Annotated in this window: 57 protein-coding genes and 1 pseudogene; 29 read left to right on the plus strand and 29 right to left on the minus strand. The window is 56.7% G+C overall.

The genetic code is table 11. The features are described 5' to 3' along the window. Nucleotides 1-80 precede the first annotated feature (80 nt). Both ubiB and HMPREF2796_RS10050 read right to left on the minus strand, forming a co-directional pair. Nucleotides 81-1583, minus strand: a complete 1503-nt coding sequence (ubiB, locus tag HMPREF2796_RS10045; protein ID WP_070633311.1) for a ubiquinone biosynthesis regulatory protein kinase UbiB — start codon at nt 1581-1583, stop codon at nt 81-83. A 182-nt stretch (nt 1584-1765) separates the two neighbouring features. After that, complete coding sequence (locus tag HMPREF2796_RS10050; RefSeq protein WP_070633314.1) at nt 1766-2329, minus strand: flavin reductase family protein; 564 nt, start codon at nt 2327-2329, stop codon at nt 1766-1768. A 177-nt stretch (nt 2330-2506) separates the two neighbouring features. Here HMPREF2796_RS10050 and HMPREF2796_RS10055 point away from each other — a divergent pair. Further along, nucleotides 2507-2794, plus strand: a pseudogene (locus HMPREF2796_RS10055) (DUF3579 domain-containing protein); the annotation flags it as partial. Nucleotides 2795-2977: 183 nt separating this feature from the next. After that, nucleotides 2978-3472: a hypothetical protein gene (locus tag HMPREF2796_RS10060; protein WP_070633315.1), complete on the plus strand. Its 495-nt coding sequence runs from the start codon at nt 2978-2980 to the stop codon at nt 3470-3472. A gap of 206 nt (nt 3473-3678) precedes the next feature. Here the strand turns inward: HMPREF2796_RS10060 and pncB are convergent, their stop codons facing one another. Continuing rightward, entirely contained in the window at nt 3679-4890 is a 1212-nt protein-coding gene (gene pncB, locus HMPREF2796_RS10065; protein WP_064083901.1) for a nicotinate phosphoribosyltransferase, read from the minus strand. A 296-nt stretch (nt 4891-5186) separates the two neighbouring features. On the opposite strand from pncB, the gene HMPREF2796_RS10070 reads away from it, so the two are divergent. From HMPREF2796_RS10070 to HMPREF2796_RS10095, 6 genes are all read left to right on the plus strand, one after another. Next, nucleotides 5187-6194 (plus strand): L,D-transpeptidase, encoded by a 1008-nt coding sequence (locus tag HMPREF2796_RS10070; protein ID WP_070633317.1) that lies wholly within the window; start codon nt 5187-5189, stop codon nt 6192-6194. A gap of 420 nt (nt 6195-6614) precedes the next feature. Next, complete coding sequence (gene der, locus HMPREF2796_RS10075) at nt 6615-8072, plus strand: ribosome biogenesis GTPase Der (protein WP_070633318.1); 1458 nt, start codon at nt 6615-6617, stop codon at nt 8070-8072. A gap of 54 nt (nt 8073-8126) precedes the next feature. Further along, nucleotides 8127-9233 carry a tRNA 2-thiouridine(34) synthase MnmA gene (gene mnmA, locus HMPREF2796_RS10080; protein ID WP_070633320.1) on the plus strand — a complete coding sequence of 369 codons (1107 nt, stop codon included), beginning with the start codon at nt 8127-8129 and terminating at the stop codon, nt 9231-9233. A gap of 116 nt (nt 9234-9349) precedes the next feature. Continuing rightward, complete coding sequence (locus HMPREF2796_RS10085) at nt 9350-11014, plus strand: AMP-binding protein (protein WP_070633322.1); 1665 nt, start codon at nt 9350-9352, stop codon at nt 11012-11014. A gap of 285 nt (nt 11015-11299) precedes the next feature. Then, nucleotides 11300-13132: a heme anaerobic degradation radical SAM methyltransferase ChuW/HutW gene (gene hutW / locus HMPREF2796_RS10090; RefSeq protein WP_070633323.1), complete on the plus strand. Its 1833-nt coding sequence runs from the start codon at nt 11300-11302 to the stop codon at nt 13130-13132. 308 nt (nt 13133-13440) lie between these two features. Then, entirely contained in the window at nt 13441-14079 is a 639-nt protein-coding gene (locus HMPREF2796_RS10095) for an NAD(P)-dependent oxidoreductase (RefSeq protein ID WP_070633325.1), read from the plus strand. A 123-nt stretch (nt 14080-14202) separates the two neighbouring features. Here the strand turns inward: HMPREF2796_RS10095 and HMPREF2796_RS10100 are convergent, their stop codons facing one another. The 4 genes from HMPREF2796_RS10100 to rlmH all read right to left on the minus strand — a co-directional run bounded on the left by HMPREF2796_RS10100 (nt 14203) and on the right by rlmH (nt 17056). Further along, nucleotides 14203-14637 carry a hypothetical protein gene (locus HMPREF2796_RS10100; protein WP_070633327.1) on the minus strand — a complete coding sequence of 145 codons (435 nt, stop codon included), beginning with the start codon at nt 14635-14637 and terminating at the stop codon, nt 14203-14205. 83 nt (nt 14638-14720) lie between these two features. Continuing rightward, entirely contained in the window at nt 14721-15428 is a 708-nt protein-coding gene (ispD, locus tag HMPREF2796_RS10105; RefSeq protein WP_070633329.1) for a 2-C-methyl-D-erythritol 4-phosphate cytidylyltransferase, read from the minus strand. After that, nucleotides 15425-16147: a DNA polymerase III subunit epsilon gene (gene dnaQ / locus HMPREF2796_RS10110; protein ID WP_070633331.1), complete on the minus strand. Its 723-nt coding sequence runs from the start codon at nt 16145-16147 to the stop codon at nt 15425-15427. The genes ispD and dnaQ overlap by 4 nt, the downstream gene beginning before the upstream one ends. Before the next feature lie 438 nt (nt 16148-16585). After that, nucleotides 16586-17056 carry a 23S rRNA (pseudouridine(1915)-N(3))-methyltransferase RlmH gene (gene rlmH / locus HMPREF2796_RS10115; RefSeq protein WP_070633334.1) on the minus strand — a complete coding sequence of 157 codons (471 nt, stop codon included), beginning with the start codon at nt 17054-17056 and terminating at the stop codon, nt 16586-16588. Between the two features lie 195 nt (nt 17057-17251). Here rlmH and HMPREF2796_RS10120 point away from each other — a divergent pair, with 195 nt between their 5' ends. The 4 genes from HMPREF2796_RS10120 to HMPREF2796_RS10135 all read left to right on the plus strand — a co-directional run bounded on the left by HMPREF2796_RS10120 (nt 17252) and on the right by HMPREF2796_RS10135 (nt 21771). Then, the gene (locus HMPREF2796_RS10120) at nt 17252-18487 is read left to right on the plus strand and encodes a YihY family inner membrane protein (protein ID WP_070633337.1); all 1236 of its coding nucleotides are present in this window, start codon (nt 17252-17254) and stop codon (nt 18485-18487) included. Nucleotides 18488-18820: 333 nt separating this feature from the next. Next, nucleotides 18821-20131 carry a M23 family metallopeptidase gene (locus HMPREF2796_RS10125; protein ID WP_081253985.1) on the plus strand — a complete coding sequence of 437 codons (1311 nt, stop codon included), beginning with the start codon at nt 18821-18823 and terminating at the stop codon, nt 20129-20131. 294 nt (nt 20132-20425) lie between these two features. Further along, a complete protein-coding gene (gene htpX, locus HMPREF2796_RS10130; RefSeq protein ID WP_070633339.1) occupies nt 20426-21283 on the plus strand; it encodes a protease HtpX in 858 nt (285 codons plus the stop codon). A 119-nt stretch (nt 21284-21402) separates the two neighbouring features. Continuing rightward, complete coding sequence (locus tag HMPREF2796_RS10135; RefSeq protein WP_070633341.1) at nt 21403-21771, plus strand: hypothetical protein; 369 nt, start codon at nt 21403-21405, stop codon at nt 21769-21771. Nucleotides 21772-21984: 213 nt separating this feature from the next. Here HMPREF2796_RS10135 and HMPREF2796_RS10140 read toward each other — a convergent pair whose 3' ends face one another. Continuing rightward, a complete protein-coding gene (locus tag HMPREF2796_RS10140) occupies nt 21985-23244 on the minus strand; it encodes a LysM peptidoglycan-binding domain-containing protein (RefSeq protein WP_070633343.1) in 1260 nt (419 codons plus the stop codon). A gap of 187 nt (nt 23245-23431) precedes the next feature. Between HMPREF2796_RS10140 and def the strand changes: the two genes are divergently transcribed. The 9 genes from def to HMPREF2796_RS10185 all read left to right on the plus strand — a co-directional run bounded on the left by def (nt 23432) and on the right by HMPREF2796_RS10185 (nt 33555). Beyond that, on the plus strand, nt 23432-23935 hold the full coding sequence (def, locus tag HMPREF2796_RS10145; RefSeq protein WP_070633345.1) for a peptide deformylase: 504 nt from the start codon (nt 23432-23434) through the stop codon (nt 23933-23935). Between the two features lie 25 nt (nt 23936-23960). After that, nucleotides 23961-24896 carry a methionyl-tRNA formyltransferase gene (gene fmt / locus HMPREF2796_RS10150; protein WP_070633347.1) on the plus strand — a complete coding sequence of 312 codons (936 nt, stop codon included), beginning with the start codon at nt 23961-23963 and terminating at the stop codon, nt 24894-24896. Further along, nucleotides 24893-26152 (plus strand): 16S rRNA (cytosine(967)-C(5))-methyltransferase RsmB, encoded by a 1260-nt coding sequence (gene rsmB / locus HMPREF2796_RS10155; RefSeq protein WP_070633349.1) that lies wholly within the window; start codon nt 24893-24895, stop codon nt 26150-26152. The genes fmt and rsmB overlap by 4 nt, the downstream gene beginning before the upstream one ends. Beyond that, on the plus strand, nt 26115-26711 hold the full coding sequence (locus tag HMPREF2796_RS10160; protein WP_070633351.1) for a DUF4390 domain-containing protein: 597 nt from the start codon (nt 26115-26117) through the stop codon (nt 26709-26711). The genes rsmB and HMPREF2796_RS10160 overlap by 38 nt, the downstream gene beginning before the upstream one ends. A 9-nt stretch (nt 26712-26720) precedes the next feature. Then, nucleotides 26721-28835, plus strand: a complete 2115-nt coding sequence (locus HMPREF2796_RS10165; protein WP_070633353.1) for a sensor histidine kinase — start codon at nt 26721-26723, stop codon at nt 28833-28835. Then, entirely contained in the window at nt 28822-30096 is a 1275-nt protein-coding gene (locus HMPREF2796_RS10170; RefSeq protein WP_070633355.1) for a sigma-54-dependent transcriptional regulator, read from the plus strand. Before HMPREF2796_RS10165 ends, HMPREF2796_RS10170 begins: the two co-directional genes overlap by 14 nt. Nucleotides 30097-30599: 503 nt before the next feature. Further along, nucleotides 30600-31559, plus strand: coding sequence for an acetyl-CoA carboxylase carboxyltransferase subunit alpha (locus tag HMPREF2796_RS10175; protein WP_049258112.1), 960 nt, complete (start codon nt 30600-30602; stop codon nt 31557-31559). Next, entirely contained in the window at nt 31537-32841 is a 1305-nt protein-coding gene (tilS, locus tag HMPREF2796_RS10180; protein ID WP_070633358.1) for a tRNA lysidine(34) synthetase TilS, read from the plus strand. The genes HMPREF2796_RS10175 and tilS overlap by 23 nt, the downstream gene beginning before the upstream one ends. A 258-nt stretch (nt 32842-33099) precedes the next feature. Further along, the gene (locus HMPREF2796_RS10185; RefSeq protein WP_070633360.1) at nt 33100-33555 is read left to right on the plus strand and encodes a hypothetical protein; all 456 of its coding nucleotides are present in this window, start codon (nt 33100-33102) and stop codon (nt 33553-33555) included. A gap of 67 nt (nt 33556-33622) precedes the next feature. Here the strand turns inward: HMPREF2796_RS10185 and HMPREF2796_RS10190 are convergent, their stop codons facing one another. The 5 genes from HMPREF2796_RS10190 to HMPREF2796_RS10210 form a co-directional block, all read right to left on the minus strand. Further along, complete coding sequence (locus HMPREF2796_RS10190; RefSeq protein WP_035580172.1) at nt 33623-33817, minus strand: DUF1737 domain-containing protein; 195 nt, start codon at nt 33815-33817, stop codon at nt 33623-33625. A gap of 125 nt (nt 33818-33942) precedes the next feature. Further along, nucleotides 33943-34428, minus strand: a complete 486-nt coding sequence (locus HMPREF2796_RS10195; protein ID WP_003823320.1) for a hypothetical protein — start codon at nt 34426-34428, stop codon at nt 33943-33945. A 31-nt stretch (nt 34429-34459) separates the two neighbouring features. Beyond that, entirely contained in the window at nt 34460-35068 is a 609-nt protein-coding gene (locus HMPREF2796_RS10200; RefSeq protein WP_070633362.1) for a BON domain-containing protein, read from the minus strand. Between the two features lie 39 nt (nt 35069-35107). Next, entirely contained in the window at nt 35108-35698 is a 591-nt protein-coding gene (locus tag HMPREF2796_RS10205; RefSeq protein WP_070633365.1) for a phosphoheptose isomerase, read from the minus strand. Between the two features lie 234 nt (nt 35699-35932). Further along, on the minus strand, nt 35933-36280 hold the full coding sequence (locus HMPREF2796_RS10210; RefSeq protein WP_070633368.1) for a YraN family protein: 348 nt from the start codon (nt 36278-36280) through the stop codon (nt 35933-35935). A 126-nt stretch (nt 36281-36406) separates the two neighbouring features. Here HMPREF2796_RS10210 and rsmI point away from each other — a divergent pair, with 126 nt between their 5' ends. Both rsmI and HMPREF2796_RS11190 read left to right on the plus strand, forming a co-directional pair. Next, nucleotides 36407-37285, plus strand: coding sequence for a 16S rRNA (cytidine(1402)-2'-O)-methyltransferase (gene rsmI, locus HMPREF2796_RS10215; protein ID WP_070633370.1), 879 nt, complete (start codon nt 36407-36409; stop codon nt 37283-37285). Between the two features lie 250 nt (nt 37286-37535). Then, entirely contained in the window at nt 37536-38150 is a 615-nt protein-coding gene (locus HMPREF2796_RS11190; RefSeq protein ID WP_141749200.1) for a hypothetical protein, read from the plus strand. Between the two features lie 82 nt (nt 38151-38232). Here the strand turns inward: HMPREF2796_RS11190 and HMPREF2796_RS10230 are convergent, their stop codons facing one another. The 10 genes from HMPREF2796_RS10230 to HMPREF2796_RS10275 form a co-directional block, all read right to left on the minus strand. After that, nucleotides 38233-38838, minus strand: a complete 606-nt coding sequence (locus HMPREF2796_RS10230) for a L,D-transpeptidase family protein (protein WP_070633377.1) — start codon at nt 38836-38838, stop codon at nt 38233-38235. 80 nt (nt 38839-38918) lie between these two features. Then, nucleotides 38919-39200: a DUF7710 domain-containing protein gene (locus HMPREF2796_RS10235; RefSeq protein ID WP_070633379.1), complete on the minus strand. Its 282-nt coding sequence runs from the start codon at nt 39198-39200 to the stop codon at nt 38919-38921. Further along, nucleotides 39197-39619 carry a hypothetical protein gene (locus tag HMPREF2796_RS10240; protein WP_070633380.1) on the minus strand — a complete coding sequence of 141 codons (423 nt, stop codon included), beginning with the start codon at nt 39617-39619 and terminating at the stop codon, nt 39197-39199. The genes HMPREF2796_RS10235 and HMPREF2796_RS10240 overlap by 4 nt, the downstream gene beginning before the upstream one ends. A gap of 194 nt (nt 39620-39813) precedes the next feature. Then, nucleotides 39814-40014 (minus strand): hypothetical protein, encoded by a 201-nt coding sequence (locus tag HMPREF2796_RS10245; RefSeq protein ID WP_003823332.1) that lies wholly within the window; start codon nt 40012-40014, stop codon nt 39814-39816. 88 nt (nt 40015-40102) lie between these two features. Next, nucleotides 40103-40576 carry a copper chaperone PCu(A)C gene (locus HMPREF2796_RS10250; RefSeq protein ID WP_070633382.1) on the minus strand — a complete coding sequence of 158 codons (474 nt, stop codon included), beginning with the start codon at nt 40574-40576 and terminating at the stop codon, nt 40103-40105. Nucleotides 40577-40606: 30 nt separating this feature from the next. After that, nucleotides 40607-40969, minus strand: a complete 363-nt coding sequence (locus tag HMPREF2796_RS10255) for a diacylglycerol kinase (protein ID WP_070633383.1) — start codon at nt 40967-40969, stop codon at nt 40607-40609. Beyond that, on the minus strand, nt 40966-41685 hold the full coding sequence (locus HMPREF2796_RS10260) for a hypothetical protein (RefSeq protein WP_070633385.1): 720 nt from the start codon (nt 41683-41685) through the stop codon (nt 40966-40968). Before HMPREF2796_RS10260 ends, HMPREF2796_RS10255 begins: the two co-directional genes overlap by 4 nt. A 267-nt stretch (nt 41686-41952) precedes the next feature. Beyond that, nucleotides 41953-42903 (minus strand): glutathione synthase, encoded by a 951-nt coding sequence (gene gshB / locus HMPREF2796_RS10265; protein WP_070633388.1) that lies wholly within the window; start codon nt 42901-42903, stop codon nt 41953-41955. A gap of 50 nt (nt 42904-42953) precedes the next feature. After that, nucleotides 42954-43217, minus strand: coding sequence for a hypothetical protein (locus HMPREF2796_RS10270; RefSeq protein ID WP_070633390.1), 264 nt, complete (start codon nt 43215-43217; stop codon nt 42954-42956). Between the two features lie 55 nt (nt 43218-43272). Continuing rightward, nucleotides 43273-43491, minus strand: coding sequence for a PspC domain-containing protein (locus HMPREF2796_RS10275; protein WP_003823339.1), 219 nt, complete (start codon nt 43489-43491; stop codon nt 43273-43275). Nucleotides 43492-43734: 243 nt separating this feature from the next. Here HMPREF2796_RS10275 and folE2 point away from each other — a divergent pair, with 243 nt between their 5' ends. After that, on the plus strand, nt 43735-44517 hold the full coding sequence (folE2, locus tag HMPREF2796_RS10285; RefSeq protein ID WP_070633392.1) for a GTP cyclohydrolase FolE2: 783 nt from the start codon (nt 43735-43737) through the stop codon (nt 44515-44517). Between the two features lie 110 nt (nt 44518-44627). Here the strand turns inward: folE2 and hpnC are convergent, their stop codons facing one another. From hpnC to HMPREF2796_RS10310, 5 genes are all read right to left on the minus strand, one after another. After that, nucleotides 44628-45443 (minus strand): squalene synthase HpnC, encoded by an 816-nt coding sequence (hpnC, locus tag HMPREF2796_RS10290; RefSeq protein WP_070633393.1) that lies wholly within the window; start codon nt 45441-45443, stop codon nt 44628-44630. Nucleotides 45444-45628: 185 nt separating this feature from the next. Continuing rightward, on the minus strand, nt 45629-46975 hold the full coding sequence (locus HMPREF2796_RS10295) for an aldehyde dehydrogenase family protein (RefSeq protein WP_070633395.1): 1347 nt from the start codon (nt 46973-46975) through the stop codon (nt 45629-45631). Nucleotides 46976-47142: 167 nt separating this feature from the next. Continuing rightward, nucleotides 47143-47523, minus strand: coding sequence for a holo-ACP synthase (gene acpS / locus HMPREF2796_RS10300; RefSeq protein ID WP_049258373.1), 381 nt, complete (start codon nt 47521-47523; stop codon nt 47143-47145). A gap of 191 nt (nt 47524-47714) precedes the next feature. Further along, complete coding sequence (gene rpsT / locus HMPREF2796_RS10305; RefSeq protein ID WP_003823349.1) at nt 47715-47978, minus strand: 30S ribosomal protein S20; 264 nt, start codon at nt 47976-47978, stop codon at nt 47715-47717. A 273-nt stretch (nt 47979-48251) separates the two neighbouring features. Continuing rightward, nucleotides 48252-49325, minus strand: a complete 1074-nt coding sequence (locus HMPREF2796_RS10310; protein ID WP_070633397.1) for an AI-2E family transporter — start codon at nt 49323-49325, stop codon at nt 48252-48254. 206 nt (nt 49326-49531) lie between these two features. Here HMPREF2796_RS10310 and HMPREF2796_RS10315 point away from each other — a divergent pair, with 206 nt between their 5' ends. From HMPREF2796_RS10315 to HMPREF2796_RS10335, 5 genes are all read left to right on the plus strand, one after another. Then, nucleotides 49532-50515 carry a DUF1853 family protein gene (locus HMPREF2796_RS10315; protein ID WP_070633399.1) on the plus strand — a complete coding sequence of 328 codons (984 nt, stop codon included), beginning with the start codon at nt 49532-49534 and terminating at the stop codon, nt 50513-50515. Between the two features lie 228 nt (nt 50516-50743). Continuing rightward, the gene (locus tag HMPREF2796_RS10320) at nt 50744-52237 is read left to right on the plus strand and encodes a UbiD family decarboxylase (RefSeq protein ID WP_070633401.1); all 1494 of its coding nucleotides are present in this window, start codon (nt 50744-50746) and stop codon (nt 52235-52237) included. A 102-nt stretch (nt 52238-52339) separates the two neighbouring features. After that, a complete protein-coding gene (locus HMPREF2796_RS10325; protein WP_049257631.1) occupies nt 52340-52921 on the plus strand; it encodes a UbiX family flavin prenyltransferase in 582 nt (193 codons plus the stop codon). A 166-nt stretch (nt 52922-53087) separates the two neighbouring features. Then, on the plus strand, nt 53088-53816 hold the full coding sequence (locus HMPREF2796_RS10330) for a DUF554 domain-containing protein (protein ID WP_246826850.1): 729 nt from the start codon (nt 53088-53090) through the stop codon (nt 53814-53816). Nucleotides 53817-54097: 281 nt separating this feature from the next. After that, nucleotides 54098-54544: a PNPOx family protein gene (locus tag HMPREF2796_RS10335; RefSeq protein ID WP_070633403.1), complete on the plus strand. Its 447-nt coding sequence runs from the start codon at nt 54098-54100 to the stop codon at nt 54542-54544. Nucleotides 54545-54634: 90 nt separating this feature from the next. Here the strand turns inward: HMPREF2796_RS10335 and HMPREF2796_RS10340 are convergent, their stop codons facing one another. Then, on the minus strand, nt 54635-55537 hold the full coding sequence (locus HMPREF2796_RS10340) for a LysR family transcriptional regulator (protein ID WP_070633406.1): 903 nt from the start codon (nt 55535-55537) through the stop codon (nt 54635-54637). Between the last annotated feature and the right edge of the window lie 49 nt (nt 55538-55586).

The following is a 55586-nucleotide window of genomic DNA, read 5'->3' on the forward strand; positions in this document are numbered from 1 at the left end:
AAGGCTACCTGAAACTTTTCAGGTAGCCTTTAACACGAGCATTTCTTGCTACGCCAAGACAACTTTCATCCTGCCGCCAGTTAATCCAACAGCGCCATCAGTAACAGCATCAGCGCAATCAGTGCGAGCCACATATTCTGCCGCTGCTGGGTGCGCACCAGGTGCAGGTAGGCATCGCGCATTTCCTGTTGGCGGGCTTCATCCACCAGCATATTCAGTTTGCGCGGCAGGGCGGGCAGGATTTCCGCCCAGTCGGGGGCTTCCTGCTTCAGATTGCGCCACAAGGCTTTCACACCCACCTGTTCGTTCATCCAGCTCACCAAAAACGGCTTGGCCGTTTCCCATAAATCCAGCTGCGGATCCAGCTGGCGGCCCAATCCTTCGATGTTGAGCAGGGTTTTTTGCAGCAACACCAGCTGTGGCTGGATTTGCACGTTAAAGCGGCGGCTGGTTTCAAACAGCCGCATCAGTACCAGGCCGAAGGAGATTTCGGCCAAAGGCTTGTTGAAAAACGGCTCGCATACGGCACGCACGGCGGCTTCCAATTCTTCCGGTCGCGTATCCGCCGGCACCCAGCCGCTTTCGATATGCGCCGTGGCCACACGGTGATAGTCGCGGTTGAAGAAGGCGAGGAAATTGATGGCGAGGTAGCGTTTGTCGTAGTCCGTGAGACTGCCCACAATACCGAAATCCAGCGCGATATAGCGGCCTTCGTCGTCCACCAAGATATTGCCCGGGTGCATATCAGCATGGAAAAAGCCGTGTTTGAACACTTGGGTGAAGAAGATTTCCACGCCGTAGCGCGCCAGCCGTTTCAAATCCACGCCGCGCCGCTGCAGCTCGGCCACTTCGGCAATCGGCGTGCCATCCATCCACTGCATGGTCATCACGCTTTCGCTGCAATAATCGTAATACACCTTCGGCACTCGCAGCATGGTGCTGCCGCTGAAATTGCGCCCGATTTGGCTGGCATTGGCCGCTTCGCGCAGCAAATCAAGCTCATCGTGCAGATATTTGTCGAACTCGGCCACCACTTCGCGCGGGCGCAGGCGTTTGCCGTCGGGCAGCAGCTTTTCGATCAGCCGCGCGGCGGTGCGCATCAGCGCCAAATCCTGCTCGATCACCGGCTCCAGATTCGGCCGCAACACTTTCACCGCCACCGCCTCGCCGCCAAACAACCGCGCGCGGTGCACCTGCGCCACCGAAGCCGCCGCTACCGGCTCGGCTTCAAACTCGGCATAGATTTCTTCCACCGGCCGCCCGAACGATGCTTCAATCTGCTGCCGCGCCAAATCCGCATCAAACGGCGGCACTTTATCTTGCAGGCGGCTCAATTCCAGCGCATAGGCCGCCGGCAGCAAATCCGGCCGGGTGGAAAGCACCTGCCCGAGCTTCACGAAAATCGGCCCCAGGCTCTCCAACGCCAGGCGCAGGCATACCGGCAGAGGCGTATCGCGCATTTTGCCTGAGCGCGGCAACAGTTTGACAAACCAAGGGGTTTTGCCACGCGCAGCCAAAAGATCGGCCAGCCCGAAGCGGTATACGGTTGTGAGGATGACGGCCAGGCGGCTCAGCCATTTCATAATAGAAGTCCGAAGGGGTGGAAAAGGAAGCGATTATAAAACAAAGCCTGCGGCAGGGGCAGCAGGCGGCGAATACGAAATGGGACAGACAATTTTTCAGGTAGCCTCAGTCAGGCCTAAAGGCTACCTGAAAGCGAAACTTCATCGAAGTTCAAACACAAACTGCAATAAAGTCGAAACGCCTACCCCACCTTCAAACCCTTGCCCGTGCGGTAAAACAGGCCGTTGCCCACATAATGCAGCGTTTTCAATTCGTCCGGCACGCTGTCGAACAGCCAGCGGCCATCGGCATACACTCGGTCGTCCGCCCACACGGCGGCCACTTCGCCGATAAACAAATCATAAGTTTGCTGGTTGTGCGGCTCGGGCAGCAGGCGGCAGATAAGGTAGGCGCCGCAACCTTGCACCAGCGGCACATCGAAGCCTGCTTGATAAAACAGTTCCACGCCGCAGTCAGCCAGCTTGGCCGGATTATTTTTGTGGCTCTGGCTGCCCACCGCCAGCACGGTTTCAGCCTGTGCAGCCAGCGGCACTTGCAGCGCAAACCAGCCGCTCTGCTCCAACAAGCCGCGCGTGAACGCGCCTTTATCCAGCACCACCGTTACACGCGCGGGGGCATAATCCAGCGCACACGCCCAGGCGGCAGACATCACGTTTTCCACGCCGCCGGCCTTGGCGGACACCATCACCACGGGGCCGTGGTTGATTAAACGGGTGGCTTGGGAAAGTTCGAGGGTTTGGAGCATGGTTTTCCTTAAAAATAAATGGGTTGGTTTAAATCATAAAGTGTTATTTTACAGAAATTTATATTTTTCAGGTAGCCTCAGGCCGCCCGAAAGCCGATGCCGGCCGCACAACAATGGTTTAACAAAACCATGCATCCAGCTATAATTCATTAACAATCTGTAGGAGAAGCATTAGAAATGTTCACCCCAAATCCGGACGAAATTGTGATTTACGGCGCCACCGCCGACGGCAAACCCTTCCGCCCCAGCGATTGGGCCGAGCGGCTGTGCGGCCTGCTCTCCTCTTTTGGCAAAGAACACCGCCTCTGCTACCACGAATGGGTGCGCCCGCTGCTCATCGGTAAAGTGCGCAGCGTAACCGTGGGCAAACGGCTGGAAACCATCAATCCGCCAATGTTCCAATTCTTAATGGATTTCGCCGCCACCAACGGCCTGCAAGTGCTGGATGAGGCCGGACTGAAGGAACTGCTGGGCGACGAAGTCAGCAACACCACGGCGTGAAGCAGCTTTGCTGCCGCTACACAAATCATCTTTAATCCAACTCTAGGATTGAATAAAAACAAATACAAAACAGCATGCTATATGTTTCAGGTAGCCTTCCACAGGCTACCTGAAAGCCAATCTACCCCATCGGTTTAGGATAAAACCATGCCCATCCCCACCATCAATATGCTCAACTTCTGCCGCAGCGGCGAATTCGGCGGCCTGAAACTGGGGCAAACCAAAGCCCACTTAGCTGCCTATTTCCCACCTCCCGACTCTGTCTATCCCGAAGAGCCGGGTGCCGAATGCGTGATTTGGCGTTACGGCTCGATTGATTTGATCTTCCGGGGGGATGAACTGACCAATATTTATGCAGACGGTTTCCCTTGGGGCAAGCTGGATGCAGGTAGCCACATCGCCATACAACCTTGGATTTTCAAGCACCCGAAAAAGCTGCGCCTTGCCTTCGTTATCAAAAAACTCAATTTCCACGGCATCGATTTCAGAAAGAAAACTTTTGCCCTCAACACGCGCTTGTTGCTGACAAGCGGCGTAGAGCTTTATTTTGAAAACCAGAACACCCCAAACAACTGTGATGCCAACAAGTTTGTGCTAACTGCCTTCAACTTGAGAGCCACACCAAAAGATTGGGCAAACTAGTTTTCAGGTAGCCTTTTAAGGATTGAACCCAAGGCTACCTGAAAACGCTTTTGAACAAAGCAAATAGCAGGTTTGTCTCCAACAAGAGAAACAGCAGATTAGTGGAGCCTCCACGGCCTGAGCCTCAACCCGACAATTTTTCAGGTAGCCTTCCCACAGCAGAAAGGCTACCTGAAAGCATAAAAGCATATCAACCAAGCTAAATCCTATTTAGGCGTTTCGTCCACTTGGAACACTTGGCGCAAGTAAGCGAGGAAAGTGTTGTTGTCGCTCATGGTTTTGCCGGGGCTGTCGGAGAGCTTGGCCACGGATTGGCCGTTGCATTCCACCAGCTTGAGCACGATGTTCAAAGGTTTGTGCCCCATGTCGTTGGTGAGGTTGGTGCCGATGCCGAAGCTGGTTTTGAAGCGGTCTTTGAAGTATTGGTGCAGCGCCCAGGCCTTTTCCAAATCGAGGCCGTCGGAGAAGGTGAGCATTTTGGTGCGGCTGTCGATTTTGAGTTTTTGGTAGTGGGCGTAGGCTTTTTCGCCCCACACATAGGGGTCGCCGCTGTCGTGGCGCAGGCCGTCGAAGAGTTTGGCGAAATAAAGGTCGAAATCGCGCAGGAAGGCATCCATGCCCACCACGTCGGTGAGCGCGATCCCGAGGTCGCCGCGGTATTCGCGCACCCAGCTTTCCAGCGCGGCTTTTTGGAAATCGCGCAGGCGCACGTCTAAGGCTTGGAAGGCCTGCATAAATTCGTGCGCCACGGTGCCGATGGGGATAAGGCCGAGTTTTTTGGCCAGATAAACGTTGCTGGTGCCGCGCAGGCAGCTGGGGGCGGCTTGATTCAGCGTGTGCACCACGTGTTCCTGCCAGGCAAGGTTGTAGCGGCGGCGGGTGCCGAAATCGGATACAAGGAAGGGCGGCTCGCCTATCTGTTGGGCGGCGGCATAGCTGCGCAGCAAATCGGCCTTGGCCTGCAGGCGGCGTTCGCCTTCAGCCAGCACCTCGGGGGTTTCGAGACGGCGGAAGTAGAGCTCGTTCACAATCGCCAACACGAAAATCTCGAAGAACATGGCTTGGATAATCGGCCCTTCCACGCGGATGCAGAGCCGGTTTTGCTCGTCCACGGTCACTTGGATGAAGCGGCGCTTGAGCTGGAACAGCTCCAAATAATCCACAAAATCGCTTTTAATAAAACGCAGGCTGCGCAGATAGTTGAGCTCTTCTGGGGTGAAGCGCAGGGTGCACAGGGCATCGAGCTCGGCTTCCAGCTCGCTGCGGATCTCCACCAGCGGATACACGCATTCGTCTAGGTTGCGGCAGCGGAATTCATACACGCCATGCGCCTGTGGGAACTGGTGCAATACCACTTGCAGCATGGTGAATTTATAGAGGTCGGTGTCCAACAGGGATTGGATGATATGGCGTTGCATGGCTGCTCCATAAGGTGGATAAACAGAAAAGCAGGGGAGGTAGTTTGGGCTTCGTCAGGCGCCGGGGCTTTCAGGCAGCCTGAATGGATGCTAAGTTTATGATTTTATTGAATTCAAACAAATCAAACCAAGCCGGCCGCGCGTACGGCAGGCGCCGCAATCGGAATAATGTGTGGCATTAAAACACGTTTTACCGCTTTCAGGTAGCCTGCCGCATCAGGCGGCGGCAGTTTCGGGTATCATGCCACCATTTATTGTCTTTACAACACACAAACCTATTTTCCCCAACGATTACCATGAAGAAACTCGCATTACTTTGCCTTCTGGCCGCCGCCGGTACTGCCGCCGCCAACAACACCCCGCTGCCCGATTTTTCACCCGTGGCCACAGGTCAGCACGTCGTTATCAATATCCCGCAGATGCGCCTTTTCCTGTATGAAAACGGCCAACTGAAAAACGTTTATCCCGTGGCCGTAGGTAAAAACCGTACCCGCACCCCGCTGGGCAACTACAACATCGGTTCCAAAGCCTACAACCCCACTTGGTCTATCCCCGCCAGCATCCGCCGCGAGCGTGCTGCCGCCGGTCTGCCTGAAATCAGCAGCATTCCGCCCGGCCCGAGCAACCCGCTGGGCCCGGTATTTGTGCGCTTGGGCCCGCCGCGTTTAGGCTTGGGTATCCACGGCACCAACGCCCCCGCCAGCGTGCCCGGCATCCGCAGCCACGGCTGTGTGCGCATGCACAGCAACAACGCGCTGCAATTCGCCCGCAGCGTGCATACCGGAGCCAATGCCGCCGTGATCTACCAACTGGCCAGTCTCAATGCCGATGCCAACAAACACCTCTGGCTCGCCGCCTATGCCGACCCCTACCAGCAGCGCAACCTGAACACCACCGCCCTGCGCCAAAGCATCGACGCCTGGTCGCAGGCCAACGGCCTCACCGCCAACCCCGCCCGCATCAACAGCGTTTTGCGCAGCCGTAACGGCCGCCTGGTGTGCATCACCTGCCAAAACGCCAACGCCCGCGTGCAAGGCAAATTGCAATCCGTGGCCTGGCAAAACGGCGCGGCCGAGCTGAGCCGCCCGCAAGCCGTGGATGCCTCCGAACCCCTGCAAACAGACGAAATCCTGCCTGAAGGCAGCGCCGTGGAAGCGCTCACCGACGGTGCCGGCAGCACTGAAACCCCGATTCCCGCCAGCACCCGCCCTGCCCCGCGCCGCCGCACTGAGCCGCGCGAGCGGCCCCTGCCCGCCACGCCCGTGCAGCCGCAGGATATTCCACTGTCGGACACCTTGCTGTAAGCCAAATAGAAACCTGCCGTTTTTAAAGAGCGGCAGGTTTCTGGTTTCAGGTAGCCTTCAGCTGCTAAGAAGGCTACCTGAAAACATTAGCCCCACCGTAAACTATAGTGAATTAAATTTAAACCAGTACAGCGTTGGCTCGCCTTGCCGTAACGTGTGTACTGTCTGCGGCTCGCCGCCTTGTCCTGATTTAAATTTAATCCACTATAAAACCACCACTTCCCAATCCATCCGGCCCATCTCCCCAAGCCAAACCATTCATAACCAGCTATAATCTCGCCTGCATACTTTAGGCAACCTCACTCCCAATCAAAGGCTACCTGAAAACCCGCTTCCAACGAAACCACACCAACCCTTCCGTGCCTCCGCGCACCTGCTCGCTGCCTGGCTCAGGCAGCCTGATACAGAAAGACCAACATCATGAAACCCACCATCGCCCTAGTCGGCCGCCCCAATGTGGGCAAATCCACCCTGTTCAACCGCCTCACGCGCACCAAAGACGCGCTGGTGCACGATCTGCCCGGCCTCACGCGCGACCGCCACTACGGCCACGGCAAAGTAGGCAGCAAGCCCTATCTCGTGGTAGATACCGGCGGCTTCGAGCCCGTGGTGGACAGCGGCATCCTGCACGAAATGGCCAAGCAAACCCTGCAGGCCGTGGATGAAGCCGATGCCGTGATTTTCTTGGTGGACGCACGCACCGGCCTCACGCCGCAAGACAAAATCATCGCCGACCGCCTGCGCCAATCGCCGCGCCCCGTGTATCTGGCTGTAAACAAAGGTGAGGGCGGCCGCCGCGACGTATTGGCCGCCGAATTCTATGAGCTGGCGCTCGGCGAACCGCACGTGATTTCCGGTGCACACGGTGACGGCGTGTACTACCTGATGGAAGAAGTGCTGGAAAACTTCCCCGAAGCCGAAGAAGAGCAGCCAGAAAACAAACATCCCGTGTTCGCCGTTATCGGCCGCCCGAACGTGGGCAAATCCACGCTGGTGAATGCCATTTTGGGCGAGGAGCGCGTGATTGCCTTCGATATGGCCGGTACCACCCGCGACAGCATCCACATCGACTTCGAACGCGACGGCAAACCCTTCACCATCATCGACACCGCCGGCGTGCGCCGCCGCGGCAAGGTGGAAGAAGCGGTAGAAAAATTCTCTGTCATCAAAGCCATGCAGGCCGTGGAAGCCTCCAATGTGGCCGTATTGGTGCTGGACGCGCAGCAAGACATTGCCGACCAAGACGCCACCATCGCCGGTTTCGCGCTGGAAGCCGGGCGCGCGCTGGTGGTGGCGGTAAACAAATGGGACGGCATTTCCGAAGAGCGGCGCAACACGATTAAAAAAGACATCGAGCGCAAGCTGCACTTCCTCGATTTCGCCAAATTCCACTTCATCTCCGCCCTGAAAGAGCGCGGCATCGACGGCCTGTTTGCCAGCATCCAATCGGCCTACGACGCGGCCTTCATTAAAATGCCCACGCCCAAAATCACCCGCGTGCTGCAATCGGCCATCGAACGCCAGCAGCCCGCCCGCGCCGGCTTGGTGCGCCCGAAAATGCGCTACGCCCACCAAGGCGGCATGAACCCGCCTGTGATCGTGATTCACGGCAATTCGCTGCAGCACGTGGCCGACAGCTACACCCGCTACCTCACGCAAACCTTCCGCAAAGCCTTCAACCTGCAAGGCACGCCGCTGCGCATCCAATACAATATTTCCGACAACCCCTACGAAGATACGGCGGAAAAAACCAAAAACAAACCCTTGCGCCGCACCACCTTGAGCAACCGCATCGCCAAACGCGATGAAAAAGCCCGCAGCAAAGCCAAAACCAAAAAACGCCAAGTGAGCGTGAAAAAACGGCAAGGCCAGTCTTAAAATTAAAAGGCTATCTGAAAATTTTCAGGTAGCCCCACCCCGAAACCAAACACTATGCCTACCTCGCAAAACATCATCGTCGGTCTGTCCGGCGGCGTCGATTCCTCCGTAACCGCCCACCTGCTCAAGCAGCAGGGGCACCAAGTGCGCGGCGTGTTCATGCAAAACTGGGAAGACGACGACAACGACGAATACTGCAGCATCAAGCAGGATTCTTTCGACGCCATCGCCGTGGCCGACATCATCGGCATCGACATCGACATCGTCAATTTCGCCGCCCAATACAAAGATAAAGTATTCGCCTACTTCCTACAGGAATACCAAGCCGGCCGCACCCCCAACCCCGACGTGCTGTGCAACGCCGAAATCAAATTCAAATGCTTTTTGGATTACGCCGTCGAGCAAGGCGCCGAAGCCATCGCCACCGGCCACTACGCCCGCAAAGAAGTGCGTGGCGGCAAACATTATCTGCTCAAAGGCCTGGATGCCAACAAAGACCAAAGCTACTTCCTCTACCGCCTCCAGCCCCATCAGCTCGAGCGCGCCCTCTTCCCGCTAGGCCACTTGGAAAAACCCGAAGTGCGCCGCATCGCCGCCGAAGCCGGCCTGCCCACCGCCGCCAAAAAAGACAGCACCGGCATCTGCTTCATCGGCGAACGCCCCTTCCGCGAATTTCTGCAAAAATACCTGCCCACCTGCGAAGGCGATATGGTGACGCCCGAAGGCAAAGTCGTGGGCAAGCACGTCGGCCTGATGTTCTACACCCTCGGCCAGCGCAAAGGCTTAGGCATCGGCGGCGCAGGCGAGCCGTGGTTTGTGGCCGGCAAAGATTTGGCCGCCAACCGCTTAATCGTGGTGCAAGGCCACCAACACCCGCTGTTATTTTCAGGTAGCCTCACCATGAGCCAATTAAGCTGGACGCTACCTGAACACCCCGGTGAAGCACACGGCAGCCGCCCACCCGAAGGCCGCTACACCTGCAAAACCCGCTACCGCATGGCCGATGCCCCCTGCCAGCTGTGCTATTTGGGCGATGATTCCGCCGAGCTGGTATTCGACACACCGCAATGGGCAGTTACCCCCGGCCAATCCGCCGTGTTGTATGATGGCGAAGTTTGCCTGGGCGGCGGCATTATCGACCAAGCCGGCGCAGGCGTTTAACTCCTTTAAACCAAACATAAAACCCAGCAACACAAACCTTAAAGGCTACCTGAAAGCACGGCGCAACAAATTGCTGCAAAGCTAAATTTTCAGGTAGCCCCTATCAGGAGACCAAATTGGAAAAAATCTGGCTGCAAAGTTATCAGGAAGGCGTACGCCCCGAAATCGACGTGCGCCGCTACAGCTCAATCTGCGAAGTATTCCACGAAACTGCCTATCTCTACGGCAAGCGCTCCGGCTTCACCAACTTCGGCAAGGTGCAAACCTATGCCCAAACCGCGCGCCTGGCCGAGCAGTTTGCCTCCTATCTGCAAAACGTGCTCAAGCTGGAAAAAGGCGCGCGCGTGGCCGTGATGCTGCCCAACCTGCTGCAATACCCCGTGGCCGTATTCGGCATTTTGCAGGCCGGCGGCATCGTGGTGAACGTAAACCCGCTCTATACCCCGCGCGAATTGCAACATCAGCTGAAAGACAGCGGCGCCACCACTATTCTGGTGTTGGAAAACTTTGCCCACACGCTGGCTGAAGTGGTGGCCGAAACCGATGTGAAACACATCATCCTCGCCTCGGTGGGCGATTTGCTCGGCTTCTTCAAAGGCGGCCTGATGAACCTGATTGTGCGCCATGTAAAAAAAATGGTGCCGCCCTATGAATTACCCCACTTCGTGCGCTTCAACCACGCGCTCAAACAAGGTGCAGCGCACACCTTCCATCCCGTGCCGGTTACGCTCGAAGACACCGCCTTCCTGCAATACACCGGCGGCACCACCGGCGTATCCAAAGGCGCCGTCCTCTCGCACGGCAATATCTGCGCCAATATGCTGCAGGCCGAAGAGTGGATTCAATCCAACCTCACTGTTGAGGGCGAATTGGTGGTAACCGCGCTGCCGATGTACCACGTGTTCGCACTCACGGTAAACCTGATGATCTTCACCCGCATCGGTGCGCAAAACCTGCTCATTACCAACCCGCGCGATATTAAATTCTTCATCAAAGAACTGAAAAAGTACCGCGTGAGCGTACTGCCCGCCGTCAATACCCTATTCAACGCCCTGCTCCACCACCCCGACTTCCAAAGCGTGGACTTCTCCAGCTGGAAACTGTGCCTGGGCGGCGGCATGGCGGTGCAGGAAAACGTGGCCAAACAATGGAAAGCGCTCACCGGCCAGCCGATTGTGGAAGTGTACGGCCTCACCGAAGCCAGCCCCGGCGTGTGCGCCAACCCGCTGAACATCAGCGACTATAACGGCACCATCGGCCTACCCATCTCCAATACCGCGATAGAAATCCGCGACAACGACGGCAACGAAGTGCCGCTGGGCGAAATCGGCGAATTGTGCATCCAAGGTCCGCAAATCATGCAGGGCTACTGGCAACACCCCGAAGAAACCGCCGCCGTGATGGACGAACGCGGCTTCCTCGCCACCGGCGATATGGTGAAAATGGACGAAAAAGGCTTCATCAAGCTGGTGGACCGCAAAAAAGACATGATTGTGGTGTCCGGCTTCAATGTGTATCCGAACGAAGTGGAAGACGTGGTGACGAAACACCCGATGGTGCTGGAAGCCGCCTGTATCGGCGTGCCCAGCAACAAAACCGGCGAAGCCCTGCGCCTGTTCGTGGTAAAAAAAGACCCGGCGCTCACCCGCGAAGAACTCATCGCCTTCTGCCGCACCCAGCTCACCGCTTATAAAGTGCCGAAAGACATCCAATTCCGCGAAGAGCTGCCCAAATCCAACGTGGGCAAAATCCTGCGCCGCGAGCTGCGGGAAGAAAAATAGCCGCTGGCAGCAAAACATGGGCAGACCGGTTGTACGCCGGCTGCCTATTTTTTTGCAAACTGGCATAAAGTGAAATTAAGCTTCGGCAATTCTGCCAGACATAGAAAAGGCTACCTGAAACCACCATCGTGGTTTTTCAGGTAGCCTTTATTCATAAAAAGCTTATAAAAATAAACTGCTAAAACAATGCCAAGCAAAATGCCCCTGCTCTGCTATTTCAGCAACACCCTTCTGTGTAGTAAAATTAATTCTTATTTTGTTTACCATCTAACCATAAGAAATCCTATGCCCACCACCGCCTCCCCGCCCGCCATCCAAACCATCCGCTGGCCGTCGAAAGAAGCAGCGCCGCAGGCCTTTCCCGAAAGGCAGGCGTTGATGCCGATTTGGGGCGGCGTGCCCGTGCCGATGCCGCAATGGCAGAAACTGTGGCAAAGCCAAATCGCCCATTCGCTCGATGAAGACGGCCTGGCCTACCTCCACATTCCCTTCTGCGCCAACCACTGCGTGTTCTGCGGCTTCTACCGCAACGCCTGGAAAGAAGAGCACGGCGGCGTGTATGTGGACAAAGTGATTGAAGAGCTGGCTGCCGAAGCCGAACAGCGCAGCGGCAACGGCAAAATCCAAGCCGTGTATTTCGGCGGCGGCACGCCCACCGCGCTGGACACGCCCGATTTGGTGCGCCTCATCCGCGCCTGCTACCAATACCTGCCGCTGGCCGACGACTGCGAATTCACCCTTGAAGGCCGCATTAGCCACTTCGGGCTCGACAAAGCCCGCGCCGCCGTCGAAGCCGGCGTGAACCGCATTTCCATCGGCATTCAAACCTTCAACACCGCCATTCGCCGCCGTCTCGGGCGTAAACACAGCGGCGAAGAAGCCTATGGCTATCTAAAAGAACTATGCGGCCTCGATGCCGTGATTGTGGCCGACCTGATTTTCGGCCTGCCCGGCCAAACCGACGACATCTGGGCACATGACATCGAACGCGCCGCAAGCCTGCCCCTGTCCGGCCTCGACACCTACGCCTTCAACTGCTACCCCTTCCTGCCCATCAACCGCATGATTGAAAAAGGCGCATTCCCGCCGCCGCTCGGCTTCGACGTGCAATCCCAACACTACGCCTACGCCGTGCGCGAACTCTCGCGGCTCGGCTGGCAACAAGTCAGCAACAACCATTTCGCCTACCCCGGCCGCGGCGAGCGCAACCGCTACAACACCCTCGTCAAATCCAATATGCCCTGCCTCGCCTTCGGTTCCGGCGCAGGCGGCAACTTCGGCGGCTTCAGCTACCAAGTGCAAAGCGACCTCAAAGGCTACCTGAACGCCCCGGCCGGCCAAAAAGCCCTCTCCTTCATGAGCAGCCACGGCCAACACAAAACCCTGCTCGGCCAAGTGCAGCACGACATCGAACTCGGCCGCATCGACACCACCCTGTTTGCCGGCAACGCCGAAGCGCAAACCCTGCTGCGCCAATGGCAGCAAGCCGATCTGCTCACCATTCACGAGGACGGCCAAGCCATCCTCAACACCAGCGGCCGTTATTGGTCGCCCACCCTCACCCGTAAACTGATGATGTCCCTCCCACCTGATGAAAAGGAAAACACGATGCAAAAACTCTCCAGCGAACAACAAACCGTATTGCGCAACTCACTGGCCGAAAACCCCGGCCAAATCCTAGAAATGCTTGCCGGGCAGCACCAATGCAGCTTTGAAGACGTGATCAACTGCCTGCCCGCCCAGCTCGTCAAAAAAACCGAAGGCAGCCGCTTTGTCGAAATCATGCAGGCCTTGGCCGGCTGGAACGAAGCCGTCACCTTCATCGCCCACACCCCCGACGTGATTGCCGAAGTGACCGGAAAAATCCCCAACGGCAAAGTCGGCCGCGGCTTCTACAACTTCGAACACGCCGAAGAAGGCGGCATCCACGGCCACATCTACTACGAAAACTGCGCCGCCATCTACCTGATCGAACGCCCCTTTATGGGCAAAGACACTGTGTCGCTCAACTTTGTGAACCGCAACGGCGGCGCCATGTTCAAAATCTTCGTCGGCCGCGACGAAGCCGGCGAACTCAAACAAAACCAAATCCAAGCCATGCGCGCCCTGTTCGCCTAAACCCACGCCAAGCATTTAAGGCTATAGTGGATTAAAATAAAAATGAGACAAGGCGGCGAGCCGCAAGGCGTACAAGTAGTACGTTAAGGCGAGCCAACGCCGTATCATTGCAATTTTAATCCACTATAAAACAAACACCGTCCGCGCAACAGCAGCCTAATCCCCTCTCCCGCGGGAGAGGGTTAGGGAGAGGGCAAAACCGCGCAACCGCAACCCCGTTTAAAACCGAACCCCGAAACACCGCTTAAAGGCTACCTGAAACCCCAAAAAGCAGCCTGCACCCATTCAACCCCCAACAGGAGCACCCCATGCTGATGATATTCGGCGCCAACGGCCCCAGTGGCCGCCAACTCATCCACCAATTAAGCCGTCTCGAACGCGAAACCGCCGTCGCCGCATTAAGGCTGCCGGAGCAACAAGCAGACGAATTTTTCGCCAACCAACACATCCGCACCACCGTTGCCGACGCACTTGACGCAGAAGCCGTCGCCCAAGCCGTGCAGCAATACCGGCCCGATACCGTCGTCAGCTTTGTCGGCGGCAAAAACGAACAAGGCATCCGCAGCGACGCCACCGGCAACCTCCACATCATCCGCGCCCTCGAACAGCACGCCCCAAAAGCCCGCCTCATCCTCGTCACCAGCATGGGCTGCGGCGAACAATACCCCCTGATGAGCGACATGTTCAAACAAGCCTTGGGCGAAGCCGTGGCCACCAAAACCGAAGCCGAAAACGCCCTGCGCCAAAGCCCCCTCGCCTGGACCATCCTGCGCCCCTGCGGCCTCGCCAACGGCGACGATACCGCCTACCAGCTGCACGAACAGCTCCCCGCCATCCCTCGCCAATACATGACCCGCACCGCCCTCGCCGCCGCCGTGCGCCAAATCATCGATGAAGACGGGCACGAGAGCAAAGCGTATTCGGTCACTTCCGGGGAAGCCGCCTAAACCATCCGGCCAAAACCAACGGGCAAACCGCTTCCAAACAGCAGTTTGCCCGCTCTTTCAGGCTACCTGAAAACCAGATGGCACTTTCAGGTAGCCTTTTATAAAACAGGTTCTCATACCAGCCTACTTTAATGGATTAACCTGGTTAGGGACACAATCAATCGGCTTATAAAAATAAAGAAAACCACCGGATAATTCCAATTTCTCTTTTCCAACAAATTGCAGTTTTCCGCTCTCAAAGCTACATTTATAGTACAATGTGCCATCACGTTCACCAGTAAACAAATACTGAGATACTAAATCGCCATATTTATTTAACTGAACCGTTTCTGTAAAAACAACATGATTATTTTTATAGAAAACTATTTTCTGAAAATCTACATTATGTACATATAAATCAGCATAATCCCATTTGAAATTTGTTATTTTATTAAGCTGGATATGCCCGTCATGAAGGCCTTGTAACTTTGTTTCATCTATTTCCTTATGGCCAAAAAGAAAATAAACAAATAAAAATAAAGTAGATATGCCGCATGCAAAGATTATTCTTTTAGTCATAATCATCTTCTTCTAGCGTACTTATTAAGCAGCAAGTTTGGCTTGATAAATTCGTTACTACTTAACAGGCTACCTGAATTTTTTCAGGTAGCCTCTTCCTGCAACAGCAGCCGTGCAATCCTCTCGTCTGCCGGCCAAGTCAATTTTAAATTGCGGCTGTCGCCCTGCACCAACAGGGGCTGCAAACCCAGCCGCTCAACGGCGGAGGCCTCGTCGGTAATTTCTGCCGGATTGGCATCAGCCAGCGCCCGTTGCAGCAATGCGGCGGGGAATAACTGCGGGGTTTGTGCCTGCCACAGGCCGCTGCGGCTCACGGTTTCGGCGATATGGCCGCTGCCGTTGTCGCGCTTGAGCGTATCGGCTACGGGCAAAGCCAGAATGCCGCCAACCGGATGCTGTCCCGCTTCGTCCAGCAGCCGCCACAGGGCTTCGGCAGGCAGGCAGCAGCGGGCGGCATCGTGCACCAGCACTTTGTCGTCCGGCCGCATCACGCCGTGTTTCAGCAGCGAACTCAGCCCGTTAAACACGCTTTCGGCACGGCTCTCGCCGCCGCAATACAGCGTTTGCAGTTTGGCGGCCAAGTTTTCAGGTAGCCTCACTTCCCGTTCAAACCACGCATCATCCCGCGCCAACACTACGGCTACCTGAACAATCTGCGGCTCGGCCAACAGGCGGCGCAGGGTGTGCTCCAGCACGGTGCGGCCGGCTATCCGCACGTATTGTTTGGGTAGGGAGGCGCCGAAGCGGCTGCCCACGCCTGCTGCGGGCACGAGGGCAAAATAGCGGCTCATGGCGTTTTCCGCCAGATGCTGCCGCCTTCGGCTTTTTTGTCTAATTCGTCCAGATAGGCTTCGTGAGCGGCGTTTTCCTCGGCGTTGGCGGCCAGCACTTTCAGTTGCGCCGGGCGTTCGGTAGGCACGATTACCACGGCGGGCGCATCGGCTTCGGCGCTTTCTTCTTCGGCAAACTGGTCGGCCAGGCTGAATTGCGAGCGGGTCATGCCCAGATAAACTTCACTCAGCAGTTCGCAGTCGATTAATGCGCCGTGGAATACGCGTTTGCTGCGATCGACTTCGAGGCGGGTACACAAGGCATCCAACGAGTTTTTCTGGCCGGGGTACAAGGCACGCGCCATCACCAGCGTATCTACCACATTAGCAGTCAGCTCCTCCACGCTCGGCAGGCCGGCCCGGCGGAATTCGGCGTTGAGAAAGCCCACGTCGAACGGGGCGTTGTGGATAACCAGCTCGGCACCGGCAATGAAATCGGCAATCTGCTGCCCGATTTCGGCAAACTTGGGCTTGCCTTCGAGCTGGTCTAACGTGATGCCGTGCACTTTGGCGGCTTCTTCGGGAATGTCGCGCTCGGGGTGGACGTATAAATGCAGATAGTTGCCGGTGAGGCGGCGGTCGATCATTTCCAGGCCGGCAAATTCGATGAGGCGGTCGTCGCGGTCGTAGTAGAAACCGGTAGTTTCTGTATCAAGAATGATTTGGCGCAAATGTTTCATCAGGGCAGAGCTTTATAATGTTGGCAAACGGTCGGCATCTTACCCCATAGCAGATTAACTTTGAATCAGGATTAGCAGTCGTACCTAGGATGCGTTGATTTAGAGTGAGCTGACGGGAAATGCCAGAGTAGCTGCTGACAGGCAGATTTAGGCTTCACTGCATTGATTTAACTTATTTTTCATAAATTATAGCGCACCAAATTAACAAGATATTACATCATTTTAATATAATAAAAATAATTATCATTTGCTAATTTAGCTGCTTTTCGGTATGATGCATTCACGTTCGGCGAAGCAAGGTTGCTCTGCCTTGTGCCGAACCGCCAAATTTCAACATTCTGCCTGATGGCGGGATGCCCAATTTTGGTAGTGGTTTGTGTTCCTTTTGCGCCCCGCTTTTGTCGGGGCGATTTTTTATGCGCGGTTTTCACCAAACTATTACTCACGATGATACGGATGATTATGCAGAATCGACACCGCCCGATACAGCTGTTCGGTGAGCAACACGCGCACCATGCCGTGCGGCAGGGTAAGGCTGGAGAGGCGCAGCATCAGGCCGGCTTGTTGTTTGATGCGCTCGGTGAGCCCGTCTGCCCCGCCGATTACCATGCAAACATGCCGGCCGTTCTGCTGCCATTTTTTCAGGTAGCCTGCCAGCTCCTGCGAAGTGGGCGCAACGCCGCGCTCGTCTAACACCACCAAAAACGCATCGGCCGGCATGGCTTCCAAGATGCGTTTTTCTTCCGCCGCCATGCCCTGCGCCGCATTCACGCCCGCGCCGCGTTTTTCCGGCTTGATTTCTTTCAAGGTGTATTTGATGTCGCGGCCGAAACGTTTGGCGTATGCCTTCACGGCTTCGTCCACCCAACCGGGCATTTTGTTGCCCACGGCCAATACGGTGATGTTCATGATTTGCCTCGCTCCCGCCCTGCCCTGGCAGGGTGGTTTTGTCTTTTCAATAACATTATTTTACAATGCGGCAGGCCGACTGATTCGATTGCCCCGCAACGCTATTATTTTAAAACACTCAGCCGGCATCATTTAAACCAAATATACAGGCTACCTGAAAAAACAAAACAGATTTTCAGGTAGCCCCAACACACCATGCGCCTACTGCCAAAATTCTCCCTACCCGAACCCCTGCGCCGCTCGCGGACGCTGGCGTTTGCCCGTTTTCTCTATGCGCGTTTTTATGAAGTGAACATTCCGCAGGTGTCGTCAAGCCTCACGTTTACCACGCTGCTGGCCTTGGTGCCGCTGTTTACCGTGGTCGTGGTGGTGGTATCTGCCTTTCCCGTGTTTGCTGATTTTTCCGCTCAGTTTCACCGCTTGGTGTCGGAAATCATGATGCCGGCCGGCGTGGCGGCGGTGAGCGACTACATTTTCCAATTCCGCGACCACGCCAGCCGCCTCACCGCCATCGGCATCGCCATGATGATCATCACCTCGCTGATGTTGGTGCATACCATTGAGCGCACATTCAACCAAATCTGGCGGGTGAAACGCCCGCGCAGCATCGTTACCCGCGTGCTGGTTTATTGGGCACTGCTCAGCCTGGGGCCGCTTTTGGTAGGCGTGGGCATGTCGCTGTGGGGTATCGTGTGGCGGCGCACCCTGTTTTATCTGCACTACCCGCTGCTCGCCTCGCTGCTGCAATTCACGGTTGCCCTCACCGCTACCTGGAGCATGCTCTGCCTGCTCTACAAACTCGTGCCAGCCCGCTATGTACCCCTCCGCCATGCACTGATCAGCGCCGCGCTGGCGGCCGTGTCTATCGAGCTGTTGCGGCGCGGTTTCGGCGTGTATGTGGCCAACTTCAACAACTACCAGTTGGTGTACGGCACCTTTGCCGCCGTGCCAATGTTCCTGCTGTGGCTCAACTTAAACTGGATTGTCATCCTCAGCGGTGCGCTCCTGGCCGCCTCGCTTTCCTATTGGGAAGGCGACGCTTTCCGCCGCCAAGGCTGCCACGGCACGCGGTTTCACGACGCCTTAGGCATCCTCACCCTGCTCGCCCAAGCACAAAGCCAAGGCAAGAGCCTGAAAACCCAACAGTTCCGCCGCCACATCCAGCTGGGCTACGACGAACTGGGCGACCTGCTGGAACAACTCGCGCGACGCGGCTACATTGCGCAAAGCCTGCGCAACGGCTGGATGCTGAAAACCAGCCCCGAAGCCATCCGCGTGGCCGACTTATTCCAGCTGTTCGTGTATGGCAGCCATACCCACACTAACGATTCCATCGGCCGCACCGTGCAACAAATCATGACCCCCGCCATCACCGCTGCCGATATGACCATGGCCGAATTTATCCGGCTCAATCAACAGCAGGATAGTTAATACACAAAACGTTGTTTTGCTTTTCAGGTAGCCTTTTACAAACAATAAAGGCTACCTGAAAATTATTCAGTAAAGGTATAAGCCGATACCATGTTCCGCCGCTACCCAGCGTTCATAACATTTTTCAGGTAGCCTTTACGCAAAGAACAGGCTGCCTGAAGCCAAAATCCCCAATCAAACCCAACTGTTTGCCTCCCCTGTGTCGGTTTCCAGCTGCATCCTAGTCCAATAACAAGTAAAAAACCGCAAAGCGGCACCCGCCCTGCCCTGCCTATCCATTAAAATAGCGCGCTTCTGATAGACCCGTTTGCCGCAACGGCATCCTGCCAAATCGTGTCCCCATCCGCCCTATTTTCCCGCCTGCCACGCCGTGCCCGCATCGCCCTTGTTGTGGCCACTGCGCTGCTGGGCGTGTTCATTTTAATTGCCATCATCGCTGCCGCCTCCGCCAAGCCGGAAGGCGCGATGCAGAGCAAACGCATTGTGGAAAAACTCGCCACCGTGCGCGCCAAAGGCAAAACCCCGGCCACCGGCTACTGGAGCGATGAAGTCATCCAGCCCGGCGACTCCCTGCGCAACGTGTTGGAACGTTTTAACCTTTCCGCCCAGCAAATTCAGGATATTACCCAAGCTGCCGCCTCAGAAGGCAAACAGCCCCACCTGCACCCCGACCAAACCGTCAGCCTCAGGCTCGATGCCCAGCGCCGCCCCGTGCAGGTGCAGTTTTTCAACGACGACGACAACGGCGAAACCCAACTGGTTGATTTAGCCTATGCCGGCAACCGCTGGCAGGCCAAAACCGACGACGTGAAAACCACCACCCTGTCCACGCTCAAATCCGTTATCATCCGCTCCAGCGGCACCACCGCCGGCGCCATGTCGCGTGCCGAAATCCCTGCCGAAGTCCGTGATTCCCTGCGCGAACTGTTCAGTAACCGGCTCGATCTCTACAAACTCGAAGCCGGCGATACCGTTCGCATTCTTTATCAGGTAAACTACTTTCACGGCCAGCAAATTTCCATGGGCGACATCCTCGCGGTGGAAATCAGCCACCAAGGCAAGCTCTACCGCGCCTACTACTTCGGCGAAGACGGCAACGGCCGCTACTACGACGAACACGGCCAGCCGCTGAAGAAAGGTTTTGAAACCCAGCCCGTGCCGGGCAGCCGCATCAGCTCGCCCTTTGGCGTGCGCGTCCACCCGATATTAGGCTATTTGCGCATGCACACCGGCATCGACTACGCCGCCCCCGCCGGCACGCCAATTCACGCCCCGTCCGACGGCATTGTAGAATTCCGCGGCCCCAAAGGCGGCTACGGCAATACCGTGATCCTGCGCCACAGCGACAGCATGCAAACGCTCTATGGCCACATGAGCGCATTTTCCGCTAATGCCGCCCCCGGTCAGCGTGTACGCGCCGGCGACATCATCGGCTTCATCGGCACCACCGGCCGCAGCACCGGCCCGCACCTGCACTATGAAGTGCGCCTCAACGGCGTGCCGGTCAACCCCGCCGGGGTCGCCCTGCCCGCCAAACGGCTCACCACTGCCGAGCTGGCCGAATTCCGCCGCCAGCAGCAAACCGTGGAACAAAAACTTGCCCAGCTGCGCGGCATCGGCAAAACCGTCGCCCAGCTGGATTGATGGCCGGTTGAGTTAACGATAAGAAACCAAGAAACTGATTTTCAGGTAGCCTCAAAGCAGCGATTTTATGGCAATATATTGCCTGATTACCGCAACAATAAAAGGCTACCTGAAACCTCCGTTTTACCGCATAAAAGCAATAAACCAGTTCCGCCAAGGAACTACCGCATCCAACAGCACACCCAACAACATTCCCGCCAAGGCGGCACAACAACATCACGCCGCAGCGGCCAGTAGTAAACATAAAGCAGAAGCCCAAAGGCTACCTGAAACCAAACCACCCAGACCGATACCGTGAAGCGCATAATCCTCTTCCTCCTCACCAATATGGCCGTGCTCCTGGCTGCCCGACTGCTGTTCGGGCTGCTCGGACTCAATCCGCAAGACATCTCCGGCCTGCTGCTGCTCTCCGCCATCACCGGCTTTTCCGGCTCGCTGATTGCCCTCATCATGTCGAAAAGCAGCGCCAAGCAGACCGTGGGTGCCTACGTTATCCGCCAGCCGCGCAACGAAACCGAAGATTGGCTCGTGCGCGTGGTGGAAGCACAGGCCAAACAATGGAACCTGCAAACCCCCGAAGTGGCCGTTTATGAATCGCCCGAGCCCAATGCCTTTGCCACCGGCGCCAGCCGCAACAGCTCGCTGGTTGCCGTCAGCACCGGTCTCTTGCAGCTCATGAGCCGCGACGAAGTGGAAGCCGTGCTCGCACACGAAATGGCCCACGTCGGCAACGGCGATATGGTTACGCTCACCCTGATTCAAGGCGTGGTGAACACTTTTGTGCTGTTTTTCTCCCAAATCATCGCTTCCGTGATTGCTTCCTCCCTGCGCCAAAACCGGCAGCAAGATGGCGGCAGCAACGCCATCCAAACCATCGTCAGCATGGTGCTGCAAGTGGTCTTCGGCTGGCTGGCCGGTATCATTGTGATGTGGTTTAGCCGCCAGCGCGAATACCGTGCCGATGCCGGCGCCGCCAAACTGGTGGGCGCGCCCAAAATGATCTGCGCCCTACAACGGCTCAAAGGCAGCCAAAGCAGCCTGCCGCCCCAAATGGCCGCCATGGGCATCAACGACAGCACCCTGCGCTCCCTGTTCAGCACCCATCCCACCCTCGACGACCGCATCGCCCGCCTACAACGGCTGAACTATTAAATCGGTTTGGCGGGCAGGTTCTGCCAGCCCAAACAATAAAAGGCTACCTGAAAATGCCGGCAAGCAATTTTCAGGTAGCCTTTATCATCCAGCCAGCCTATAGAAAACTCATCTAAACTATGCACTTCTACGAAAAACTCAGCAGCCTTCTCGGACTAGCCTACCATCCCAACATGCAAGACTGGGAATTGGAAAATGCCAACCCGGATCGCCTGCCCGAGTTCATCCACGCCTACAAAACTGGTGGCTTCTCGCGCCAAGAGCAGCATGCCTTAATGGGACTCATCCTTGCCTCATTCAATGATTACCTGGCCATAGAGGCCGCTCCCGATCCGGCAGTCGAACACACCGTTTGCGCCTTGCTAGAGCAGCAATGGCAAGATTTCCACCCGCTCGTGCGCTATTGGTCGCTGCTGGATGAAGACTTGGATGATGAATTTCCCATCACCCCTATCATGCGGAAACTATGGGCGCAACATTTCAGCTAGCCATCACTTGGATACCTGTGCCCGGTACAATGCTTACTCAAGGCTACCTGAAACTTGAAAAAGACAGATACAACATAACATCGATACAATAACTATACCCGCTGCCTTTGAAGGCATCCTAACAGTATTTTTGCCTACTCCAACATCATGCCCTATGACAAAAGGCTACCTGAATTTTCAGGTAGCCTTTGATTCCATCACACTTCTTCACGCTTAGCGGGTTGGATCGATATTGCTGCGTAAGTCGTATTGGTGATAGTCGTATTCATACGGGCCTTGCGGATTATTGGGTACATGGCGGTACTGATGCCCCATATCATCCAAATCGTGGCCAGGTTCGGTGGCCAAATCACCCACTGATACGTTTACTCTAGATTCCAACACGATGGCGGAAGAAACGTGTTCGCCCACGTTATACACCATAGCCAAACCGATTTCTTCAGCCGGAATACTTACATATTTCACAGTTGGGCTAGGATTGATATCGGTGCGCACTTGGCGGCTCTGACGGTACAGGCTTACCACGGTACCTTTATCCAAACCATCAGCCGAACCTTTGTTCAGGATAATGGTGCTAAAGCGGCCGGCTTCGCTGATACCATCCAATACGTCCACGATACGGGCACGCACTTGATTTTCCGGCTCATGTGGCATCATATTGAAGGCGTTTTCTTCGCCGTTATAGCGCAGCAGATAGTCGCCTTGGCGGATTTCAGCCACTTGCTCACGAATCTGCAAAGCTTGTGCAGTTTCGGTCGGCACTTTCACCAGCGGATGATGGCGGGTGTAGTATTGGTTGTCCGGCAAGGCTTGACGATCGCTTTCAGAACGTTCGGCCAAAGCAGTGCTGGTTACCGGCAGAGTAGCCAATTTGCCGCTGAACACAACCAGCTGGCCGATAAATTTGCCAGTTTCAGGATCAATAATGTCTTTAACCGGGCGGTAAACCAAGTATTCACCCGATTCAGTAATGCCGTAGGCATAAATACGGTCACCTAGGGAATACATGGTTTTGCCTTCCGGGCCGGCGATGATGCGCGGTGCATCCTGAGTGGTACGGCGGGCAATCACCTGCGGGTGTTTCATGAACATACGGTAGTAGTTCAGATTCAGGGTGGAGATGCCGTAGCCGGAAGAAGTTTCACGCACGCGCGGCTGCAATTTAACGGTGGGGATACCACCAGCGTTATCTACGCGCAAGCGCGGCTGGCCGTTTACATAGTGCAACACCAACACTTGGCCCGGATAAATCAGATGAGGATTGCGGATGGTGCGGCGGTTGGCGCCCCACAACTGCGGCCATTTCCATGGGCGATAAAGGTATCTACCGGAAATACCCCACAAGGTGTCGCCGGTACGCACGGTGTAGCGTGTAGGAGCGTTGGGGCGCACACGCAGAGGCCCGGCCTCGGCGGGCAATGCAGAAACAGTCAAGCCAATGGCACAAAGCAAGGTTATAATATGTTTTCTCATGAGAGAGTTTCCCTTTAGGATTAACGTTAGGATTAACGAACCTGATAACGCTTTATTTACGTTGTTGTTGATGAAATTAACGGAATCATAGAACATTTTAGGTATCTTGCGCCAGTATTCCGGCGAAAAAACCGTTACAACTGCAACAAGAACGTATCTATCTATGCACACTTAAGAGAGAAATCAAATGGCTTTACTGAATATTTTGCGCTATCCCGACCCCCGCCTGAACTTAGTGGCCAAACCGGTAGAACAGGTGGACGAGCGCATCAAACAACTGGTGGCCGACATGGCCGAAACCATGTACGAAGCAAAAGGCATCGGCCTGGCCGCCACGCAGGTAGACGTGCACGAACGTGTGGTGGTGATGGACTTATCCGAAGGCCGCGACCAACTGCAAGTGCTGATTAATCCAGTGATTATCGAACGCGACGGCGAAACCGTATATGAAGAAGGCTGCCTTTCTGTACCAGGCGTATACGACAAAGTAACCCGTGCCGAAAGCATCGTGGCTGAAGCGTTGGATGCAGAAGGCAATCCCTACACCATCCATGCCGACGGCTTGCAGGCTATTTGTATCCAGCACGAAATCGACCACCTCGATGGCAAAGTTTTCGTGCAATACCTGTCACGCCTGAAGCAGGAACGCATCAAAACCAAGATGAAGAAACTCGACAAACACACGCTCTAACCCGAGCAAGAGGCTACCTGAAACCATGATTCGCAAAGTAATTTTTGCCGGCACCCCCGATTTCGCCGCCGATGCCCTGCGCGCTATTGCCGAGGCCGGCTTCGATATCCCGCTGGTGCTCACCCAGCCCGACCGCCCCAAAGGGCGCGGCATGAAGCTGCAAGCTTCACCCGTGAAAAAAACCGCGCTCGAACTTGGTTTTCAGGTAGCCCAACCCGAAAGCTTGAAAAGTGAGTCCGCACAAGAAATGCTACGTGCCGTGGAAGCCGACATCATGGTAGTGGCCGCCTACGGTCTGTTACTGCCGCAAGCCGTGCTCGATATTCCGCGCCACGGCTGTCTCAATATCCATGCTTCGCTATTGCCACGCTGGCGCGGTGCCGCACCCATCCAACGTGCTATTGAAGCAGGCGATAGCGAAACCGGCATCTGCATCATGCAAATGGATGCCGGGCTCGACACCGGTGCCGTCATCAGCCGCCATCCCTGCCCAATTCTCCCTAGCGACAATGCCCAAACCCTGCACGACAAACTGGCCGAAATTGGTGCGCACGCCATTGTTGCCGATTTGCAACACCATTCTCAACGCAATGCCCAGCCCCAGCCTGAACACGGCATCACTTACGCCCATAAATTAAGCAAAGCCGATGCCCAAATCGATTGGACACAGCCCGCCGAAGCCATCGAACGCCGCATCCGTGCCTTCAATCCCGTGCCCGGCGCCTGGTGCGACTACCACGGCAAACCGCTGAAAATCTGGGCTGCACAAGCCTGCTCGGCCAATGGCGTGGCCGGCAGCGTGTTACAAGCCGATAAAAACGGCATTCAGGTAGCCTGCGGCAGCGGCTCGTTGCTGATTCAAACCCTGCAGCCTGCCGGCAGCGCCCGCATGGAAGCTGCCGCTTTCCTAGCCGGTCATCCTATTGCCGCCGGCAGCCGATTCGGAGCGGAACACCCATGAGCCTAGCCAACGTACAAACCCTCGCCGCCCACAGCGTGGCGGCCGTTGAAGCCGGGCGCAACCTGTCCGACGTGCTGGCCGAAATCTGGCGCGACCACCCGCAGCTCTCTGCCCAAGAACGCGGCGCGTTGCAAGATATTGCCTACGGCTGCCAACGTTTTTCAGGTAGCCTGCGTGCTCTACTCGGCCTGATGCTGAACAAGCCCCTGCCCCGCGCCGACATTCGCAGCCTGATATTGGCCGCACTCTACCAACTCGCCTACAGCCGCAACGCCGCCCATGCCGTGGTAAACGAAGCCGTGCGCGCCGCTGGCAAAATCGGCAAAGGCCAATACAAAGCCCTCACCAACGCCCTACTCCGCCGTTTCCTACGCGAGCGCGACAGCCTGATACAGCAGGCGCAGCAAAGCTCAGAGGGCCGCTACAACCTGCCCGACTGGTGGCTAGAACGGCTGCAGCGAGACTACCCCGAACACTGGCTGCAAATCACCGAAGCCTTCAACAACCATCCACCGATGACCCTGCGCATCAACCGCCGGCACACCGATGCGGAAGGCTACCTGAAAATCCTGGCCGAACACGGTATGCAGGCCGAAATTCTCGGCAGCCACGCTGTGATGCTGGCTACGCCCGTGCCCGTGTCCGCTTTGCCATTGTTTGCCGAAGGTGCCGTATCCGTGCAGGATTGGGGGGCACAACAGGCCGCCACTTGGCTCAACGTGCAAAACGGCGAACGCGTACTCGATGCCTGTGCCGCGCCCGGCGGCAAAAGCGGCCACCTGCTCGAATGGGCAGACTGCAAGCTTACCGCCATCGACATCGACCCCGCGCGCCTGCAACAAGTACGCGACAACCTCAACCGCCTCGGCCTGAGTGCTGAGCTGCACGCAGCCGACGCACGGCAATGGGCTTCGTGTTATGATGGTTCCCTGTTCGACGCCGTATTGGCCGACGTGCCCTGCACCGCTTCAGGCGTTGCCCGCCGCCATCCAGACATCAAATGGCTGCGCCGGCCACAGGATGCCAAGAACACAGCCGCCCAGCAAACTGATCTGCTCGATGCCCTGTGGCGTACGCTCAAGCCTGGCGGCAGGATGCTCCTGTCCACCTGCTCGCTGTTTGCTGAAGAAAACGGCAGCCAGCTGCAAGCCTTTTTGCAACGCCACCCCGACGCTGCCTGTACACGCAGCGAAACCCTGTTACCCAACCCGCACCAAGATGGCTTCTATTACGCGCTTATCCACAAAACTGCTTAGCCTGCTCGCCTGCTGCCTGCTGGCTTTCGTAGCCGTGGGCGCACAGGCGGAAGGCATCAACGTTACCCGTTCCAGCGCCACGCTCACCACAGACGGCCGCCTGTCGGTAAACAGCCGCTTCCAAACCGAGCTGCCCGGCCAGCTTCAGGTAGCCCTCAAACAAGGCGTACCGCTTAACTTCCAACTTAGCTACCGCTTGCAATCGCCCACCCTGGCCGCCTACCGCTGGCGGCTCGGCCAGCTGGTCGGCTCCGCACAAACCATCAACTACAAGCTCGCCTACCATCCGCTCACCGACCGCTATCGTGTCAGCGTCGGCTCTTTTTCCACCGAATACGGCACCCTGCCCACCGCACTGAAGGCTGTTGGCGCGGTAGCCAACTGGCAAGTGCTCGATAAAGGCACACTCTCCGACACTGCCCCCGCCGACGTGGCTGCCGACATCCGCTTGAGCCTGAGCATCAGCGATCTGCCGCGCCCCTTCCAAATCAACGGCGAAACCTCAAAGAGCTGGCAGCTCGATTCCGGCTGGCGCAAACTACTCATCAGCCAGCAATAAAGGGAAGCCATGCGCCGTCTGCTCACCTTCATCGCTGTTCTGGGCATGCTCGCCCTGTATGTGCTGGCGCTCGCTACCGGCCACGCCAGCAAGCTGGCGCAGTATTTTTGGTGGATTCTCACCTTCAGCGCCGCCCTCTTAGGCATTCTGCTCACCATCCTTATCTCACAACTGTGGAAACTCTGGCTCGACCGACGCAGGCGGGTGTTCGGCTCGCAAACCGCTCTGCGCCTGGCCAAAATGTTTATGCTGGTGGCCATCCTGCCCGGCCTGTTCTTATTCGGCGTGTCGGCCCAATTTATTTCACACAGTATCGACTCCTGGTTTGGCAACGAAACCGAACAAGCGCTGGAACGCAGCCTGAATCTAAGCAAATCTGCGCTGGATCTGGCGCTGGATACTTCGGTGCGCAAGGCTGCTGCCGTTCAGGTAGCCTTAATCGGCGAAATGTCGTTGCAGCAAGATGCAAAGCAGGCTCTGGGGCAGCTTTCCGCTAACAGCGATTTCGACCAACTTGCGCTCTACGACAGCAAAACCTTAAGCCCTGCCGCCGAATACCGCCAGCCTGATGCCGACAAATTGCCGCCACCCGAACTCACACGCGACATTCTTGAACAGGTGAAAACCACCGGTAGTGCCCGTAGCGTGGCTAACGTCGGCCACACGCTCTATGCCCAAGGCTGGCTCGCCCTGCCCGAGCTGCACGGTCAACACTATATTTTGTTCTTCCGCCAGCCGGTACAGAAACAAGTGGCCGACGACGTCACCCTGATTGAAGCCGCCCGCGCCCGCTACGCCGAAATCAGCTATGCCAAGCAAGGCCTGCAAACCTTCTTCCTGTTCACCCTCTTGATGGCTACCCTGCTGGCGATTTTGCTCGCGCTGGTGATTGCCCTGTTTTTCGCCCAACGCTTCACCGCGCCGATTCTCTCCTTGGCTGCCGGTGCACGCTCCGTGGCGCAGGGCGATTATTCGCAACAGCTGGCCGTGTACCGTAACGACGAGCTCGGCCGCCTCACCACCCTGTTTAACCACATGACCGCCGAGCTCAACTCCTCCCATATCCGCCAGGAGGCTGCCCGCCACTATCTCGAATGCGTGCTCTCCAGCCTGACCAGCGGCGTGGTTACGCTCGACGACCAAGGCTACCTGAAAGCCTGCAACAGCAGCGCCGGACAAATCCTGATGCTCGATTTGGCCGCCTGCCGCGAAACCAGCGTGCACGAATGGCATAAGCTCGGCGTAGCCGAAGCGCTAGCCGCCCAAGTGCTGCTTGCCATCCTCCCTACTGTCGATAGCGACAAACCCGTGCAGCTTACCTATGCCGCACCCGACGAATCCTGCATTTTGCTGGGCAAGGCCACCCGTCTGCCCGAAGACAACGGCGCCGGCACTGTCCTCGTGTTCGACGACGTAACCGCACTGGTGCAGGCGCAGAAAGAAGCCGCCTGGGGCGAAGTGGCCCAACGCTTGGCGCACGAAATCCGCAACCCGCTTACTCCCATCCAGCTTTCCGCCGAGCGCCTGGCCTGGAAGCTCGATGGCAAGCTGGACGATAAAGACGCTGCCATGCTTGAGCGCGCCACCAACACCATCGTCAACCAGGTGGCTGCCATGAAAGACATGGTTGAGGCTTTCCGCAACTACGCCAAAGCACCGAAACTCAAACTGGAACGTATCGATTTAAACGTTCTGACTGCCGAGCTTTTGGTGCTGTATGAGGGCTCAAATTGTACATTTGAAGCGGATTTCAGTAATATAGAAGCCGTAGTCGAGGCCGATGCCGGCGCCATGCGCCAGGTGTTGCACAATATTTTGAAAAATGGTGCCGAAGCTGCCGCTGCAGACAAACAGCCAGAAGTGTTGATCCAAACAGCGGTGCAAGATGAGAAAGTGGCGCTAAACATTTGCAATAACGGCAAAAGTTTCAGCGAAGACATGCTTCTCCATGCCTTCGACCCCTACGTCACCGACAAACCCGGCGGCACCGGTTTGGGCTTGCCGGTGGTGAAAAAAATCATTGAAGAGCACAAAGGCCGCATATCGCTGGCCAACCGCCCGGAAGGCGGGGCTTGTGTGAAAATTACTTTACCCCTACTGATGGAAAACGATGCGCAGCAGTGATATTTTGATTGTAGATGATGAAGTGGGCATCCGCGATTTGCTGTCGGAAATCCTGCAAGACGAAGGCTATTCGGTTACCCTGGCCGAAAATGCCGAAGAAGCCCGCCAACTTCGAAACCAAACCCGCCCCGCCATGGTGTTGCTGGACATTTGGATGCCTGATTGCGACGGCATTACCCTGCTCAAAGAGTGGGCCAAATCCGGCCAGCTCAACATGCCCGTGGTGATGATGAGCGGCCACGCCAGCATCGACACCGCGGTGGAAGCCACCAAAATCGGCGCGCTGGATTTCTTGGAAAAACCCATCGCCCTGCAAAAGCTCCTGGCCGCCGTGGAACGCGCCTTTAAACACAGCGCCATGCAGGCCTCCTCCACCATGTCGCTGGACAAACTCGGCACCAGCGAAGCCGTGAAGCAGCTCAACCAGCAGCTCGAACGCGCCGCCCGCACCCAAGCCCCCGTGCTGCTCTCCGGCGAGCCCGGTTCACCGTTCGAACTGGTGGCGCACTACTTCCAAACCGGCAACGCCCCCTGGGTGGAGCCCGGCAAAATCGAACAAATCAGCAACAGTCCCATCGAATTGCTGCAAAAAGCCAGTAACGGCGTGCTCTATCTGGGCGACATTGCCCAATATGGCAAAAGCATCCAGCAAGGCATCCTCTTCCTCTTGGGCAAGGCCGACCGCTACAACGTGCGTATCATCTGCGCCTGCAGCCAGCCGGTGCAAGAGCTGATCACCAGCCCGGATTACGACAGCCGACTGCTCAACAATCTTTCGGCCATCATGGTCAGCATCCCGCCCTTGCGCAACCAGCCGGAAGACATTGTTTTCTTGGTGGAGCAGCTGATTCAAGAGTTTTCCGAGAGCCGCAAAACCGCCGTTAAATTCAACACTGCCGCCTTGAATGCCCTGCGCCAATACGACTGGCCGGGCAACTTCGAGCAACTGCGCAGCGTGGTGAAAAGCATCGTACTCACCGCCGAGAGCAAAGAAATCGGTTTGGAAAACGTGCAGGCCGTGCTTAGCCAATTCACGCTCAACCAACCCTCCGAACTGGTGGGCGGCTTCAACTTCGACCTGCCCTTGCGCGAATTGCGTGAAGATTTGGAACGCCGCTATTTCGAATACCATATCGCCCAAGAAGGGCACAACATGAGCAAAGTGGCACAGAAAGTCGGCCTTGAGCGTACCCACCTGTACCGCAAGCTCAAACAGCTCGGCATTCAATTCTCCCGCCGAGGCAGCAACGATAATAAATAGTTCCGCCCAATCAGGCTACCTGAAAATCCCATCCAACGGTTTTCAGGTAGCCTGTAGCATTATTTAGCAGCTGCCCTATTCGCAACATCCACCAACAGGCTACCTGAAAGCACGGCTTAGAAATAAAAACCAGGGCTCCGAAGAAAGCCGAGTTGCTGCCCAGCTAAAACCAGCTGCCTCCATTTATAAACATAACAAAAATTAGCAAAAGCCCCAATACAACAAAATAGTTAGCTACTTTAAAGGCTACCTGAAACCAACCTGGCCCACGAAAAATCAGCAGCAACAGCTGCACAAACTGCGTATCTTAGCGTATCATTGCAGCGGTTCAGACCGCAAAGTAATGTTAAGAAACCGTCTCCGCGCTACAGCTATAGATAAAGCACACTTTTTCTGCACAGCAGAACCCATGCCGTAGGAAATAAAGTGTTTTAGCCTCCCTAAGCGTGCTTAGCTTGGGCTGCCTCCGTCAATCGGTGCAGCCGCAACAAGGAAACAGACACATGAAACAGATTTTTCTCGATTTCGAACAGCCCATTGCCGAACTGGTGCAGAAAATAGAAGAGCTGCGCTTCGTGCAAAATGACTCGGTATTGGATATTTCCGAAGAAATCGAACGCCTGCAAAAGAAAAGCAACGAGCTCACCAAAAACATTTTTGCCAAGCTCACTCCCGCGCAGATTATGCAGGTTTCGCGCCATCCGCAGCGCCCCTACACCCTCGACTACATCGAAGCGCTGTGTACCGATTTTGAAGAGCTGCACGGTGACCGCCACTATGCCGACGACTATGCTATCGTGGGCGGGCTGGCCAAGTTTGAAGGCCAAAGCGTGGTAGTTATCGGCCATCAAAAAGGCCGCGATACCAAGGCCAAAATCCGCCGTAATTTCGGCATGCCCCGCCCCGAAGGCTACCGCAAAGCCCTGCGCCTGATGAAGATGGCGGAAAAATTTGGCCTGCCCGTGCTGACCTTTATCGACACCCCCGGCGCCTACCCCGGCATCGGTGCCGAAGAGCGCGGCCAATCCGAAGCCATCGGCCGCAATCTGTATGAACTCACCCGCCTGCGCGTACCCGTTATCTGCACCGTAATCGGCGAAGGCGGCTCCGGCGGCGCGCTGGCCATTGCCGTGGGTGATGCCGTGAACATGCTGCAATACGCCACCTATTCCGTGATTTCGCCCGAAGGCTGCGCTTCCATTTTGTGGAAAACCGCCGAAAAAGCCGCTGATGCCGCGCAAGCCCTCGGCATCACTGCCAAGCGCCTGAAGAGCCTCGAGCTGATCGACCAAATCATCGCCGAGCCCTTGGGCGGTGCCCACCGCGATTACGAAACCGTGATGAACAACGTGCGCAAAACCATCCGCCAGCAACTGGCCGATTTGGAACACCAGCCGGTGGAGCAGCTGCTGGCCAAACGCTTCGACCGCATCATGGCCTATGGAAAATTCACCGACAAATAACCCCCTGCGGCAACACCTTGCCCAACAATGGCCGGCGCCAAACGCCGGCCGTTTTGCCGTGGAAGTCGGTTTCAGCGGCGGGCTCGATTCCGTGGTTTTGCTGCACCTGTTATGCAGCCTGCGCAACGAATTGCCGCTGGAATTGAGCGCGGTGCACGTCCACCACGGCCTCGACGCCCCCGCCGACCAATGGGCGGAATTCTGCCGCGAATGCTGTGCACAATGGCAGGTGCCGCTGCGCATAGAGCGCGTGCAGGTTCAATTCGGCAAGCTCGGACTGGAAGCCGCCGCCCGTGCCGAACGCTACCGCTGCTTCACCCAAAGCCGCGCCGATGCCGTCGCCCTCGCCCACCATGCCGACGACCAGGCCGAAACCCTGCTGCTGGCCGCCCTGCGCGGCGGCGGGCTGCGCGCGCTTTCCGCCATGCCCGCCCTGCGGGCGCTGAACGAACGCGTCAGCCTGTGGCGCCCCCTCTTAGCCATTCCCCGCGCCGAGCTGCTCGCCTACGCCCAAGCGCACAAGCTGGCATGGGTGGAAGACAGCAGCAACGCCGACACCGCCCTGCTGCGCAACTGGCTGCGCCGCGAAGGCCTGCCCCCGTGGCAAAAACGCGTGCCGCACCTCACCCGCCAGTTGCTCGCCACCATCGGCCGCCTGCAACACGACTTGGCGCTATTGGAAGACTATGGCCAAACCGAACACAACAGCCTGTATGACACCGCCGGCCGTTTTCAGGTAGCCTCGTGGCGGCAACTTTCCCCCTTGCGGCAAACCCACCAGCTACACACCTTCGCCCACTACCACCACCTCGGTAGCCCCCGTGCCGACAGCGTACGCCAATTCGCCGCTACCCTCGCCAACCCCGCCGTGCGGCAAGCCCAATGGCCGCTGCCGCACGGCCGCGCCATCCTCTACGCCGGCTGCCTATTTCCCGTTCCCGCCGAATGGACCACCGGTAAACTGCTTGCCCAACCCGCATGGCAACCCGCCACCCACGGGCTACCTGAAAACCTGACTCAACCCAACTGCGGCATCTGGCGTACCCCGCAACCTAGCGATACCCTGCCCCTGCCGCACGGCCGCAAAAAAATCAGCCGCCTGCTGCAAGAAAAAAAAGTGCCCCCCTTCATGCGCGCCCTATGGCCGCTGTGGGTGCACGAACAACACGGCTGCCTCGCCGCTGCCAATCTGCAAACCCATTGCCGCCTCTCCGTGCCAAACGGCTGGCAGGCACAGGCAGAAGATCTGAACCAGTTTATTTTGTCGTTTCAAACAGCATAACTGTAGTTTGGACTATCCAAAAAACACACTAAACTAATATAAAACAAAATCATACAATGCCGATATCAAACATATCGGCATCATTGGTTGCATACAAGATAACAAGCCACAGGCAATAGCAAACATACGACAAAGTCATCCCATGCCGTAGTAGCTGCAGAACTTCCACTGTGACTAATGTAAAATTCGTTCCTTATGTAAAGTCCAACATAAGCCAAAGACTTTATTTCTTCATTTCCCTCAACCAAAGGAGAAACCATGTCCCCTAAAACCAAGAAAATCCTCATCGGCGGCGCCCTGGCCCTCGCCCTTTTGGGCTGGCGCGGTTATGATGCCGTCAAAACCGTGAAACTGAAAGAGTTTGTCGAACACTACAATGTGTTTATCAACAACGAAAACCGCTTCCTCACCCATCTCAATGAGCGTACCGATTTCGGTAGTGTGCCCGAAGCCGTGATGATGCCGGTTCGGCATAGTGCCGGTTTTATGGCCAATTCCGACCGAGGCGGCTGCCACTCGATTCCCGATGATGCCCTGCTGGCCGAATGCACCAGTGCCTTTAGCGAATACCACAGCGTGCTGCAAGAAGTGGAAAAACAAGGGCTGGACGAGGCGCGGCTGAAACAGGTGATTGAACGCGGTGCCCGCACGCACAGCATCATCACCCAAGTGGCCGCGAAGTTTCCGAGCCGGGTTCAGGTGCAGAGCAATTAATTGCACACCCAGACACCATAAAGGCTACCTGAAAAGTTTTCAGGTAGCCTTTGCTATTTGCTGCACATCAATATTCGCTCAAGGGCTTATTCGGGTCGTATTGCGCCACTTCTTTCACAATCGCCTGCCCCACGCGCACACCGTTGTCGGTGTGCGCCATGGTCGGGCTGCCATGCAGTTCCCAACCTTGTTGCAGGGCTTCGGTTACGCGGCGGCAGAACACGGAATCGTCTGTGCCGGTGAGCAAGCGGTAAACTTTCATTATTTCTCTCCTCTGATACCGGCCATGAAGCATTGCCGCACATCATGGCCATAAACAGGCTACCTGAAACTTAGCTGCCCTGCGCTTTAACTGCGTTGCAGTTTTGCTTTCAGGTAGCCTCCGTTTTAAAACAGGCTATCCACCGGATTACCGCCGCCATCTCCACCGGACTGGCGCGGCTGAGGCTGCGGCGCGGGTTTCACCGGCACCTCAATCGGTCGGATTTCGGTTTCCTGCTGCGGGGCAATCGGCTGAATCGGCACTTCTTCCCCTGCAGGGGTGGCCGGTGTGGCGCGACGCGACGCAGCGGGGCGCTCTTGTGCCGGCTCGGACGCTTGGGAAGCGGCATTCATATCGGCAGCAGGCGGCAGGCTGTAGGTTTGGCCGGCCGCGGCCGATGCGCCATTGGGCTGCCAAATTTCCACGCCCTGCTGCGGTGCGGAAGCATCTCCGGGGCTCCGCACTGAATCGGACCTTTGCATCGTGAGCCAAGCCATGGCCACCAGCGCAAGCACCACGATAAAGGCCACAATAAACGCGATCCACACAATGCGGCTAAACGTGCTGCGCGGCAGCTTTTTGGAAGAAGAAGGCATTTCTTTGCCGGTCATGAACTTTCCTTACAATTCAAAGTTAAGCGTATTAGCGCACATTGCTGGGCACGAAGGTTTCATACAGCGTAACCACTTGCTGCACACCGGCAGTGGTGCTCACGGTGTTGCTCACCAGCGCCTGCTCTTCAGGCGTGAGGATGCCCATCACATAAGTAACGCCGTTATACGTTACCACTTTCACATGGTTGGACGACACGCCCTTGGTGCCGAGCAAAGTGGTGCGTACTTTGGAAGTAACCCACGAATCGTTGCTTACCTCGCCAAAACCGCGCGCGCTGGTGGCTACCTGAATATAGTTGTAAATTTTCTCGGCATTGGGCTGGGCACGCGCCACGCGCTCTACAAATGCCTTGTCGGCCTCGCTGGCCACCAAGCCCATCAACAGCACCTGGCGGTTGAAGCTCACCACAGAAAGCTTCGGCTCAAAGCCCTGCATGGTGTTGTTGTTGCGCAGATGAGTGAGTGCCGTGTTTTGGATGCGCACTTCCATCACTTGGTCATCAGCCTGCGCGCCGGTGCTGCGGCGGTCGGTGGCCGACATCACGCCGAATGCGCCCGCGCCCACCAGCGCGGTAAAACAGCCGGAAAGCGGCAGCGGCAGCAGGCACAGCAGCAGGAGGCGGAAACTTTTTTTCATGGTTTATTGTCCTTAATTGGGCGGAAATGGGTGAAGCGTTTATTCTTCAAACAAAGTGGTATCGATATGATCGCACAGGGCGTGAATCAGCAGGATATGGATTTCCTGAATCCGCGCCGTGCGCTGATGCGGCACGTTGAGCAACACATCGCCTTCTGCCAGCACGCCGGCGATTTTGCCGCCGTCGCGCCCGGTGAGCGCCACCACACTCATACCCTGCTCGCGGGCGGCTTCGATGGCGGCAAGCACATTGCCGGAATTGCCGGAAGTGGAAATCGCCACCAGCACATCGCCCGGGCGGCCGAGTGCCGACACTTGGCGGGCAAAAATCTGATCAAAGGCATAATCGTTGCCGATAGCAGTGAGCGCGGAAGTATCGGTGGTGAGCGCGATGGCGCCCAGCGGCATACGTTCTTTTTCAAAACGGCCGGTGAGCTCGGCGGCAAAATGCTGCGCATCGGCTGCCGAACCGCCGTTGCCGCACACCAAAATTTTGCCGTCGGCCATCAGCGAATCCAACAGCAAAGCCGCCGCCCGCGCCGTCGGCTCGGCCAATTGTTCGGCACACTGCTGTTTGGCGGCAATGCTTTCTTGAAAATGCTGCAATACGCGTTGGGCGGCTGGGTTCACAACAGGCTACCTGAAAATAGTAAATGAGAACGCCGGCTATTGTAGCGGCATATGCTGGTTTGAACAATTACCGATAACAGGTAAGCGGGAAGAGATTTGCTGAAAGCATCGGCTGCAACACGGCCAAAACAAGCAGCGCTAGTTCGGCGAAGCGCAACACACAACCACAAGTTTCAACCAAGCCAAAAACCTCATCCTTTTTCAGCTAGCCTGTCTGCTCCACAACCGCCAGCTTCAATACCCGCCGATATTCTGCAACCACTGCGGCGGCTGATTGCCTTCAATCAAAATGGCATCGATACGGCAAGGTTGATTCGGCGCATTTTGCTGGAGCCAGGTTTCAGCGCTGCGGCTGAGTTTAGCCAATTTGGCCGGAGTGATGCTCGCTGCCGCGCCGCCGAAGTTTTGGCTGCGCCGCTGCCGCACTTCCACAAACAAATACACCCCGCCCTGTTCGGCGATGATGTCGATTTCTCCATAGCGGCAATGCCAGTTGCGCGCCAGGATGCGGCAGCCTTGTTTTTTCAGGTAGCCTGCGGCGGTATCTTCGGCAGCTTGGCCGGCAGCGTGGTTGAGGCGCATGGTTTTCCTTTCGTGCGATACCGCAAATCAGCTCCGCTTCCGCCACGGCCTACCCCGCCTTGTATCGGAAGCGAATTTAATTTGCTATAGTTTGCGGCGTTTCAAACGCAATCATACCCGAAGACCATGTGGCAAAAAATATTGGATAAGGCGGCCGCGCAGATTGAGCCGCAAACGCTGTATGTGGTGGCAACGCCCATCGGCAACCTGGCCGACATCACGTTGCGCGCGCTGGCGGTGTTGCAACGGGCAGACTTGGTGTGCGCGGAAGATACGCGTGTGAGCCAGCAGCTGCTCTCGGCCTACGGCATCCGTGCCAAACTCGTGAGCGTGCGTGAACACAACGAGCGGCAAATGACCGACACCATCACCGCCGCGCTCGCTGCCGGGCAGGTGGTGGCGCAGATATCGGATGCGGGCACGCCGGCGGTGTGCGACCCCGGCGCGCGGCTGGCCTCGGGCGTGCGGGCAGCGGGCTTCAAAGTGGTGCCGGTGGCCGGAGCCAGCGCGGTGATGGCGGCTTTAAGCGTGGCCGGGGTAACGCAGTCTGATTTTTATTTTGCCGGCTTCCTGCCGCCCAAGGCGGGCGAACGGGCGCAATGGTTTGAGCGTTGGCGCGAAGTGCCCTATGCCGTAGCGATGTTTGAAACGCCGCACCGCATCGAGGCGGCACTCACCCAAATGGCCGAAATCCTGCCCAACCGGCATTTGGTGCTGGCACGCGAAATTAGCAAGACATTTGAAACCTTTATCAGCGGCAGTGTGGCCGACGTGCTGGCTGCCGTGCGTGCCGATGCCAACCAAACGCGCGGCGAAATGGTGCTGGTGCTGCACCCGCCCGAAGCCGCCACTGCCAACGAACTGAACGACCAGGCGCGACACATCATGAGCCTGCTCGCCGCCGAACTGCCACCGAAAAAAGCCGCCGCGCTGGCTGCGGAAATCAGCGGGGCAAACAAGAAGGCGCTGTATGAATGGGCGGTGGCGCAGAAGCGGGAGGAATAAGGGCGGGTGGTTTAAGCGGACGAAAGGCTACCTGAAAACCGCAACTTCAACAAAGTTAAAACGGTGCTCTGTGCAGCCGAAGCTATGTTCCTACACAGCTAAAATAGTGAATGGCCTGCCAGAGACTTTCAGGTAGCCTTGAGCCTGAAGTGCTTTTCAATGAAGCGAAATTTTGCAACGACATCACCAAGACTGATGTTGCCCACGTTATGCCCACCCCTTCATATGGCTAATCGCTAAACAAAATATTATGAGTCAAATATCTATTGATGAAGTATGCAACAAATGGAGTATCGCCTCATCCTTGCTACCCAAAGAACTGATTGAATTGCTGAGCTTCCACAACGAATTGAGCAAAGAACAATGCTTCGTTTGGGATTTTAATTTCCACTTTGAAAAACGTGGCATTTCCGGCCCTATGACTTGGTTTTCCCCAACCGAGGAATTTACCAAACGTTTTTATACCTTTGCTGCCAATAACGCCTATGACCGTTTTACGATCTGGGATGATGGCAGCCATCAACCACTCAACCAAATGCCAGTTATGCTGATTGGTGATGACGGATATGTGGGTGTCGTTGCCGAAAATATTTTGCAATTCATGCAGATGATGGCTGCCATTCCACAAACACCAAGCGGGCGTTATACCTATCTAACCGACTCTGCCATCCTCGAGCCCGTGGAATGGTATTTGTATGAAAGCCCGCCGCCTATGTTTGAAGCATATCGTGCTTTTCTTTATCGGCACTTCCACGCTCTACCCTTATCCAACCCAACCGAGGCAACACTATTGGCTTTTCAAAAAAAACAGCCCTTATTTCTTCAATGGTCAAAGCCATATCGAGATTTTGAATTTTCTTTTTAGCCAGACTGCGCAAGATAAAGGCTACCTGAAAACGGTAAATCGTTTTCAGGTAGCCTTTTGCCATGCCAAACTGCCCTGCCCGCTAAGGCAAAATCTCAATTTCAGCCTGCGGTTTGACGTGGGCGTAAAGTTCGTCGATTTCGCCATCGGTTACAGCAATGCAGCCGTGGGTCCAATCGCGGCGCAGGTGTTGCGCGCCGATAAGGCCTAGGCCGTTGCGCAGGCCGTGGATTTTGATGTCGCCGCCGGGGCTTTTGCCTTGTGCGGCGGCATGGTCGCGGTCGGCGGCGTTGGGGTAGGAAACGCCGAGGTTTTTGTGGTGGCTGCTGTAGGGATTGCGGTCGTTGATGGTGTAGCGGCCTTCGGGGGTTTTACCGTCGCCTTCAAATTGTTTGTGGCCAACCGGGCTAAAGCCGAGTGCGATGGGATAGGTTTTCAGCAGGTTGCCTTGCGCATCGTAGGCATCCATTTCGCGCTCGGCTTTGCGCACAACGAGTTTGGCAATTTCGCTGCCCGGCGGCAGGGCGGGCTGTTGCAATAGGCTTTGCTGCCTGGGGCTGAGGCCGGCGCTGTTGCCGGTGTTGGGCAGGCTGCCGGGCGGGTTGCTGCTGTGCCGCAGAAAAACATAGCCGCTGCCGAGCAGCAGAAGAATGGTACCGAATAGGGCAAGTAGCGGTTTTTTATTCATGGGTTGGCATCTATCCGAGCTTCGTCGCAACTCGCGTGGCTCGTTTCCACTGAATTGAAGATTCGGTTTTCAGGTAGCCTTTAGGCTTCTTTGCCCGCTTCGTAGTGGTAGTGCTCCAAATGGGCGCTGCTGAAATTTTGGATGAATTGGGCGGTTTGTTGCTCGTCTTTGGTAGGGCGGATGATTTGGCTTTGCACTGCCCAGTCATACACCGGCTGATCAATCGGATAGGCGGTGAGCAAGCCGCTGAGGGCGTATTGCCGAATCCAGCGCTCTGCGTTTTCTTTACCGGAAAAGCAGGCCGACACATTCCGGCTGCCGCTGCCCTGGAACACCCAAATCCGATTATCCGCCCGGCTCATGCCGCTGCCCCTTGGTTCAGCCGCTCGAGCAGCGCACCGTCTTTGCCGAATTCAGCCAGCGTGCCGCCGATGTCGAACCAGACTTGCTGGTTTGCTTCGCCGCTGCCATCCAGATGCCAGGCCGCCCAGCTATACACGCCTTGGAGTTCGTGGGTGCGGCCGCCGCCGGACACATGCAGGCAAAACTCAAAGGCCACGGCGGTGCGGTTTATGGTTACGGCTTCGGGATGGCTTTCGGAGCGGGTGCCGACGGTAAGCCAATCGGGCGGGGAGGTAACGGCAAAATCGAGCAGGCGGCTGTCGGCCACTTGTTCGCGCAGAATGCTTTCGATGCTACGTCGGATTTCTGCATAAGGCTCATCGGCAAGCCATTGCAACATATGCCGGGTGTCGTCGAGGAGTTGGAAGTTGTCTTTCATGATTTTAAATCAGGTAGTTGTGGTTTCAGGTAGCCTCTATCCGGCATATAAGGCTACCTGAAAGCGTGCGCCGCAACGCAGGTAAAACGATGTTTCGGCGTAGTAAAAGTAGGTTGGGTTAGCCACAGGCGTAACCCAATATAAAGAGTATCCAATTGTTGGGTTACGGCTTGCAGCCTAACCCAAGCTACAGCTCATTTGCCCGTGAGTTTAAACACACCAACGAATACCAAACACACCAGCACAATCGAACCCAAAATGATCAGAGGGATAATGCCATCACCGAACATAAACATCAGCATTACTGCTGGCCAGATCAAAAAGTGGCCAGCCACATAAACAATTATTGCCGTCATAAATAAAGCTGTTAAAAACCGGACAATTTTATTATCCATCAATCCCCCAGCCTTCTTCTGAAAAACAGCACAATCTATTTTCAGGTAGCCTCCATCCCAACCAAGAGGCTACCTGAAACCTTATCGGCTAGTGCGTGTGATGGTGATGATGATGGTGGTGATGCCCGCCGCCCGCTTCATCACTCGGGCTTTTCACTTCCACTTGCACGGTTTGCTCGGGAGCGTGGCGGAATTTCAGCGTGAGCGGGAAGCGGCTGCCGGCGGTGAGGGGCTGTTTAAGGCCGATCAACATCACATGGTAGCTGCCGGGTTTGAGCTCGGTGCGCTCGTTGGCGGGCAGCGGCAGGCCTTGCGGCATGGCTTGCATGCGCATATTGCCGCCGGCCATCACGTGTTCGTGGATTTCCACGCTTTCGGCCACGGGGCTGCTGCCGCCAATCAGCGCGTCGGCGGGGCTGCCGTTTTCCAGCTGCATAAACACGCCGCCGGAATTCATGCCGGGCACGGTAAACCGCGCCCAAGCCTGGCTGGCGCGCACTTCTGCCTGGGCGGCTGCGGCCAAGAGCAGGCCGGAGAGGATAACGATTTGCTTAAGCTTCATATGCTTTCCTTTCTATCAAACGGGGTTGGACTACAGGGTGTTTAAGGCCATCAGCCAAAAAATGCCAATGAGCAACAGCGCCACCAGTTGCGCGGCGGAGCCGGCATCTTTGGCGATTTTAGAGAGCGGGTGCAGCTCTTCGGAAATCCTGTCCACCACGGCTTCGATGGCGGTGTTGAACAGCTCCACAATCAGCGAGAGCAGCGATGCGCCCACCAGCAGCATGCGCACGGGCGTATCAAAATCGAAACAACACGCCATGGGCAGCAGCACGGCGTGCAGCCACACCAGTTGGCGGAAGGCGGCTTCGTTGCGGTAGGCAGCGGTGAGGCCGTCGCGGGAATATTGGGCGGCGGCGATGATGCGCGCGAAGCCGTGTTTGCCGGGTTTCATTGATGCTCCTTTTGATGTTGGTAGTTGGAATAAAGGCAATACCAAGCGGAGGCGAAAAACACCGCCTGGGCGATATTGAATGTTGCTCCGCCGATACAGGCCGCTACGGCCGATTGTGGAAACAGGCTGCACACACCCGCCACCACAGCGCCCACCGGCAAGGGATTTGCCCACACAGAAGCACGCGGCAAGACAGTTTTGCCGCGCACGGTTTGCACCAACAGCACCAGCCAGCCAGCGGCCAGCAGCCCCACCGAGGCAAACCAATGCACCGCCAACATGGCATGAAATGCCCGAAATTGCGCCAGCAGCATCGGATAGGCTTCAGGCGGGCTATGCAGCAGGGTTTGCGCACTGATTCCCATATAATAAAAGCCCGCATGCCCCAAGGGCGAGAGTGCATAGCCTGCCGAGAGCAGGCTCAACACCGCACCTGCCGCCTTGCCGCGCAGCAAACGGCGCACACCGAAAGCCGAGGCCAAATAAAACGGCAGGCTGAAAGTGGCGGGCAACACGCCCCAAAACAGCCGCTGCGGCGATCCGGCCAGCATCAGCACCGCCAAATCCACATCGTCGCCTAAGGCAGAGGCCAGTGTGTGCGAAAACAACGGATACTGCCCCGGCGACTGCACAAAGCCCACCAGCAGCATGTCCGCCGCTGTCCAACACAGCGCGGCAAACAAGCCGGACAGCAATAATGTAAGTGGTTTGGTCATATTGGCGTGCTCCGAATGATGTGCGGGGCTACCTGAAAAATAAGTTCGGCAACAAAGTGGAAACGGGCAATTCTGCTCGACGAAGCTGAAAATATGCAGCTCGGCATGGAGCCAAACTATGGTTTGCCGCCCTGAAATTTTCAGGTAGCCTTCAGTCGTGGGTATACAGCATACAACTAATTGTATACAAAAAACTCTCGTTTTTCAGGCAGCCTCTATCGCTACCGTAGGCTACCTGAAAGCCGGGCTTCAATTGAGCAACGCCTATCACGCGTTCCGTTCCACCGCATCGATGAATTTGGCGGCTACGTCGAAGCCTTTTTGTTTGGTGATTTCTTGGAAACCGGTGGGGCTGGTTACGTTCACTTCGGTCAGATTGCTGCCAATCACGTCCAAACCGGCGAGCAAAATGCCGCGCCGTTTCAGTTCAGGGGCGAGGGTTTCGGCGATTTCGCGGTCGCGATCGCTCAATTCCTGCGCCACGCCGCGCCCGCCTGCGGCCAGATTGCCGCGCGTTTCGCCCTGCTGCGGAATGCGGGCAAGGGCAAAGGGCACGACTTCGCCGTCAATCACGAGGATGCGTTTGTCGCCGTGCACGATTTCGGGAATGTAGCGTTGCGCCATGATGGTGCGGCTGTCGAGCTTCATCAGGGTTTCGAGAATGCTGCCGATGTTCGGGTCGCGCTCGGTGAGGCGGAAAATGCCCATGCCGCCCATGCCGTCGAGCGGTTTCACGATGATGTCGCCGTGTTTGGCTAAAAAGGCGCGCACGTCGGCGGCGCGGGTGGAAACGAGGGTGGGCGCGGTGAATCGGGCGAAATTCAAAATGGCGAGTTTTTCGTTGAAGTCGCGCATGGCCTGCCCGCTGTTGAACACTTTGGCACCCTGCTGTTCGGCGAGGGTGAGCAGTTGGGTGCTGTAGAGATATTGCATATCGAACGGCGGGTCGGTGCGCATAATCACGGCATCAAAATCGGTCAGGGCAGACTGCACTTTATCCTGCGATTTGAACCATTCGTGGTCGTGGTCGTCTTTTGCGCCGATAAATTGGAACGGCGCGGCTTGAGCCACCACTTTGCCGTTTTGCACGGAGAGTTCGCCGGCCAGGGTGTGGTGCAATTTGTGCCCGCGCTTGGCGGCTTCGCGCATCATGGCGTAGGTGGTGTCTTTGTAGGTTTTGAAGGTGGCCAACGGGTCGGCGATGAAGAGGAGGTTCATGGGGTGTCCTTGTGGGGATTTTTCGGTTGGCGGGGTTCGGGCTACCTGAATTATCTGCGCCCGATGCCGTAGCCGTAGGCCAGCGTTCCGTCGGCGCTGCGGCAGACCAGCGTGTAGGCATGTCGGTTGTCGGCAGCCTGCACCACGCCCAATGTGCCGTGTTCGGCGGCGCAGTGCCGTGCGAATTCTTCGTGGCTGTTTTCGCCTTGGGCTAAGGGATGGAAAGCGGCGTTTTGGTGTTCGGCCACCGTCCCGGTACTTTGGCAGGCGGCGAGCAGCAGGCTTGCAGTTAAAATCAGAACGGTGTGTTTCATCGGGATTTCCGTGCGTGGAAAGGGCAAAATGGTTGTGTAGGCTACCTGAAACTGGCTAGCGGTAGGAATCGGGCGTGGCATTCGGCATGATAAACCACAAGATGATGTAAATCAGAATGCCCGGCACGGCCACACTGGCGCAGGAAATGATGACGAACAGGATGCGCGTCAGCGTGGGCGACCAGCCGAGATATTCGGCAATGCCGCCCATCACGCCGGCCAGTATGCGGTGTTGGCGGGAACGGTGTAGTTTAGTCAGTTGCGGTTGCGGCATGGTAGCTTCCTTTGTGTGGGTGTTTGGGGTTTCTGACTGCAAAGAGGATGTTCTCGGCAGTATGCAGATAAAGCAATATGATAAACCAAAAGCGCAGGTAACACCCGCCGCTGGGGCGGGCAGCAAAATCGCAGCCATAAATCTGAGCTATAAACTCACACCAACAATTGCCCAGCGGCAGCGGCAGGGCTATACTTCGCCCCCTTAATCCACCGCCACACACACCCGATAAGGAAACCACGGATGAATGCCATTGCCGACGTGCAAAGCAGCCCCGACCAACGCAATATGCCTATCAACCAAGTGGGCATCAAAGACCTGCATTTCCCGCTGCAAATCCAGAGCGCAGAAGGCGTGCAACACACTATCGCCCGCATCGGCATGACTGTTGCCCTGCCCGCCTCGCAAAAAGGCACGCATATGTCGCGCTTTGTGGCGCTGATGGAAGAGCGGCAGCACCTGGTGCTCGATTTCACCAGCCTGCATCAGCTCACGCTCGATATGCTGGAGCGGCTCGATGCCCAAGCCGGCCGCATCAATATCAGCTTCCCCTTCTTTCGCAAAAAGGCTGCTCCCGTGAGCGGCATCACCTCGTTTCTCGACTACGCCGTAACCTGGCAGGGCGAAGTGTCAGCCAGCGGAGAATACAGCCACCAAATCAAAGTATTGGCTCCGGTTACCAGCCTGTGCCCCTGCTCCAAGGAAATTTCGCAATACGGCGCACACAACCAGCGCTCGCACGTTACCGTTCCCCTCACCTGCCACAAACAGGAAGTTTCCATTGAAGAAATCATCGATTTGGTGGAAAACAAAGCTTCCTGCCAGCTCTACGGCCTGCTCAAACGCCCCGACGAAAAATACGTTACCGAACACGCCTACGAAAACCCCAAATTCGTGGAAGACATGGTGCGCGACATCGCCGTGGCGCTGAAAAACGACCCGCGCATCGACCGCTTCAGCGTGGAAAGCGAAAACTTCGAAAGTATCCACAACCATTCGGCCTATGCGCTGATTGAATATCCTTGAAGCCCCGGCGGCATAGCTGCGCAATAAAAAGGCTACCTGAAAATTTTAGCTTCGCAGAAACTCGTGAACTTGTTTTCAGGTAGCCTTTTGGCTGGGCGGAATACAGCCATTCACTTCTTAAGCCACGCCCGTTTCAGCATCAGCCACCAATCTTTCGCGCTGAGCACGGGGCGTTGAGTGAAGACGTTGTAGCGGTTTTCCTCCAGCTTGCGCAAAATGCTTTGCCCGCCAAGGATAATCAGGCGCAGCTCGAAGCCGATGCGGCCATGCAAGGTTTTGCCTAGCGGGGAGCCGGCCTTGAGCATTTTGTGGGCGCGTTGGCATTGGTGCGCCATCAGGCGTTGGAAGGCGGCATCGGCGCGGCCTTCGGCAATTTGCGCTTCACTCACGCCGAATTTTTCCAGATCGTCTTGCGGCAGATAAACGCGGCCCTTCTGCCAATCCACTGCCACGTCTTGCCAGAAGTTAATCAGTTGTAGGGCGGTGCAGATGCCGTCGCTTTGGGCAAGGCTGAGCGGGTCGGTGTGGCCGTAGAGGTGCAGCAGCAATCTGCCGATCGGATTAGCGCTGCGGCGGGCGTAATCCACCAGCTCGCCGAAGTGCTGATAGCGGGTTTTCACCACGTCTTGGCTGAAGGCGGAGAGCAGGTGGTAGAAAGGCTCGATCGGAAGATTAAACGGCCGGATGGCTTCGCGCTCGAGCCGCTGCATCAATTCGCTGTGCGGGGTTTGCCCGGCAGCAAGATGATCGAGCTCGGCACGCAGATTATCAAGCTGGCGCAGGCGTTCTTCGTTGGGCAAATCGCCTTCGTCGGCGATGTCGTCGGCAGTACGGGCAAACGCATAGATGGCGTGCACCGGTCGGCTCAGGCGGCGCGGTAAAACCAGCGAGCCGACGGGGAAATTTTCGTAGTGTCCGACTGACATGGTGTATCCTTAATGGGTTTTCAGGTAGCCACAAAGCGGGGAATCTACCTGAAAAATGTGATTTGTGTGTGAACGCCGATTTTATGTTGTGGCGGCTAGTTTCGGTCATAAATGCCAGACCTAATGTGCAGACATAAGGCTACCTGAAAAACGGTTTCGCATTTTCAGGTAGCCTTAATGGCACGCTATTTCTGCCAATATGCCTTCACGTTCACAAATTCATACAAGCCGAATTCGGAAAGTTCGCGCCCGAAGCCGGAGTCTTTCACGCCGCCGAAGGGCAGGCGCAGGTCGCTGCTGGTGTGGCGGTTGATGAATACGCTACCGGCTTCGATTTGCTGGCCAAGCTCCCAGGCTTTGTCGAGGTTGGCGGAGTAGATGCTGGCACCGAGCCCGAAGGGGTTGTCGTTGGCCAGGCGCACGGCGTCGGCAGCATCTCGGGCGTGGAAAATGCCCACGGCGGGGCCGAACACTTCTTCGCGGTACATGCGGCAGGCGGGGGTGATGTTGTCGAGCACGGTGGCAGGGTAGAAAGTGGTGTCAGCTTCGTTGGGCAGCTCGCCGCCGAGCAGCAGTTTGGCGCCGTGTTCGAGCGCGTCTTGCACTTGTTCGTGCACTTGCAGCTGCAGGTCTTTGCGGTGCAGCGGGGCGAGGGTGGTGTCGGGATCGAGCGGGCAGCCGGGGGTGAGACGGCAGCAGTGTTCGAGGAAGAGGCGGGTGAATTCTGCGGCAATGCCTTTGGTGAGAATGATGCGTTTGCCGGCGTTGCAGGATTGGCCGGCATCGCGGAAACGGGCATAGCAGGCATCGGCGGCGGCTTGGGCGATGTCGGCATCGTCGAGCACGATGAAGGCGTTGCTGCCGCCAAGCTCCATTACGGATTTTTTCAGATGGCTTCCGGCGTAGCCGGCCAGGCGGCGGCCGACGTCGGCAGAGCCGGTGAAGGCTAAGGCATCGGTTTTGGCAATGGCGTATTCCACATCTTCATGTGCCAGCCAAGTGGCTCGCCAGGGCAATTCGCTGCCAACAATATCAAACAAGGCGGCGGTGACACGGGCCACGCTGGGCGCGGGTTTCACCAAACAGGCATTGCCGGAGCACAAGGCGGGCACGGCAAAGCGGATAATCTGCCACACGGGGTAGTTCCACGGCATCACGGCCAGCACCACGCCCAAGGGCTCGAAGCGCACTTGGCTGAGGCTGGCCTGGGTGGCGATGGTTTGATGTTGCAGAAGCTGGGGGGCGAGCTTCACATAATAGCGGATGAGGGAGACGGATTTATCCATCTCGGCTTCGCATTCGCGCAGGCAGCGGCCGACTTCTTCGCAAATCATGCGGGCGAGCTTGGTTTTTTCGGCTTCGAGGCGGTCGGCAAAGGCAGCAAGCATAGCCACCCGCGCCTGCACGCCGGCAGCAGCAAAGCGACGCTGGGCAGTGCGCATTTCGGCCAGGCTTTGGCTGAAGGCGTCCATGCTGTCGGCAAGGCGTTCGTATAGCAAGGTGTTGCTGACGACGTTTCGGCTATAGAACATGGTGTTTCCTTTCTCTATTTGCTTTGGATTAAATGGTTTTAGCGGGCAGCCCGTGCAGCAGGCTACCTGAAAGCGCAGCTTTAACGAAGCTAAAACAAGCCCTGCTGGCTTCTGCGAAACTAAAACTTGATGCGATTGTTTTTATTATTTTTATAAACTGCTTTGCCCTACTCTTTCTCGGCCACGACGAAGGCTACCACCGCGCCGTTATCGTCGCTCAGGCTCAAATGCACCCGCCCGATGCCTTGTTGACGCAGCCATTCCTGCAAGGGCGGCTCCACCACGAATTCCGGGCGGCCGAGTTTGTCGTGGGCGATGGAAATGTGGTGCAGCGTTACCGGCGAGCGCAAGCCGGTGTGCACGGCTTTGGCAAAGGCTTCTTTGGCGGCAAACCGCTTGGCCAGGAAGTTTGCCTTGTTGCCGACGGAGCGCCACTCCAAAAGTTCGATGCGGCTGAGCAGGCGTTCAGCCAATGCCTGGCCGTATTTGTCGTATAGCTGCTCGATGCGCTCGATACGCAGGATATCGGTGCCGATGCCGTAGATCATTGAGTATTCCTGTTGTGCAAGATAGTGGGCGCATTGTAGCGCATTTTGGCCGCAACCTTACAGGTGAGGCGGCAGAGGCTGGCCAGGATTGGCATATTTTCAGGTAGCCTCACGGCCGTTCTGCAAATCTTCCGCGCAAAACAAAGCCGCATCTGTTTGCAAGATGCGGCAGCGTTTATGCAGCAAGCGGCTTAGGCCATGGCTTTGATTTTGGCAGCCAAGCGGCTTTTGTGGCGGGCGGCTTTGTTTTTGTGGAACACGCCTTTGTCGGCGATGCGGTCCATCACTTTGGTGGCTGCCACGAATTCGGCTTGGGCAGCGGCTTTATCGCCACTTTCCACAACCTTCAAAACTTTCTTCACTGCGGTACGGAAAGCAGTACGCAGGCTGGCATTGTGTGCACGGTTTTTCTGCGACTGGCGGGCGCGTTTGCGTGCCTGGGCGCTATTGGCCATATGAAAAATCTCCTGATAAGTAAAATAAAATCCGTAAGCGCGGCATTTTACTGGCGATGTTGTCTAAATGCAAGCAGCCACGAGCTATTTTCGGCAAACGGCGGGCAAGTAGGGAAAGAACGTTTGCCTGATACAACAAAACCGGGGCGGCTCGGCGCATTTCCCAGCCAGCCTCCAAAGCCAAACGAAAGGCTACCTGAAACTTTAGCTGCACCAAAATTCCGCCGTGCTGCGTTTCAGGTAGCCTTTGCAAACAACGCCTGCCCTGCCCGACTATTTCTCGCGCCGGTAGAACCCGCTATCCATATATGCCGCCACGCCCTCGCGCAGCAACACCAGCGTTACCGCGGCCAAGGGCAGCGCCAGCAGCACGCCCACAAAGCCCAGCAGGCTGCCGAAAGCCATCAGGGCGAAAATCACCCAAAACGGCGAAAGCCCGATGCGGTCGCCCACAATCTTCGGCGTGATGAAGAAACTTTCCAAAAACTGCCCCACGGCAAACACTGCCCACACCGTAATCAGCCCCTGCCAAGTGCCAAACTGCAACAACGCTGCCATTGTGGCCAGCAGCAGGCCGGTGAACGCGCCCAAATACGGCACGAACACCAACAGCCCGGCCACCATACCAATAGCAAAGCCAGATTCCAACCCAGCCAGCATCAGGCCCAAACCATAGAGCAGGCCCATAATCAGCATCACAATCAGCTGCCCACGCAAAAATTCGCCCAACACCGTATCCATATTACCGCCAATGCGCGTATAAGCCGCCAGATAGCGGCGCGGAATCATGGTGTTAATTCCCTCTGCCCAGCGCGACCAGTCCAGCAAAAAGTAATACAACAAAAATGGCAGCACCATCAAATTGCCCAAACTGGTTACCAAACTGCCGCCCTGTTCCAACAAGGCCGGCAGCGCCTTGGAAAGCCCGGCCTGAACGCTGCCCACATGGCCGCTTAGCCATTTCGATACCGATTGGTCATTCAACACCCAATGCGTGCCCAGCATATGATTAATCCAAGGCAGCGCCTTATTTTGCGCAAACGCCACCAATTCCGGCAGTTTATCCAGCAAACTGCCAAATTGCTGCACCAACATCGGCACCACAATCAGCAGCAACAACACCAGCAGCAACAGCGCAAACACCATCACCAGCATCGCCGCCGTCGCACGCCGCACCCTGTGTCGGCAGAGCTTTTCCACCAGCGGGTTCAAAATATAGGCCAACACCGCAGCCACCACAAACGGCGAAAGCACATCGCGCATCTGCACAATTAACAGCACCACCGCCAACAATAGCGACACCCCAACCACCCACGGCAGCCAGCCACGCTTTTTCGTTTTATACATACACAATCTCTTTAATTCATCCGGCACACGCCGCGTCGCGCTAATTATCCGGTGTCAACCCATAAAAAACAAATGATTTCACACACAATCAACAAGCCAAGGCTACCTGAAACCACGCCCCCTTTTCAGGTAGCCTTTTGAGACAACTTGACTGCTCACCCCGCCATCGCTACATTCCCTCCATCCCATTTCATCCCCGCCCAAGCATGAACTACGCCCTCGATGCCATCTGGTGGCGGCTGCGCCACCCCGCCGTGCGCGACCTCGCCTCCCTACTCACCGCCCCGCCCCTATGGCACAGCGGCTGCGAGCTCCCCATCCCCCGCTTGCTCGGCAGCCAAGGCTTCCGCTTCCTGCTCAACCTCGACAGCCAGCCCGCCCCGCTGCAACAATGGCTCGAACAAGAAGCCCCTTTCGGCCACCGCCTAGGCCACTACGCCGAAAGCCTACTCGCCTTCTGGATGGCACACGCCCCCCATTGCCAACTCATCGCCCGCAACCACCCCATCCGCAGCGAAAGCGGCCAAACCCTCGGCGCCGCCGACTTCCTCTGCCTTCTCGACTCCACCCCCTACCACCTCGAACTCACCTGCAAATACTACGGCGGCACCACACCCGACAATTTCCAAGGCCTCAACCCCACCGACACCCTGCTCGGTAAAGCCGCCAAACTGCAACAACAATGCCGCCTCCTCCACACCCCCCAAGCCCGCGCCCAACTACCCGCCCCACTCCAAGGCTACCTGAAAACGAGCGCAGCGAGTTTCTGCGAAGCTAAAACGAGCAAAGCGAGTTTCTGCGAAGCTAAAACGAACGAAGCGAGTCCTTGCGAAGTCAATACGAGCAAAACAGATTGCCGCCAACCCCAAAACTTTAGCCAAGCCCTCAACACCGCCACCATCATCCGCGGCATCGGCTTCACCCCAAATGGCATCCTCAACGGCAGCCCCCTCAACCCCCTCGGCTGGAGCGGCCTCCTCCTTCCACAATGGGCAGACTACCCCGCCCAAGCCACACAACGCTTCCACCCCCTGCCCCGCCTCGCCTACCTCGTCCCCGCCCGCGTTCCGTTTGAGCAAACCATCAGCGCCGCCGAGCTCGCCCACCAAGCCCCCGGCCTCATCGCCGTGGTCGAACAGCGCCCCGATGGCATGTGGCACGAAACCCAACGCCTGATGTGCCGCGGCTGAATAGCAATACCGAACAACAAAAAGGCTACCTGAAACCATCCAAACAGTTTTCAGGTAGCCTTTCTAAAACAAACCAGCCTAATAATAAGCTTTCCCCACCCCCTCTTTCTCCCCATATCTTTTTGGTATCCCCCATCAAATAAAACGGTATTTTTCTATTGGCTACCCGCCGCCTATACTGCAACGGCATTCAAAACTTTCCCCCAACGCAACAGAGAGGTGTAGAAAATGCCGAACCCGCAAAAATCCCCCGTTCACGACCTGCGCTCCGCCCTCGAGCTTTTAAAAACCCTGCCCGGCGAATTGGTGTCCACCGATGTGGAAGTTGATCCGATTGCCGAGCTCTCCGGCGTATACCGCTACGTTGGTGCCGGCGGCACCTGCCAGCGCCCCACCCGTAAAAACGGCCCGGCCATGCTGTTTAACAAAGTAAAAGGCTATCCCGGCATTCAGGTAGCCATCGGCTTGGTGGGCTCGCGCAAACGTGTTGGCCAGTTTCTCAATTGTGCTCCCGAACGCCTGGGCTTCCTGCTCAAAGACTCCGTACAAAATCCCATTCCGCCGGTACTGCTCGGCGAAGGGCAGCAACCGCAATGTCAGGAAGTGGTGCACCTAGCCAGCGATCCCGATTTCGACCTGCGCACCCTGCTGCCCGCACCCACCAATACAGTGGAAGACGCCGGCCCTTATTTCACGATGGGTTTGTGCTACGCCTCCGACCCAGAAACCGGCAAATCCGACATCACTATCCACCGCCTGTGCGTTCAGAGTAAAGACGAGCTTTCCATGTGGCTTACTCCCGGCCGCCACATTGACGCCTTCCGCCAAAAAGCCGAAGCCGCCGGCAAACCGCTGCCGATTTCCATCAGCATCGGCGTGGATCCCGCCATTGAAATCGCCGCCTGCTTCGAGCCGCCCACCACGCCGCTGGGCTTCGACGAACTAAGCATTGCCGGCGCGCTGCGCGGCCACGGAGTGGAAATGGCCAAATGCCTCACCATCAACGAACGCGCCATTGCCCATGCCGAAGTGGTGATTGAAGGCGAACTGCTGCCCGATGTGCGCGTGCGCGAAGATCAAAACAGCAACACCGGCAAGGCCATGCCCGAATTCCCGGGCTACACCGGCGATGCCAAGCCCGCCCTGCCCGTGATCAAAGTGAAAGCGGTTACCCATCGCAAAAACCCGATTCTGCGCACCACCATGGGCCCGGGCGAAGAGCACGTGAACATGGCCGGCATCCCCACCGAAGCCAGCATTCTGGATATGGTTGAGCGCGCTATGCCCGGCCGCCTGCAAAACGTGTTTGCCCACTCTTCCGGTGGCGGAAAACTTTTGGCTGTGATGCAGTTTAAGAAAACCACGCCGGCCGACGAAGGCCGCCAACGCCAAGCCGCCATGCTCGCCTTCTCCGCTTTCCCTGAATTGAAACACGTGATTCTGGTGGACGAAGATGTGGATATTTTCGACACCGACGATGTTTTGTGGGCTATGCAAACGCGCTACCAGGGCGATAACGACACCATCTTTATCCCCGGCGTGCGCTGCCACCCGCTCGACCCATCACAATCGCCGGCGTTCAGCAACCGCCTGATCCAGGAAGGCACATCGTGTAAAACAATCTTCGATTGCACCGTGCCGCTGCGCCTGAAAGAACACTTCCAGCGCTGCAAGTTTATGGAAGTAGACGTAAAACGCTTCCTGCCTGACTTTGAAGCATAGGCGAAACGGTTTCAGGTAGCCTCACTCGGCCTTATACGGCCAAGCCGTAGAGGCTACCTGAAAACTAAAGCGCATCCCGCACCATCCACTCAAGGAGCAATCATGGGCAAACAACGCATCATCCTCGGCATCAGCGGTGCCAGCGGCTTCCAATACGGCTATAAAGCCTTGCAGCTTTTGCAAGCCGTGGAAGATTTGGAAGTACACCTCGTTATCTCCAAAGGCGCGGAAATGACCCGCACACTGGAAACGCCCTACAGCCGTGAAGAAGTGTTGGCCATGGCCGACGTAGTCCATCCGATTCAGGATTTGGGCGCATCCATTTCCAGCGGCTCGTTCCAAACCCTCGGCATGCTCGTTGCCCCCTGCTCCATGCGTTCCCTGGCCGCCATCGCCCACGGCCTGAGCGATAACCTGCTCACCCGTGCGGCCGATGTGGTGCTCAAAGACCGCCGCAGGCTGGTGCTGATGGCACGCGAAACACCGCTGAACCTCGCGCATATCGACAATATGCGCCGCGTAACCGAAATGGGCGGCATCATCTTCCCGCCTGTGCCTGCGCTCTACCACTGCCCGCAAACTGTGGACGACATCCTCACCCACAGCGTGGGCCGTGCGCTGGATTTGTTCGGCATTTCGGTTAAACACCTACCGCGCTGGAGCGGCGGCAAGGAAGATAAATAAAGCTTTCAGGTAGCCCAAACCATATTGAAAGCCAACTAAAACCCAATCCCACCCGCAAGGCCATCAACATTTCCCGTTTTCCAAGCAAGCCAATGGCATCCTACCGACGCCAGGCTGGGGAGAGCTTTATCTAAAAATGGCCTGCAACCCACCAAGGAGATACATCATGACTATGCCAATCGGTCCTTTTGTTAACGGCAGCGCCGTCGTGCTCGGCGGCCTACTCGGCGCATGGATGGGCGCAAAATTGCCCGAACTCGTGCGCACCAGCCTCAACCCGCTATTCGGCCTGACTTCCATCGGCCTGGGCGTGATGAGCATTCCCGGCGTGAAATACTATGCCGCCGTGGTGCTGGCCGCCGTGCTCGGCCTCGTGATTGGTGAATTGTGCTACCTGGAAAAAGGCATCGGCAAAGCCGCCGGTAGCGCACGCGGGCTGATCGACAAAATCTTTCCGCCCAAAGAAGGTATCAGCCAGGAAGAGTTCCTCGACAAATACGTTGCCATCGTCGTCCTGTTCTGCGCCAGCGGCACCGGCGTATTCGGCTCCATGCACGAAGGCATGACCGGCGATCCCTCCATCCTCTACATCAAAACTATTTTGGATTTCTTTACTGCCGGTATCTTCGCCATCACGCTGGGCTACGCCGTATCCGCCATTGCCGTGCCGCAACTGGCCATCCAACTTTCTCTGTTCTTCCTCGCCACCCTCATCGTGCCGCTCACCACGCCCGAAATGCGTGCCGACTTCGCTGCCGCCGGCGGGTTGATCATGCTGGCCACCGGCTTCCGCATCACCGGCATGAAATCCTTCCCCGTGGCCAATATGCTGCCCTCGCTGCTGCTGATTATGCCCATCTCCTATTTGTGGGCAACCTATATCGCCGCACACTAGTGCCTCCATCAAGAGGCTTAGTCGAACCCGGTTTTTGCAATCAAACGTCAAACTCCTAGCAAAACAAAACGGCGCGGCAGGCTACCTGAAACCTGCCACGCCGTTTCCGTTTGCGGGCCGAACACCTGATTATTTTCAGGTAGCCTCATATACCGCAGCCCTGCCGCCTGATACCATTCGCCGTACTGTAAACAGTTCCGTCTGTTTCCCTGCCTGCACCACCTTTTAGCTTCACAGAAGCTTTGTTTTCAACCAGCCCTGCCTCCCAATCGAGCAACACCATGCCGCTCCTGCCCGCCAATATTCACGCCTTCCTCACCGAACACCACGTTGTCAGCCTGGCCGCCTGCCACGAAGGCGAGCTGTGGAGTGCCAGCTGCTTCTATGTATTCGACCCCGTTGCCGCCCGCCTCATCGTGCTCACCGGCAAAAACACCCAACACGGCCGCCTGATGCTGCATAACCCGCATATTGCCGGCACCATCGCCGGCCAGCCCGCGCGTATCCGCGATATCTGCGGCATCCAGTTTGCCGCCCGCGCCGAATGCATCGACCACTCCGCCGAACGCCGCGCCGCACTCGATCTCTACGCCAAAGCCCACCCCATCGCCAAAGTTTTTCCCAGCGATATCTGGCAGCTCCAGCTTGAATACATCAAATACACCAGCAACCGCCCCGTCTTCGCCCACAAAACCCATTGGCGGCGCAATAATGAAGAAAACAGCTAATCCACTCCACAACCAACCAAATATTTTCAGGTAGCCTTTCAGCGGGTATATCCCACCGAAAGGCTACCTGAAACTGTTTGAGGCAAATTTTCAGCGGCACTTCGGCGCCACAAACGGATAGCCATTGGCCATCACCTCCTCCAGCCCGCGGATTTCCGGCGTTGTCGTCAGCTTCACCAATGCCGGGAAAAACACCTGCGGATCAGGCGACACCCGCACCAACACACTGTTGCGCAGCTGTGAAGGGCACACTTCCGATTCCGGCAGCAGCGCCGCCGCCTCAATGCCCGACTCAATCCAATCCACAATCACGCTCGGCTGCGACACGTGCATAATCACCTGCGGCGTAGTACCGCTCTTGTGCAGCTGGTCCATCAGCTGCTCAAACGTGCCCACCCCGCTGCTGCGGCGCAGCAGAATCAGCGGCAGCCCACCTAGCTGTTTCAGCGTCATCGTATCGGGCACCCCGTTCGGCAGTAGGCTGCGGTATACTACTGCGGCCATCTGCACCGCTGGCAGCGCCAAATAGCGGTATCGCTCCAGCCGTTTCAGCTGCTGGATAAGAGCAACATCTATCAGCTGGTTATTCAGCAATGTTTCCAAATGGCTGGAATCCGATACCAACACATTAATTTCCGTATCGGCATACTGGCTATGGATGGCCATGATCAACGGCGTGAAATATTTTTGATACAAATGGGTTAGCCCGATGCGCAACACATGTTGCTGCTGTTGGGCGAAAATCAGCGTATCGCGCTCAATATTGCCAATGCCCACCAAAATCTCCAGCGCCCGCTCATAAAGGAAAAAACCGGTGGGTGTGGGCCGAATGCGCCCGCCGTCGCGAAACAGCAGCGGCGTACCGATTTCCTGCTCCAGCTCCTGCACCCGCTTGCTCAGCGGCGGCTGGGAAATATGCAGCATTTCCGCCGCCTTGGTGAAGCTGCCGCATTCCACCACGGTGCAGAAGTATTTCAGCCGTTTAATGTCCATGGTATTTCTCCTTGATTTTTAGTCGTACTGAATTAGCAACCAGGTAAAA

The sequence above is a fragment of the Eikenella sp. HMSC071B05 genome (assembly GCF_001811325.1).
In the GTDB taxonomy this organism is placed as follows: domain Bacteria; phylum Pseudomonadota; class Gammaproteobacteria; order Burkholderiales; family Neisseriaceae; genus Eikenella; species Eikenella corrodens.

Coding starts and splice junctions, on each gene's coding strand:
- HMPREF2796_RS10195 (WP_003823320.1), bottom strand. CDS start 34,428: ATGACCGGCAAAGAAATGCCTTCTTCTTCCAAAAAGCTGCCGCGCAGC.
- HMPREF2796_RS10120 (WP_070633337.1), top strand. CDS start 17,252: ATGCGCCTACTGCCAAAATTCTCCCTACCCGAACCCCTGCGCCGCTCG.
- HMPREF2796_RS10210 (WP_070633368.1), bottom strand. CDS start 36,280: ATGCGCCTCAACCACGCTGCCGGCCAAGCTGCCGAAGATACCGCCGCA.
- HMPREF2796_RS10320 (WP_070633401.1), top strand. CDS start 50,744: ATGCCGAACCCGCAAAAATCCCCCGTTCACGACCTGCGCTCCGCCCTC.
- HMPREF2796_RS10315 (WP_070633399.1), top strand. CDS start 49,532: ATGAACTACGCCCTCGATGCCATCTGGTGGCGGCTGCGCCACCCCGCC.
- HMPREF2796_RS10165 (WP_070633353.1), top strand. CDS start 26,721: ATGCGCCGTCTGCTCACCTTCATCGCTGTTCTGGGCATGCTCGCCCTG.
- HMPREF2796_RS11190 (WP_141749200.1), top strand. CDS start 37,536: ATGAGTCAAATATCTATTGATGAAGTATGCAACAAATGGAGTATCGCC.
- HMPREF2796_RS10240 (WP_070633380.1), bottom strand. CDS start 39,619: ATGAAAGACAACTTCCAACTCCTCGACGACACCCGGCATATGTTGCAA.
- rsmI (WP_070633370.1), top strand. CDS start 36,407: ATGTGGCAAAAAATATTGGATAAGGCGGCCGCGCAGATTGAGCCGCAA.
- HMPREF2796_RS10060 (WP_070633315.1), top strand. CDS start 2,978: ATGCCCATCCCCACCATCAATATGCTCAACTTCTGCCGCAGCGGCGAA.
- ispD (WP_070633329.1), bottom strand. CDS start 15,428: ATGAGCCGCTATTTTGCCCTCGTGCCCGCAGCAGGCGTGGGCAGCCGC.
- ubiB (WP_070633311.1), bottom strand. CDS start 1,583: ATGAAATGGCTGAGCCGCCTGGCCGTCATCCTCACAACCGTATACCGC.
- rpsT (WP_003823349.1), bottom strand. CDS start 47,978: ATGGCCAATAGCGCCCAGGCACGCAAACGCGCCCGCCAGTCGCAGAAA.
- HMPREF2796_RS10135 (WP_070633341.1), top strand. CDS start 21,403: ATGCACTTCTACGAAAAACTCAGCAGCCTTCTCGGACTAGCCTACCAT.
- HMPREF2796_RS10100 (WP_070633327.1), bottom strand. CDS start 14,637: ATGACTAAAAGAATAATCTTTGCATGCGGCATATCTACTTTATTTTTA.
- gshB (WP_070633388.1), bottom strand. CDS start 42,903: ATGAACCTCCTCTTCATCGCCGACCCGTTGGCCACCTTCAAAACCTAC.
- def (WP_070633345.1), top strand. CDS start 23,432: ATGGCTTTACTGAATATTTTGCGCTATCCCGACCCCCGCCTGAACTTA.
- HMPREF2796_RS10330 (WP_246826850.1), top strand. CDS start 53,088: ATGACTATGCCAATCGGTCCTTTTGTTAACGGCAGCGCCGTCGTGCTC.
- HMPREF2796_RS10230 (WP_070633377.1), bottom strand. CDS start 38,838: ATGAATAAAAAACCGCTACTTGCCCTATTCGGTACCATTCTTCTGCTG.
- HMPREF2796_RS10340 (WP_070633406.1), bottom strand. CDS start 55,537: ATGGACATTAAACGGCTGAAATACTTCTGCACCGTGGTGGAATGCGGC.
- tilS (WP_070633358.1), top strand. CDS start 31,537: ATGGAAAATTCACCGACAAATAACCCCCTGCGGCAACACCTTGCCCAA.
- HMPREF2796_RS10260 (WP_070633385.1), bottom strand. CDS start 41,685: ATGACCAAACCACTTACATTATTGCTGTCCGGCTTGTTTGCCGCGCTG.
- HMPREF2796_RS10175 (WP_049258112.1), top strand. CDS start 30,600: ATGAAACAGATTTTTCTCGATTTCGAACAGCCCATTGCCGAACTGGTG.
- HMPREF2796_RS10185 (WP_070633360.1), top strand. CDS start 33,100: ATGTCCCCTAAAACCAAGAAAATCCTCATCGGCGGCGCCCTGGCCCTC.
- folE2 (WP_070633392.1), top strand. CDS start 43,735: ATGAATGCCATTGCCGACGTGCAAAGCAGCCCCGACCAACGCAATATG.
- HMPREF2796_RS10095 (WP_070633325.1), top strand. CDS start 13,441: ATGCTGATGATATTCGGCGCCAACGGCCCCAGTGGCCGCCAACTCATC.
- pncB (WP_064083901.1), bottom strand. CDS start 4,890: ATGCAACGCCATATCATCCAATCCCTGTTGGACACCGACCTCTATAAA.
- HMPREF2796_RS10335 (WP_070633403.1), top strand. CDS start 54,098: ATGCCGCTCCTGCCCGCCAATATTCACGCCTTCCTCACCGAACACCAC.
- HMPREF2796_RS10245 (WP_003823332.1), bottom strand. CDS start 40,014: ATGGATAATAAAATTGTCCGGTTTTTAACAGCTTTATTTATGACGGCA.
- HMPREF2796_RS10275 (WP_003823339.1), bottom strand. CDS start 43,491: ATGCCGCAACCGCAACTGACTAAACTACACCGTTCCCGCCAACACCGC.
- HMPREF2796_RS10070 (WP_070633317.1), top strand. CDS start 5,187: ATGAAGAAACTCGCATTACTTTGCCTTCTGGCCGCCGCCGGTACTGCC.
- dnaQ (WP_070633331.1), bottom strand. CDS start 16,147: ATGAAACATTTGCGCCAAATCATTCTTGATACAGAAACTACCGGTTTC.
- HMPREF2796_RS10170 (WP_070633355.1), top strand. CDS start 28,822: ATGCGCAGCAGTGATATTTTGATTGTAGATGATGAAGTGGGCATCCGC.
- HMPREF2796_RS10160 (WP_070633351.1), top strand. CDS start 26,115: ATGGCTTCTATTACGCGCTTATCCACAAAACTGCTTAGCCTGCTCGCC.
- rsmB (WP_070633349.1), top strand. CDS start 24,893: ATGAGCCTAGCCAACGTACAAACCCTCGCCGCCCACAGCGTGGCGGCC.
- HMPREF2796_RS10325 (WP_049257631.1), top strand. CDS start 52,340: ATGGGCAAACAACGCATCATCCTCGGCATCAGCGGTGCCAGCGGCTTC.
- HMPREF2796_RS10140 (WP_070633343.1), bottom strand. CDS start 23,244: ATGAGAAAACATATTATAACCTTGCTTTGTGCCATTGGCTTGACTGTT.
- HMPREF2796_RS10295 (WP_070633395.1), bottom strand. CDS start 46,975: ATGTTCTATAGCCGAAACGTCGTCAGCAACACCTTGCTATACGAACGC.
- mnmA (WP_070633320.1), top strand. CDS start 8,127: ATGCCTACCTCGCAAAACATCATCGTCGGTCTGTCCGGCGGCGTCGAT.
- HMPREF2796_RS10255 (WP_070633383.1), bottom strand. CDS start 40,969: ATGAAACCCGGCAAACACGGCTTCGCGCGCATCATCGCCGCCGCCCAA.
- HMPREF2796_RS10050 (WP_070633314.1), bottom strand. CDS start 2,329: ATGCTCCAAACCCTCGAACTTTCCCAAGCCACCCGTTTAATCAACCAC.
- HMPREF2796_RS10310 (WP_070633397.1), bottom strand. CDS start 49,325: ATGTATAAAACGAAAAAGCGTGGCTGGCTGCCGTGGGTGGTTGGGGTG.
- hpnC (WP_070633393.1), bottom strand. CDS start 45,443: ATGTCAGTCGGACACTACGAAAATTTCCCCGTCGGCTCGCTGGTTTTA.
- der (WP_070633318.1), top strand. CDS start 6,615: ATGAAACCCACCATCGCCCTAGTCGGCCGCCCCAATGTGGGCAAATCC.
- HMPREF2796_RS10200 (WP_070633362.1), bottom strand. CDS start 35,068: ATGAAAAAAAGTTTCCGCCTCCTGCTGCTGTGCCTGCTGCCGCTGCCG.
- fmt (WP_070633347.1), top strand. CDS start 23,961: ATGATTCGCAAAGTAATTTTTGCCGGCACCCCCGATTTCGCCGCCGAT.
- hutW (WP_070633323.1), top strand. CDS start 11,300: ATGCCCACCACCGCCTCCCCGCCCGCCATCCAAACCATCCGCTGGCCG.
- HMPREF2796_RS10270 (WP_070633390.1), bottom strand. CDS start 43,217: ATGAAACACACCGTTCTGATTTTAACTGCAAGCCTGCTGCTCGCCGCC.
- HMPREF2796_RS10190 (WP_035580172.1), bottom strand. CDS start 33,817: ATGAAAGTTTACCGCTTGCTCACCGGCACAGACGATTCCGTGTTCTGC.
- acpS (WP_049258373.1), bottom strand. CDS start 47,523: ATGATCTACGGCATCGGCACCGATATCCTGCGTATCGAGCGCATCGAG.
- HMPREF2796_RS10235 (WP_070633379.1), bottom strand. CDS start 39,200: ATGAGCCGGGCGGATAATCGGATTTGGGTGTTCCAGGGCAGCGGCAGC.
- HMPREF2796_RS10250 (WP_070633382.1), bottom strand. CDS start 40,576: ATGAAGCTTAAGCAAATCGTTATCCTCTCCGGCCTGCTCTTGGCCGCA.
- rlmH (WP_070633334.1), bottom strand. CDS start 17,056: ATGAACATCACCGTATTGGCCGTGGGCAACAAAATGCCCGGTTGGGTG.